This window comes from Paraburkholderia sp. GAS334 (assembly GCF_050436625.1).
In the GTDB taxonomy this organism is placed as follows: Bacteria; Pseudomonadota; Gammaproteobacteria; order Burkholderiales; family Burkholderiaceae; genus Paraburkholderia.
This window is the reverse complement of the sequence record NZ_JBNDMO010000006.1, coordinates 285,021-340,994: the sequence shown is the minus strand read 5'-3', so window position 1 is coordinate 340,994 and position 55,974 is coordinate 285,021. Positions and strand designations below refer to the sequence as shown.

Here is a 55,974-nt window from a genome sequence, read left to right as displayed (position 1 = left end):
TGCCCGTGGGCAGTGTGCGCGCCAAGCCTGGAAATCTGACCATGGAGGAGGCGGGCGCAATCGGCGTCCCCTTCGTTACCGCCTTCGAAGGACTGCAACGGGCCGGGGGCGTGGAAGAAGGCGACGTCGTCCTCGTGCTGGGGGCAAACGGGAAGGTGGGGCAGGCAGCGATACAGCTTGCGACCCAGGTTGGGGCAAAGGTGTTGGGTGTCGAACGCACGAATGAACCGTACATCGGCCATGCGAACGCCGACGTCACCATGATCGACGCCTCGTCGCAAAACCTCGACGAGATGGTTCGCCAATTGACAGATGGCCATGGCGCGGACATCGTGTACAACACGGTCGGCAGTCCATACTTCGAAAAGGCCAACAAGGCCATGGCGGTGCGAGGGACGCAGATTTTCATCTCTACCATCGAACGTCCGGTGCCATTTGACATCTTTACGTTCTATCGGGGGCAGCACACCTATGTCGGCATCGATACGCTCGCACTCGACAGCACGGAAGGCGCGCGCATTCTCGACGCGTTGCTGCCGGCTTTCGAACGTGGCACGTTAAAGCCGTTTCCTGTCGTTGAGGATTTTGTCTTCGATCTCTCCGACGCGGCGCTCGCGTATCAGGCCGTTTTCCGCGGCGCGGCGAACCGGGTTCTGCTCAAGCCATGAACATAACCCGCTTCGAAGAGGCGCCGGAATATTTTCCGCCCAACCACTTTTCGATGCGGTGCGTCCGGCTTCAAGGCCATGAAGCCGGACCGGCAGAGTCGCTGTGGCTAGGCGTTTCGGCGATCGAGCCGGGCGGCTACACCACCTCGGATGCGTCGCCCGTTGAAAAACATTATGTGGTGCTGGAAGGTGAAGTCGTCGTCATGACCGATGCAGGCGAGGCTATTCTCGCGGCCTTCGATTCGTGCCGTATCGCGCCGGGAGAACGGCGCGCATTGCACAACCGTTCCCGCAGCCCGGCGAAGATTCTGCTGGCGATGCCGTTTGTGCGGCCTGAGCATTGCGGATGAGGCGACGGCAGTGGTAACCGCCCGCGTGCTTTCCATGGCGACCCGCAAAAGTTGCGCATGATGCATTCCGCCTGTGTTGTGACGGATACGCGGCTTGGCGCGGGTGAACGGCGGCATGCCCAATCCGCCGCGGTCGGCTGCTTTCTCTATGTTCGGCAAGGTGGCGTGTGGATAACGGCGGGGCGGCGCGCGTACTGTGTGACACAAGGCAATGGCATCTGGCTTCCGCCGGCCGTCGCACATAGCGTCTCTGCGGTGTACGAAGCTGATATCTGCGCGCTTCGAATCGATACCGGCCTGAGCGCCGATTTCGTACCGGCGGCGCGCGTTCTACATTGCTCCGACGTATTGATCGCGATCTTCTCGGCCACGCAACGATCGACGATCGAACGCTCATGTGCAGCGGTTGTGGCTCTGTTGTCCGACGAACTACTTGCGGCGCCCGAAATCGCCGGGAATTTTGCTGTCCGCATGCCGTCATCGGGAAGCCGTGTCGCGGCGCTATGCGAGGCGATGCTTATGCATCCAACCAGGGATATGGCGCTCGGGGACGCAGCAAGCCAGGCTGGAGTCAGCTGCCGTACGTTGAGCCGGATTTTTACCAGGGAACTGGGCGCCAGTGTTGGCCGATGGCGCCGGGAGGTGCAGGTGGGGGCGGCGATGTGCGCACTTGTTCACGGGATTTCCGTGGCAGAGACGGCCCGTGTTCTTGGGTTCACGTCGAGCGCGTTTTCGACGCTCTTTAAATCGCGGATCGGTAACGCACCGCGCGAATGGCTCGCGCGTCAACGCATCAGGCCGCCTGAACGAAGCGCTTCAGGTTGAACCTTAGCGCTTCTGTGCTCACTCGGCAGAAGCAGGCGCGGTTTTCGGTGCTCTCGCTCGCAGCGGCGTGTTGCGTGGCGTTGCGGTCGAGCCGCGCACCATCAGTTCGGGCGGGAGCGTAATGCGGTGTGGAGCCGCGCTCGGTGTCGCGATCATCCCGAGAAGCAGTCTTGCGGCCTGCCGGCCCATTTCCCGGTGCTGGATGCGCAGCGTGGTTAATGGCGGATGGAGCATGTCGAGAAGCGGCATGTCGTTGTGACCGATGAGCGAAATATCTTTCGGGCACACCAGACGCTGTTCCGCGAAAACGTCATAGCACCCCAGCGCGATCAGGTCATTCGCGGCGATGATCGCGGTCACGCTTTTGTGCTCTTTCAACAGCTGGTCGCAGGCCACCCGGCCCGCTTCACGCGTGAATTCGGCGGCCTCGAGGATAACCGTTCCGGCCAGGCGATGCTGCTGCGTGGCCATCTGGAAGCCCTGGATTCGCGAGAGCCCGGTTGCGAGGCGCTCAGGGCCGGCGAGGTGCGCAATCCGCTTGTGCCCCAGCTCCACCAGGTGATCGACCGCAAGCTTCATGGAGAGGAAGTCGTCGTTGATCACTTCCGGCACCTGTCCGCCTTCCTCCGCGCGATTCACCAGCACGACGGGTATGCCATCGAGAATGCAGCGTCGTACTAACGGGTCGTGACGGGCGGCGGTTGCGAGAACCAGACCGTCGACCTGGCGCTCGAGCATCTGCTCAAGCATGCGTTCCTGGTCTTTCAACGTGCCAACGGTGTTGGCGATCAGGACGCCATAGCCCTCGGCCGCGAGTTCTTCCTCGATGCCACAGACAATCGGCGGAAATACCGGGTTCTCGATATCGGGCAAGCACACCCCGATCACCCTTGACTGCCCTCCGCGAAGCGCGGACGCGAGCTTGTTCTGACGGTAACCGAGCGATTTCGCGGACGCCAACACTCTGCGGACAACTTCGTCCCCAATCAGGTGACGGGTTGCAGGATTGAGGGCGCGCGAGACCGTCGACGCGTTGACAGACGCATGCAGCGCGACTTCGCGAATGGTGACGCGGCTCGTTGCCCGGGATTCTGATGTTTTGGCCATGGAAGTCATTGTATAGGTGCAAAGGGTTGCTCTCAATGTTGCAAGTAAAAACCCTATGCTCCGAGCGTCATAAATGAATTGACAAAGGTATCTGTCGGGATAGTATGTGCATACGTTTGCATAAAGATTGTTTCCTGAAAAACAGGAATGGCAGGCGCGATGCAGTAAAGACTTAATAATTGATTTGCCTTTAAGCAAACGATTGCATGGATTGTGCGCAAGATTGGAGGTGCTTCCCGCGATGCATTCCCGCAACCGGGCTGGCGTACCGGATTCAGGCACTCGCTTGAGGCCCGCAAAAAAACAGTTAAACGGAGACGACCTTGAAACTGACGACGGAACTGACGAGCCGACTGGCGAAAAAACGCATTCTCATCACCTGTGCGTTCGCACTGGGCATTGCCGCAGGGCCAAACGCATTTGCGACTGGCGAGAGCGTTGCGGCCTTCTACAAGAATCAGGTCGACCCGCATTTCGCGCTCGTCCACGCCGGCGTCGACGCGGCAGCAAACGATCTCGGCGTTTCAGTGACCCATTACGCGCCGACGCGGCCCAATGATCTTGGCGAGCAGCTCAGCGAGCTCGAGGACGTCAGTGTCAAGAAACCCAGCGTTGTGCTGTTCATGGGCGTCAACCCTCATGGCGTCGTTCCGGAGATCGAGAAGGTCAACGCGATCGGTATCCCGATCATCAACTACAACGACCGGGTTGCAGGCGGCAAATTCGCCTCCGTCGTCGTTGCCGATGACTTCAATCTTGGGCTGGACGTCGGCCGCTATCTGCTGAAGAGCATGGGCGGGAAAGGCAATGTCGTCATTCTTGAAGGGGTGAAGGGTTCCACCACGAGTGACGAGCGGGTACGCGGTTTCCACAAGGCGCTGGAGGAGTTCCCGAACGTCAGGCTTCTCGCCTCCCAGCCTGCGAACTATCAGCGTTTGCAGGCACTTCAGGTGATGGAAAACCTGATTCAGTCAAATCCAAAGATCGACGGTGTTCTCGCGGCAGCAGACGTGATGGCGATGGGGGCCATTGAGGCATTGGAGGCGGCCGGGCAGAAGCAGGTCAAGGTGGTGGGTATCGGGGGCGTGCCGGAGTCGGTCAAAGCCATCAAGGACGGTCGACTGCTGGCGACCGCCGAATTCAACGGCTACAAGATGGGCTGCATTGCCACGATGGCGGCCGTGAAAACGGTGCGTAAGGAGTCCGTTCCGCCGACCATTCTGATCAAGGGCATCGTCATCGACAAGACGAACTATGCGCCATTCGAAGTGCCGGGCGACAAACGGCAGTGTCCGAAATGGGGCGACGTCGTGAGTAACTAACGAGCCAGGAGTTCGCGCTGTCGCGATGCCGGATATCGCTCAAACGATACGCCGGCACCGCCAGTGACTGCTCAAGCCACAAAATGAAGGCAAACATGGAAACAATGATTCCGACCGGTGGCGTGCCTCTTCTGGAGTTGCGCAAGATCTGCAAGAGCTTTCCAGGTGTGCGCGCCCTGACTGACGTCGACCTTCAGCTGTATGCCGGTGAAGTGCATATGCTTCTCGGGGAGAACGGCGCGGGGAAGTCGTCCTTGATGAAAGTCCTGTTCGGCGCGTACAGAGCCGACTCCGGCGAGTTCTTCAGCGACGGCCGCCCGATAACAATCGAGTCGCCTGCTGACGCCAAACGCCTCGGCATTGCGGTGATCTTCCAGGAGTTCTCCCTCGTACCGCATTTGAACATCGCGCAGAACATCTACCTTGGGCGCGAACCGCGCAATCGCTTTGGCCTGATCGATCATCGCAAGATGCATCTCGACGCCAGGGCCGCTCTCGAAGAACTTGGCCTTGCCTACGATACCCATGCTTATGCAGCCGACCTTGGTGTCGCGCAGCAGCAGATGGTGGAGATCGCGAAGGCGCTCTCGCACAATGCCCGCGTGGTGGTCATGGATGAGCCGACGGCAGCGATTTCCGATCGTGAGGCCGAGGCGCTGTTCAGTGTCGTCAGGAAGCTGCGCGAGTCCGGTGCCGCGATTGTCTATATCTCCCATCGCATGAAGGAGGTGTTCGACCTCGGCGATCGCGTCACGGTATTGCGTGACGGCCGTCTGGTGCAATCGATGCTGGCCACCGCGGCGACACCCGACGAACTGATCGCATTGATGGTTGGCCGGTCAGTCGGGACGGTGTACAAGCGCCAATATTTCGGCGAGCCGGGCAAGGTCGCGCTCGACGTGCGCCAGCTGACCACCGCAACCGGCGTTCGAGGTGTGGATCTGCAGGTTCGGTGCGGCGAGATCGTCGGACTCTCGGGACTTGTCGGCGCCGGGCGCACGGAGGTCGTGCGGGCGGTCTTCGGCGCAGACCCGATTGAAACCGGCCAGGTCACCGTCTTTGGGGAGGCTGTGACCGGAGGTCCTCACAAAGTCGCGGCGATGGGCGTGGGTCTGATTCCTGAGAACCGGAAGCAGGAAGGGCTGGCGCTAAAGCGCTCCGTGCACGAAAACCTGCTCACTGCCAGCCTGTGGAAACTGTTTCCGAGAGGGTGGTATCAAGCGGAGAAAGCAAGGAGTGCGACTAAAGCGCTCATCGATTCCTTGCGGATCGCGCCTGGTGACCCCGGTAAGAGCGCCCGTGTCCTCAGCGGCGGCAATCAGCAGAAGATCGTGATCGGCAAATGGCTCAGTGCCGGCTGCCGGCTGTTCATATTTGATGAACCGACGCGGGGCATTGATATAGGCGCAAAGACGGAAATTTTCAATCTGATCGAGAAACTGATCAAAGACGGTGCCGCCGTTCTGCTCATCAGTTCTGAATTGTCGGAGATTGTTCACGTTTGCGATCGCGCATACGTCATGCGCGAAGGCGTGGTCTCGGGTGAATTGCCCAGAGAAAGCTTGAGCGAAAAGAACATTCTTCGCATGGCGATGCACGGGAGTTAAATCGTGGAAGCAAGCGTTGAAAGAATCGGTGTGATACGAAAGCGACGGCCTGTGCCGTCGATTGTCGCTGCGAGCGGCGTCCTTGCAGTGGTGGCGATGCTCGGTGTGCCCGGGTTTGCATCGAGCGGCAACATCACCAACATCGGACTGCAGGTCTCGATCCTGCTCATGATTGCCATGCCGATGACACTAGTCATCCTGAGCGAGGGGCTCGACCTCTCCGTGGGCGCGCTCCTCAGTCTCTGCGCGGTCGTTTTCGCTCAGACGCTCGGGTTGGGCTGGGGCATCGCGCCGGCGTTATGTGCTTCAGTGGCGCTGGGGATGCTGACGGGTCTCTTCAACGGCGCACTCATCGCGAAGCTGGGGCTTCCTCCCTTTGTTGTCACACTCGGTACGCTCGGCATTGCCCACGGTATTGCGCTAGTGCTGACGGACGGCAACGCGGTTGTCGTCGGGAACCCCAGCGTGGCCCAGCTCTACGCGTGGACCCTTTTCGGCATTCCGTTTCCGGTGATCTTTGCGCTCCTCGCGTATGCGCTTACCCATCTCCTGTTGTATCACACCCGGTTTGGCACCTATGTGTTCGCCATCGGCGGTAATCGGGATGCGCTGCTTCTCGCCGGTATCAAGGTCAAAGCCTTTCACATTGCGATCTATGTCTTCGGTGGGTTGATGGTCGGCCTGGCGGCGCTGGTGCTGGTCGGTCGAATGAATTCTGCAGAGCCCAACTCGGCAATCGGCATGGAGTTCGATGCCATTGCGGCCGTGGTTCTCGGTGGTACGTCTTTCGAGCGTGGCGAAGGATGGTTGTTCGGCACGGTGATGGGCGTCGTGACGATCGGCGTTTTGCGCAATGCCTTGAATCTCCTTGGCATTGAGTCCTCTCTTCAGGTTGTTTCCGTCGGGATGCTGGTGCTCCTCGTCGTTGTTATCGATAGTGTGCGCAAGTCCAGAGTCAATGGAGCGAAAGCATGAGTATTCTGAACAACTCCCGCTTCGTATGGTCCCGCGTCAGCCAGCTGGATGTGCGTCATCATGTCCGCGAGGAAACGGTCGCGCTGATCTATCGCGCCGTACTCATCGTTTTGATTGCGATGGCACTGGCTTTCACGACATCGGCGTTCTCCACAGCCCCCAATCTGCTCAACGTTCTGCGTCAGGCGAGCCTGATGTTCCTGCTCGCCTCCGGGCTCACGCTGGTGATCCTGTCCGGCGGCTTTGATCTCTCGATCGCGGCCAATCTTACGCTGTCGGCCTGTCTGGCGGCGGGTGTCATGAAGACAGGCGGGTCGCCGATTCTGGGGGCCGCCACCGCGCTTTCATGCAGCACGCTGATCGGCCTGCTCAATGGTCTCGCTGTAACGTTGTTGCGGCTTCCACCGTTTCTCGCCACCTATGGGATGCTTTGGGTCGTTCAGGGGCTCGCGTTCCATTACATGGGCGGTAACGAAATCTACGGCTTTCCGACGGGGTTCAGAACACTGGGCACAGGATTCCTCGGCGGCATACCGTTGCCCGTCTACATGATGGTATTCGTGCTGATTGGCGCGACGATCGTCACGGGAGGACTCAACTTCGGTCGGGAGATCTACGCGATCGGTGCCAATAGCGAGGTTGCGAGGCTCTCAGGCATACCGGTGCGTCGGCGCAAAATTGCCGTTTATACAATAAGCGGCTTGATGTCCGGGATTGCCGCGCTTATCTATCTCGCGCGGGTCAATGCAGCAGATTCAGCCATGGGCGAACCGCTTCTGCTTCCCGTTATCGCGGCCATATTGATCGGTGGCACCTCCCTGTTCGGTGGCGCAGGGAGCTTGCTCGGCACGTTGTCCGGGTGCCTCATTCTTGCGCTCGTGATCGACGGGATGAACCTCCTGAACCTCAACTCAAACTGGCAGCCATTGATCGTTGGCGCCGTTCTGCTCATTGCGGTGCTCGCGGACGTGCTCGGAAGGGGCAGAAAGGAGCGGATCGGCTGACTCTGCCAGGCGATACATGACCTCAGGGTTGTTTGTCGCTCATTGTGTTGTTAGTCCTGCATGCCCTTTGCCGTCGTTGTCGCTATTTCCGGCTAACGTTAGTCACGAAAACGGACGCTTTGATAAGCGGCGAGACTTCGAGGTCAAGGACTTTAACCCGATGTTCCGTACTATCCGGATAACGATCCGGCCGACAAAAACGTTGTCGGTAGCGAGATCGGTCGAGCACGCACCGGAAGAATAGGGCGGTCAACGGATTTTCAGTGTTGATCATGGGGCAGTCGATTGCACCAGTATTGCAGAAGTAGAGCTTAAGGAAGGATTTGGCGTGGTGGTGGGTCGGAAAGTCGGCCAAGGCGACGACCGAGGCAATCTGGCTGTCTTGCAGGTGAGTCGTGTGTTTATTTTAGCTTGTCTTTTCTTCCCAAATGATTCGTACAACGAACATATAAATGCGAGCTGTGAAGTCGGAAGCGGCTGGCAGTGAGTCCATTACCAAGAGCGAGTGAGGAAGACATGAAACGAAGGCTGATTGCCGCGGTCATTGGTGCGGGGCTGTGCAGCGCTGGTTTGAGCTGTGCGAGCTTTGCGCAGAGCAGCATCACGATGGCGGGCAAACTGGACGACGGTATCACGTTCGTCGACAACGAAGGCGGTCACCACAATTACAAGGCCGATAGCGGCGTGCTCTTTCCAAATCTATGGATATTGACGGGCACCGAGGATATGGGCGGCGGCATCAAGACCGTGTTCAAGTTGTCGTCGCTGTTTAACCTGAACAACGGTCAGCTCAATCAGCCGAACACCTTATTTGGCCAGCAGGCATGGGTGGGTCTGCAGACCGACTACGGCACGCTGACAATGGGCAGGCAGTTCGACTTCAGCGCGGATTTCTTTGGGCAGTTCAACGTGGGCGCCTCCGGCAGTGGTTACGCGATCCATCAGGGCGACTTCGACCACACCAACAATGACCGCTTGAACAACTCCATCAAGTACACGAGTCCCGTATGGGGCGGCTTCACGTTTGGCGCGATGTACGGCTTTAGCAATACGCCGGGAAGTTTTCATGACGGAAGCGGCTGGAGTGCCGGTTTGCAATACACCAATGGACCTCTGATTGTGGGGGCAGCGTACACGTACGAGGCCAAGCCCACGCTGGACCCTTATGCGCAAATTGGTGTCCACACGTTCTTCAATGTGCCTGTTGCCTCTGTGTCGGGCAATACCGCGACCGATCTGATGCCCGAGTTCCAGATCAGCTCTCTGGGAACGTTCGGGATCGGCGCATCGTACGCGATTGGAGACTTCACGCTCTACGGCGACTTCAGCGACACCGCCCTGAAGTACCAGGCCCAGACCTCGGTCATGCATGTCTATGAAACCGGGGCGACGTATCAGGTGACGCCGGCCACGCAACTGGTTCTGGGTTATCAGCACACCGGCTTCGAAGGCCACACGTGGAATCAGGTGACTGCAGCGGCGCTTTATTCGCTGTCGAAACGGACTCAGGTTTATATCTCCTCGGATTACCTGAAGGCGTCATCCGGCGTGGACCCCGTCATCGGCGGGAGTTTCGCGCCCTCGCTGGCAGGTCAGCAGGCTGACGTGCGAATCGGCATGTATCACGCTTTCTAAGAACCCTTATTTCGCAGGTTTGTCTGCGCTGCGATAACCGAATTGGGGAAGTACTCCCCGTCCCAGCTGCGACTGGAAATTTTAACGATTGATTGGAGGAGTCAACACATGAAACGTACATACCTTGGCCTGGCTTTAGCCGGTACTCTCGCGGTCGGCGCTTATACGTGGGCGAGCAACGCGGCGGAGACCGCGCCCAAATGGGTTGCGAATATTCCGGTGACGAGCGCCAAGCCGTTCGGCTTCGACATCAGCGCGTCGGCGGACGGCAAGTACTACCTGGCTGACGGGGCGAACGCCACGCTGGACGTGTTCGACGCAAAAACGGCCACGCTGCTCGACCAGATTTCGGCGAACTTCGCCGGCATCGGACCCAGCCATGACAAATCGGGACCGTCGGGGGTCACGCCGGTGCCGGGCACGTCGCTGGTGTACGTCGGCGACGTCAACTCGGTCAAGGTGATCGACGTCGCAACCAAAAAGCTGGTTAAGACCATTACCGTCAGCACGTCTGGTATTCGCGCCGACGAGAGCTGCCTGGACCCTGAACATCATGTCGTGATGTTCTCGAGCGGCGCAGAGGAACCGCCTTTTGCCACCTTCATCAATACCGAGAGCCAGGAAGTGATCGGGAAACTCTCGTTGAAAGACTCGACCGGTCTTGAAGCTTGCGCGTATGACCCGAAGGGCAAGAACTTCGTGTTGAACAACGATGGCACGAAAGCCAATCCAAAAGGGGAGGTCGATGTAATTCCGGTCGCGTCGGTTCTCGAAGGCAAGCCTGTCGTTGCGACCGTTTTCTCGCTGAAGGGGTGTGAAGGCCCGACCGGCCTCGCGATGGGTCCGGGCAACGATGCACTGATCGGATGCGATCCGGACGAGGGTGGCAAGCAGACTACGGTGATCATCGATCGTACGAACGGCAAAACCATCGCCGAGTTGCCGTTCGGCGGCGCGGACGAAGTCGTGTACGACCCGGTGTCCAATCGTTACTTCCTCGCCGCCGGTCACCGTTCAGCCGACAACGTCTCCCAGGTTGGCAGCAAGACGGCGAAGTTCGACCCGGCACTCGGCATTATCGACGCCGCTACGCGCAGCATCGTCGCGATTGTTCCGACCACGATGGGCGCGCACTCAGTGGCGGTGGACGGTGAGTCTCATCGTGTCTTCGTGCCGCACGGACCGGGTCATTCAGAGCAGTTTGCAGGTGCGGGCGTAGCGGTATTCGCGACCGAGTAAGCGCCCCGGTAGTTGTTTGCCGCGTGTGACTCGCAGTTGGACCGTTGCTATTTCCCCAGGACTTCGTCGAGTGGTCCTGGGGCGCCTTGCAGCACTGTCCCGCCGCCCTCAGTAATTCAACTTTCAAAGAGACTCAATCATGGTCCAGTTTCGTGCAGTTTCAGCTGCACTCGTCGTATCGCTTGGTTTGGTGCTTATCGAGGCGCCTGTGGCGACGGCTCAACCGGCTAGTGGCGAGCAGGCGTCCTCTTTCATGGGCGCATCAACGCCAAAGCAGGTCGCCAAGGCCCAACGGAAGGCTGCTAGCAAGGCCCGGCGGGAAAAGAAGAACGCCGAGTTGAAGGCCCTCGAGAAGAACGGCTATCGCGAGTCAGGCAATCAGGATAACTATCCGCAGAATCTCATGGACGCGGAGCGTAAGGCCGCTGCATCGAAACCCGCTACACCGGCATCCGCATCGGGTCAATAAGACGTTCAACTTTAAGAGTGGCGCTGGGGGCTACGTTCTCAGCGATAAGGTGGGTCGAAGATTATTGGACTTGTTGGTAAGCGCGCAATCTTTCTGGTTATAGGGACGCGCGCTCTCCAGCATAAGCTTCATCTATCGAGCGGTGCTCGAGGTGTCATGAAGAGGAGACTAGCTTGAGATTCCGTCGTTCAGCTCCGTCAAACAAGGCTGTATTAGCCACATTGCTGGGTTCGGCGTGCCTCGTTTTTCTGAACAACGTTTGCGTCGCCGAGACGACTCAAGCGCAGCAGGCAGCGGCCCCGCTTGCAAGCTATTCGCTGAGTATCAAGCAGGCAATGAAGCTTGTTGAGATCGCATCGGCAACTGCGCAGAGCCGCCATCTCGCGATGAGTTTCGCCGTGCTCGACCCGGGGGGGCACCTCATTATGGCTTTACGCATGGACGGCGCGCCCTTTGCCAGCGTTGATTTCGCCCGTGGCAAAGCCTTTGCCTCCGTTGCGCTCGGCGGCCAGTCCGGCGCAACGCTGGAGCAGCGCTTCAAGGACGATCCTTCGGAGTACAGCAATGTTTCCAGTTCGGGTTATTTCGCTCCGTTCCTGCCGGCTCGGGGTGTGTTTCCCGTCTTTATTGATGGGCATCTGTTAGGCGCCGTTGGCGCGAGCGGTGCACCCTCGGAGATCGATGATCAGGTCGTCAAGGGTGCAATTGAAGCAATCGGTGCAACGACTGTGCGATGACACGTCGTGTCCTATTGAAACGATATCAGGAAGATTTTCATGAAACACGAAACAGAACAACGCGATGCAGTGGGTGTAACAGGCGCCACGGACGACAGGTATGCCTCGACATGTGACGCCACAGACGCTTGCCGCCGATCGATTTTGAAGCTTGGTTTCGGTGCGTTTGCGGCGGGCGCTTTAGGTTTGTCCGGCGCGGTTCGCGCGCAGAGCAGCACGTCGCAAGGGGCGGCCGTCGCGGCAGCCTCGCGCGAAGGTCAGACCATCAAACTGGTGCCGTCGCTGGACACGGTCAAGGTCGGGCAGATCGAGCCCAGCGCGCCGACGGCGGTCACGATCAAGTCGGGCGATACCGTATGGTATGACGGCACGTGGACCAATTGGGGCAATGAGGCAAAGTATGGGCTGACCTTCAAGGAACGCGAGCCGATCCGCAAGAAGTACCCCAACGGTCCCTTCTCGCTGATTGGGCCTGTTTCGATCATCGGTGCCGAAGCGGGCGATCTGATCGAATGCCGTATGTTGAAGATGCGGCCGATCGACTGGGGCTGGAATTCCGCGCCTCCCGGCGTCGGCGCATTGCCGCACGATTTCAAGCCTTACCTGCGCTATCTGAAATTCGACAAGGACAGGACCGCCGCCGCGTATGTGCCCGGCGTCAATATTCCGCTGAAGCCATTTCAGGCGTATATCGCCGCGCAGCCGGCCGGCGAGAAGCCCATTAGCGCGAATCTGGCTGGCAATTATGGCGGCAATCTCGACTGTGCCGTGCTGGGTGTGGATACGTCGATCTTCCTGCCTGTACAGGTGAGCGGTGCGCGGGTGTGGACGGGCGGCTCCATGGGGGCCTCGGGTGAAGGCAACGTCGATCAGACCTCGATTGAGACGGCCTTCGAAGAGATGCGTATCCAGTACATCCTGCACAAGAGTGCTGCACTGAATGTGCCGATGGCGGAAACGCCTGACCACTGGATCGGCTTCGGGTTTTCCGACTCCCTCGAGAATTCGCTGGTGGCCTGCCTGCGCCAGATGATCAGCTGGCTGTCTGCCTCCAGCGGCATTGCACCGGAAGATTGCTACGGGATCTATAGCGTGGCCGGTAGCTTCCGTGTGACGCAATACGCCAATCAGACCGGAACGGTCTACTCGACTATCCCGCCAAAGGGTATTCACTGCATGCTTCCCAAGCGCATTTTTTCCCCTGCGTTACAAGAGCGCATTGCTACGTCTATCCGGGCCTAAACCCGTGATGGTGCGTCAGTTCAACAGGCGTGTGCTAACGCCTGGCTACAGCATTGCGACCGGGCCATGTGCCCGCGCATATGCCAGCGTTATAAGGAGATGATTCGATGAATGCGAAAGACCCGAAACCGTCGATAGAAGGCGGCTTGGCCAAAACGCGCCGCGCAGGACCAATACTGGCCCTGTTGGTGTGCTTCCTGGTGATCGTCCTGGACGGATTCAATACTACGTCGATCTCCTTTGTCGTGCCAAAGCTCGCTCATGAATGGCACCTGGCGCCCGCGGTTTTCACCACTGTTTTTGTGGCGACGAACATTGGCGCGGCGATCGGTTTCATGGTTTCCGGTCCTCTCGCTCAACGTTTCGGACACCGTTCCATCGGCGTCGCCAGCGTTGTGCTGTTCGCCGGGAGCACGCTGCTGACCTCGTATGCGAGCAGTATCGCCAGCTTGTCCGCCATGCGCCTCGCGGCGGCCATCGGTCTAGGCGCGGCGTTGCCGATCGCCATTACGGCGGCGGCCGGCATCATGGGCGCGAAGCACAAGGTGGCGGCGTCCCTGCTCATTACGACCGGCATGTCCGTGGGCGCGGTCACGGGCGGCGTGGCCGGGGGCCCTCTGATGAGTCACTTCGGCTGGCAATCTATCTTTGTGACCGGCGGCGTCCTTCCTTTTCTGCTGGTTCCCGCGTTCTTTCGCATCCTCCCGGCGCGCAGCCCGGCAATAGCCGATGCCGCCGCCGTGCGGGTGTCGAACCCGCTCAAGGCGCTGTTTGAAAATGGTCTGGGCGCCTACACGTGCCTGCTGTGGCTGTTTTCATTCCTGATCTTCATGGACGTCTATGCACTGCTGTTCTGGGTGCCGACGCTGCTGGTGGATTTCGGCTTCTCAGCGGACCATGCGTCAGTTGGCATGGCGGCCTTCAGTATCGGTGGTCTGAGCGGCAACATCCTGATGACCGGGGCTGTCGCGATCATGACGCTTGCCGGCCGGCTCAGAGTGAAATCGGCGCTGGTTCTGGGATTGTTGCTGGTGATTATCAGCATTGCCGGACTTAGTCAGGTGGCGGTGACGCCGGGCATCGTGCTGCTGCTCATCGGCGTGATCGGCGCCGGTCTGGTCAACGGCATCATGGGTCAGACCGCGCTCGCAGTCGCTTTCTATCCGCCGGAGATACGCGCGACCGGAGTCGGCTGGGGGCATGCAATCGGGCGGGTCGGTTCCTTCGTTGGGCCGGCGATTGGAGGCGGCTTGCTGTCGCTCGGCTGGCCGGTACGCGATATCGTCCTCACCTCCGTTGCGCCCGCCGGCGCTGCGATCCTCGCGCTCGCTGCCTTGTCGTTGATCGGTCGTAGAACGGTTCAAAAGGTTCCCGATAGCGCGGTGGTGGAGAACTGAGACTCGCCACGTCATGCTCCGTTCACTGACAAGTCGTCGAGCTGGACTCGCAACCGCCAGCGCGCTGCCGGCGCCATCGACGCACATGGGGCACTGCGCCGCCATTCAGACTGCAAACCCTGCTATTTAACCGAACGCAAAGACACGCTCGCTCATGAAGATTATTGCTTACTCCGACGATAGCCGCATCGCGCTTGGAATCGTCACCAGCCCGACCCATTTCGTTGCTGTCTCCGACATCGCCCCGGACCTTCCAGCCAGCCTCATTTCAATCCTGGAGCAGGAGGATGGGCTAACGCGGCTGCGGCTGGCGGCAGAAGGACGGCAGGGCGATCGGGCGCTCGCCGACGTCACACTCAAGCCCTTCCTGGACCGCCCGAACGCGATGTGGGCACTGGCGTTGAACTTCAAGAGCCATATCGCGGAAACGGGACTTCAAACGTCGATGGAATTTCCCCACCTTTTCATGCGCACGGCTGCGTCCTATGTCGGCGCCGGCGAGCCGATTCTGGCGCCGCCGGAATCCGTTGCACGCGCGTTCGACTATGAGGGCGAACTAGGTGTCGTCATCGGCGCGCCTGGTCGTTATATTCCGGTGGAGCGAGCGCTGGAACATGTGGCGGGTTACACCTGCCTCAACGAAGGATCGGTTCGCGAGTTCCAGATGCACAATCGTCAATTCGGCCTCGGCAAGAATTTCGAAGCATCCGGGTCCTATGGGCCGTGGTTGATGACCCGTGACGAGTTTGGCGATCCTGCCACGCACACTATCAAGACCCGCATCAACGGTGTCGTTCGTCAGAGCGCACCGCTCGACGATATGTTGCTGGGCGTTGCGCAAGTGATCAGCTATCTCAGTCAGGGCTATCGTTTGCGGCCCGGCGACCTGATTGCAATGGGAACGCCCGGCGCGTTGAAACCTCAGCCGGATGATGTCGAGGGCCACGATCTCTCGCGTCAGTACGGTCCCTTTCCGACACCGGGACTGGTGCATATGCGGCCGGGAGACTGGGTCGAGGTCGAGATCGATGGACTAGGCGTTCTCGGCAATCCGGTAGTCGCCGACACGTCCAACAGTGAAAGTAGTTACGTAGTAGAGAAGTCCGCAGCCTGATTCCGGTGACAACAATCGTCGCTTTCGGAGGGTGTGGGGATCGTTCGGGGCCCTACACCCCCGTTCAGCCGTGCTGATTGTCCAGCGTCACCGAATGCCTGCGAAACTCACTGGGTGGCACGCCCATGTGTTGTGCGAAGAAACGGGTGAAGTGGCTGTGTTCTTCGAACCCTAACTCTTCGGCTACATCGGAAAGCGGTTTATCGCTAGCGCCAAGCAACTGGATCGCATGCGACATGCGGACCCAATCGATATAGTGCTGCGGTGAAATGCCCATGCACAGTCGGAATTGCTGGAAGAATCTCGACCTGGACAGGCCGACTTGAGCCGCCACCTGGGCAACGGTGGGATTCGTCACTGACGCGTGCTTGATGAAATCCACCGCTTTGCGGATGCGAAAATCGATCGGCCTGCCTGACGGGATGATGCCGGCCGTCAACGCGGGTTCGGCAAAATCCCGACCGAGTGCGGTCACCAGATCAGCAAGAATGGGCATGCAACTGTCGTCGTTGGCGACCAGGTGGTTGGTGATCGCCGCAGCGATACGATCCACGTGATGCCGCACGTCCGGCGTGACGACGACCTCGGCTTTCGGGAAAATGCTCGCGATACCGTTTTCAGCGAGTTTCAATTGCTGGCGCAGCCAGGGTGCTTCGATCACGAGCGAAAGGATCAGGGAAGGCTCGCCGTCGCTGCTGCTTTTCGAGTGCTCGACCCAGGGATTCAGACAGATGGCCCGCTCCGCGGTAAGCGCGCATTCGTCTGCGCCGATGCGGAAATTGCAATTGCTTCCGCCAAGCTTGAAAAGGAACTGGTATTGGGAGTGAGCGTGAGCGACAAGCGGACGGCTAATGAAGTTCACCGTTGCTCGCCCGAAACTTCCTTGCAGAATCCAGACGGGCTTGTCTCCATCAATTGGTACTGTCGTCATACCCAACATTTCTCCACGTGGAACGAGGCAGTGCATTACGCTTTGCCGGATTCCATGAATAAAAAAAGACGCTTCGGTCGGCGGCAAGATCTTGCGGCAAGCCAGTCGATTGAAAACTCTCGTAGACGTCACTTAATCAAAAGTAAGGAGTGCGGTCAATGGGTAGAAACGTGTGTTCTGACATGCGATGTATCCGATCGCCTTGACACGCATGGGGCCGTGATGAGATGCGTATGAACAGGCTGTTGCGTGTGTGCCCGTTCAACGCGGAGGTCTCGGTTGTCTACGCCTGAATAGCCTGATCTGCGCGAAGAATTCTGGACGATTCGACAAGCAATCGGCTCTTACGGTCAGGTGTTCCAGCGAAGGTCGGCTTATATTGAATCCACCGTGTTATTCGAAAGTAGGGATCGGTATGCCGTTTTTTGAACGAGAAGGGATACGCTTCGCATACGATGAGTTCGGCCTTCCCGGGGCGCCTGTCGTTGTCTTCAGTCATGGCTTCCTCATGGACGGTGACATGTTCCAGCCGAACATTGCGGAACTAACGAATGAATTCCGTTGCGTCGTTTGGGACCAGCGAGGTTTCGGTGCAACCGGAGCCGCGACCCGGGCGTTCAGCTACTGGGACTCCGCGAGGGATCTCATTGCCTTGCTCGATCATCTGGAGGTTGCCTCGGCATCGCTTGTCGGCATGTCTCAAGGCGGATTTATATCGATGCGTGCAGCGTTGCTGGAGCCGGATCGATTTCGGGCAATCGCCCTGATATCGACAAGAAGCGATGTCGACTCCGAAGCGGTTCGGCAGTCTTTTGAAGAGCTGAAAGCGGAGTGGGTACGTAACGGCGCGAAAAATGTCGCGCAGAATCTGTCAGCGTTTCTGTTCGGTCCCGAGTACGCGGCATCGGCATGGATCCGGAAATGGATGAACGCTAGCGCGGATCACTTCGAACATCCGGTTAATGCCCTTGTCTCCAGGGACGACATCACGCCGCGCCTTGCGGAGATTACGCATACGTCGATCGTGTTCCATGGACGCGACGACGCCGCCATCAGCCCTGACTGCGCAGAGGCGCTCGCCGCCCGGTTGCCGAACTGCAAAGATCTTGTTCTGGTCGACCGAGCGGGACATACACCGAATTTGACGCATGCCGATATTGTGAATCCGCTGTTACGCGATTTCCTGCTTCGCTATGCGCGCTAAGGCGAGGCACGCGCTCCTCGAGCTTACTTGCTGCCCGGAACGGTCTGATTGTTGTCCCGTGGTGCCTGAGCCGATGTATTTTGATCCGCGCTGGGCGGTTGATAGCGGGTGTGTTCGTGATCGTGATTCACATGCATATGCTCACTGGCAAAGGCCGGCGTAAAAAGGGAAATGCTTAAAACCACGACCGCGAAAAACGCAGTGACATTCATGATGATCCTCTCCGCTTGATCTGAATCGCGTCGGTTTAACGCCGTTTACATTCTATGCACGACGAGGGTCGGCGGAAACCCGTGAGTGGCTCGATCTAAACGATCGCATTTAATTCATTCGTTTTATGGACAACAAGTTGGCCGTGTCATCGATATAGGCGATGATTTCGTACTCGATTGGATTGGCCGAAGCCCTCGTGGCGAGTTGCGCTGAGGTTTTACGTTTGATCCAGTGAGTCATGTCATTGCACGCGCTGTGCGGCAAGCCGTTCATCGAATACGACAACCCCTACGACGTTGGCATAACCGGGTTGATCGGCTTTAGCTCCGGTTGTCACGCGATGATGTCGTGCGATCCGCTCCTCCTGCTGGGCTGCGATTTCCCGTATCGCCCGTTCTCTCCGCTGCCAGATCTCGTCGTTTTTCAGCGGCATCGAGCGGGCCCCAGCAAAATCGGATCATTCGGTAAGCCATAGGACATGCAGCGCATCCAGTTACGTCGCAAGAGATTGATACTGCATGAGTTTTCCGGGCGTAGAGGTCGTTCTGTGTCCACGTTATTCGAGAGATCTGGCCATGGTTCAATTCGGCATTGCGTCCCGGAAGGTCATCGCAACCCTCTGCCTCAGTTTTGCGCTGCTTAACGCGGACGCTGCTTTCGCGCAGGGCGTCCGATGCGCTCATCGCGTCGGCCTCCAACGCGTCTGGTGTGTCCACGCAGAGGCAGATTCGCAAGGCACAGCGAAAGGCCGCCCGTGCCAGGAAGAAGGCTGAGCTCAAAACGCTCGAGAAGAATGGCTATCAGTCGGGCGGCGACCTGACCGGCTATCCACAGAATGTGCAGAACGCAGAGCGCAATGCGGCGCCCAAGCCGGCCAGCACATTGCCCGCTTCAGCACACTGAAGCGATTAACCAATTAACCGGACGGGATTTTTTGTGCTGCTCAGCAGGTGCATATCAATCCCGTCCGACTTTGATAGGAACTCAAAATCATGCATTGGATTGTTTTCTGTACCGATAAGCCTGGTGCCTTGGCCCTTCGCGAAGCCAACACCCCGAAGCATCGCGCCTATCTGGAGAGCGGGCCGATCACGCTTGTCACATCCGGGCCATTGGTAGACGACGCTGGCGAAAACAAGATCGGTAGCTTCTTTCTTGTGGAAGCGCAAACACGCGGCGAAGTCGAGGCATTCAATCGTAATGACCCGCTCTTCGCCGCTGGGATCTGGGACGAAGTCAGAATTCATCGTGTTCATCGCAGGGTGGGGTGACGCAGTAAGATTGGCGCATTCAGTCCTCGAGTAACGGAAAGAAAATGACCGCGTGACCGTGGAGTCGCGGCATAGGACGGCCAATTCCAGGAAGTGTCCGTTGCCAAAATCAAATACCGCGACGCCATCGCGCGACGCAATACAGATATCCGGCGGGACCAAAACCGCAGGCCCGGAGGCTGATGGAAACCGGCGCCGGACGGCGGGATGAATACACGCACCAAGGCTCCAGTGGCACGATCATATTCACGGATACTCGTCACGGCATCGGGTGCGCGAAACGGAAACTCACTGGATACAAGGATGTTTCCGCTGGGCGCGATGGTCAGATCCAGCGGGCTCACAGCGTCGTCGGTGATGAATCGCTGCGCCAGCGGCACGCCGTCTGCATCGAACACCGCAATTGTGTTTCCGCCTTCGCCACTCGCTCCGATGCCCGAGGCCAGATAAATCGTCCCGTCTAGACGCGCTGACCATCTTCCTGATCAACCTCGCTCTGGGCTGGAACGTGGTCGGCTGGTTTGCCGCTCTCGTCCTCGCGCGTCGCCGCGTCGGCGAAATGCGCCTGTCGCGTATCGCCAGGCGCAGCCGTCAAAAGGCAGCGCGTTCGACTATCGACAGAATTATGATTCACGCCCATGATTGCCCGATTTTCGAGCATGGTGCGGAGAAAGCCCGATGCGTGATGTTGGGTTCCTGAGCCTCACAGGAGGCCGTTGCCCATGCCCAAGTGCGGGCGGCATGGCGAAGTGTCACCGCATGAGCATGAGGCAAACGCGGTGCCCGGCTACGCGATAGCAGCGCATCTCGCGCATGAAACGCCCGGCGGCGCCAATTGCAATTCCATCCAGACCGTTCTGGATCCACTCGCGCCCGAGCGTTTTAGTCTAGTTCAGAGGACCAGCGCCGAAGCCCAAGGTATCTACGAGAAAGTTGAGGAACGCGCGTGTTTTGGCGTTGACCATGCGGCCCGCGGAGAATACGGCCCAAAGCTCAACGGGGGGCAGACGCCAGTCGTTCAGCACTGAGCAGACCTCACCGCTCTTCAGTTCGGGAGAAAACATCCATTCGGATACGACGGCCAGGCCGAGATTGGCGAGAACCGCCGCGCGCAGGCCTTCAGCCGCCGTGATGGCCACGCGCCCCGATACCACGACGGCCAATTCCGAACTGCCGCGCCGAAACGTCCACGTGGTGCCGCCACCGCGCTGGCTATAGACAATTGCCTGATGCGAAGGGAGGTCCGCTGGAGAAGCGGGAATTCCCGCGTGTTCGAAGTATGCCCGCGTTCCGACAACCAGACGCGGGGCCTCGCCGATCTTGCGTGCCGTCATGCTCGAGTCCTCAAGTTGACCGATGCGCAACGCGATGTCGATGCCTTCTTCGCGCAGATCGACGTTGCGATCGTCGAGCACCAGGTCAATGTTGAGCTCTGGATGGGCTTCGAGGAACCGTCCGATGGCCGGCACGATATGCAGCCTGGCAAACGTAACAGGGGCGCATACGCGCAGGCGTCCCGTGAGGTTGCTTCCGGCCCCGCGGGCGGCGAGCTCTGCTTCCTCTGCCTCCTCGATCGCGCGCTTTGCGCGACCGTAGAACGCCTGGCCCGCCTCGGTCGGCGTCAGCCCGCGCGTGGAGCGCAGCAACAGGCGCACCGAGAGACGTTCTTCGAGTAGTGCGATGGCCTTCGAAACGGCAGGCTGCCCTACATTCAGTAGGCGCGCGGCACCTGAAAAGCTACCGGACTCCACCACGCAGACAAACGTTTCCATCGCTGTTAGCCGATCCACGGCAGTCTCCTCACTGGGTGAATAGTAGGAGCACCCGCGTTCCTGCATCAGTCCAATCGGGCACGACAAGCGCTCCAGGCAGAAGCGCCCCCGGGTGATACTAACGAGCATTTTATTGATCCGGATGGGGCTGATCAAGATCACGCTGCAGGCTTAAAGTGCGGCTCCTTACCAACCTGAGAAAGAAAGGAGTTTCACCATGAGCCGTATCACTGTTCCCGCTATCGAGTCGGCGACCGGCGCAACTGCCGAAGTGTATGCCGAAGTCAAGAAGCTTGCTGGTGGTGTGCCGAACCTGTTTGCCGCGCTGGGCGCACTGTCCCCGCAGGTGCTCAAGGCAGTACTGAATGCGGAAAGCGTGCTGGGCGCCGGCACCCTGAGCAAGCAGGAACTGGAGACGATCAAGTTGCTCGTGAGCGAGCTCACCGGTTGCGACTACTGCGTCGCCGCGCACACGGTGATTGGCAAGATGACGGGGCTGTCGGCGGAGTCGCTGCGTCAGATCCGTGCCGGCGAGCCGACGGGGGATGCCCGCCGCGACGCGCTGGCGCGCTTTGTGCGGCAAGTGCAGACGACGAGCGGCACGATCAACACTCAGCAATACGAAGCGATCCGTGCGGCGGGCTACAGCGAGACGCAACTTGTGGAGATCACCCTGGCGATCGCACTGACGGTGTTCACAAATACGTTCAACCGTATCAACGACACGGACCTGGATTTCCCACCGGTCCGCTAACGCCACGAGGTCCGGACGCCTTAACCCGGCGTCCGGGCTCCGGTAAAAAGCGGGTATCCATCAGGTGTGCGTTGCGTTCGCTTTCGAAAATTGCCGTTGCGCGCTGAGAAACTGGTGGATCTGTGCGATTACGGCGGCTCCTTCGCCAACAGCAGCGGCGACCCGTTTGGTCGAGCCGGCGCGAGCATCACCGATGGCAAATACGCCGTCGACACTGGTTTGCAGCGGAAGCTGCCGGATCACGCCATCATCGATATCGGCTCCCGTCAGGACGAATCCCTTGCGGTCCAGCGAAACCCCGCATGAGCGAAGCCATCCGGTATTGGGTTCCGCACCCATAAATATAAAAAGGTTGCGGCACAGGATCGACGCTTCAGTTTCCGAAATACGGCAGCGGTAACGAATCTGTTCGAGCCGTTCGCTGCCCTCGAGCGCGGTGATTTCCACGCGCGGATGCAGTGTCACGTTAGGCAACGACATGACGCGTTCATTCAGATACCGCGACATGCTCAGGTCGAGGCTCGCGGCGCGGATGAACAGATGAACGTGCGCGGCAAAAGAAGCCAGGAAGACGACGGCTTGCCCGGCGGAATTGCCACCGCCTACGACCAGTACCGGTTCGTTGCGGCAGAGCTTTGCTTCGATCGGCGTCGCCCAATAATAGACGCCGTGACCCTCGAATTGCGCGAGTCCGTCGAAAAACGGGCGGCGGTATTCCGCGCCGCTTGCGATGACAACGGAACGTGTCATGATGTGCCGGCCGTCGGCGAGCTCGACGGCAAGGGGGCGCTTGCTGCAATGGAGCGCTTTGACTTCGCACGGAATCCCGATATGCGCCCCGAACTTCTGGGCTTGATGGAAGGCCCGGCCGGCCAGCGCCTGGCCAGAGATACCAGTGGGGAACCCCAGATAGTTTTCTATGCGCGCGCTGGTGCCGGCCTGGCCGCCCGGCGCCCTGCAATCGAACGCGGCTGCAGAAAGACCTTCCGATGCCGCATAGACGGCCGCTGCGAGCCCTGAAGGCCCCGCGCCGACGATCACGACGTCGTAGACGTGTGCGGGATCGAACTCGGGCATCAATCCCAGGCATGAGGCGAGTTGCAGCTCGTCGGGATTGCGCAGCAACGCGCCGTTTGGACAGATCACGAGCGGGAAATCATCGAGCCCGGGGGCGAGTCGCTCGACGAAGGCGACCGCTTCCGGATCATGCTGGGCATCGAGCGCAACATGCGGATGCCCATTTCGCCGCAGGAAATTGCACAGTGACACCATGCGGGGATTGTCGCTTGCGCCGACGAGAACCGGTCCATCGCCTCGTTCGATCGCGGCCACGCGTCTGAGAATGAGGGCGCGCGTTAGCCGTTCGCCGAGTTCGGCCTCGGCCACCATCAACGCGCGCAATCCTTCCGCGGGGAGCACGAGTGCTTCGAGATCTTCGAGCACGCGTGCATCCACGAGGGCAGTCTTGCCGGACAGCTGGCCTATGTCGGAGCTGAATTCTCCGCGCTGCATTCTCGCGCGCACGACTCGCTCACGTCCCAGGCCGTCTCGACCGATGACGCGTACCGCGCCGGAGAGGAACACGAACATGCCGGGACTCACGCTCCCCGCGCGGTACAAATAGTCACCCGCAGGACAACGACGCATCGTTCCGAAGCGCCGCATCCTGTCGATGTCCGCATCGGTCAGCGTGGGATAGAGTTGATAGTAGCGAGGGTTTCCCCGCACGCTGGGATCCTCGCTGCTCAAGTCGTTCGGGGCTCCGTTCGAACTGAATTCGTCATCGCGAGGGGATGCACCGCTGTCCGGGTGGGAGTCGCTATTCATCGTGATCCTCCTGGCGGCGGGTTCCGCTCAATCGGAGATAGCCATGTTACGCCTCGTGACAGCGTTGCGCTTCATGGCCGCGAACGATGTTTTTTGACCGTATCGCCGTCGAATGTCCGGTACAGCTTCTTCGACACATAGCCGATATGTGGCGTGGCGAGCACATCGGGCAGCTCGCGCAACGGATGGGGATTTTCAAGGGACTCGACGTCGTAGACGTCCAGCGCCGCGCCGGCGATCCGATCCGTCCTGAGCGCGTCGAGCAACGCGGTACCGTCGACTATGGGGCCGCGAGAGGTATTGATCAGGCGGCTCGTCGGTTTCATCTTCGCCAGCTCGGCGGCGCCAACGAGGTGATGCGTGCGTGCACTGAGGCGCACGTGAATGGAGAGGAAATCGGAGATCCATTGCCGGCCATCGATCCACATCTTTTCGCCGTTCCGTGCGGCGCCGGGGGAAGCGTATCGGGCGATACTCGACGGAACCGGTATGACTTTCGGCGTGCTCGTCCAGATCAGCGTCTACGGGACCGATGGAAGCCGCCGTGCATCGGTGTTTGCCCACCGCTCCCTGGCGATTGCCGCCTTGTACGGTGCTCATCCCTGGAGGATTCAGATGGCCACGATGAAAGCAACCGAATTCGTGAAACCTGGTCCCGCAGCGCGGCATTGCCCCCAGGAATGAATCATATGCCGCGCCCGGCACTACTCGGCTGACCTCCCCCTCGCTAGCATGTCCTGCATCGACTCGCGGTCGCATTCCAACGGCAGAGGCCTGGAACGGCTGGCACAATCGGAGGGGCGATGAAGATCACGGCGATGAATATGGGCTTTGGAGCGCACGTCGAGGAGGCCGACCTGACCGCGTTGACGCAAGACGATGTGGACGGGTTGCGTACGGCGCTTCTCGAGCATGGCTTGCTGGTCATCCGGAATCAGAAGCTTCCGCCTGCTGGGCAGGTCAGGATGTCAGAGGTCTTTGGCACGCTCGAGACGTTTTCGCCGGGCGAAGGACAGTTGGCCGAATATCCGCAAATCTTTCGCGTGGCCAGCCGCCCCGCGGAAGGTCATACGAACGTTGGCCGCTACTGGCATTCCGACGGTTCGTTCCGTGCAGAGGTCACGCCTATCTCGATCTGGTATCTGGTCGCGCAACCGGCCAATGGTGGCGAGACGCTTTTTGCCGATCTGCGGGAGGCGTACAGGGCGTTGCCGGATGAGAGGAAGCACACAATCGACGGCCTCGTCACGCTGCATCGAAACGGGATAAAACATCCGCTCGTCATGCGGCATCCTGCGACACGCGAGCCGTCGCTCTACTTCAACGTCGGCCTTACCGGCAGCGTCGTGGGCTACACGCCCGAACAGTTCATGGCGTTGCGGACCGATCTGAACGATCACCTCTCCCGCGCAGGTGCCGCTTACGTCCATCACTGGCGCGAAGGCGATGTCGTCATTGCCGACAACTTCCGGGTTGCCCACCGCGCTACGCCGATCTCGGTGGATCAGCATCGCATTCTGGATCGAACGACGATACGGGCGGATGGCGTGTACTGGGGCAAGGCTCAGATCTGAGGGACCTTGGCCCGTGGACGTGCCGGCCCGCGCAAAATCTCCATCTTGCCGACGACGCGCCGCGCGCTCTGCGCAATGCGGCGCGCCGTTATCGCCGAGTTAACAATCGGCCTCCGGGAACGAACCCGACTCCGTCGGCGGCAAACGCGGAGCCGCCTGGAAGAGGTGCGATGCCGGGCCTCAGGATCGGCGTGCCAACGCCGTCGAGGTCGGGAGGAAACGCGGCAACGTCGTCGTTGAACGCGCCGAACGGCGCGCCATCGCCCGAGAAGGCCAGAAGCTTGCCATATCCGTTTCCGTTGGATCCGGATGCGCTCGCCACCACTATCTTCATGTCGCCATTCCTGTCGCGGATTGATCGCCCCGGTATCGCCTTCATCATCGCGGCAAGCGGCGGGCCACAACAGGCCGTCATGGGCATAACCGGCTTTCATCGCAGGCATGGATTGCCGGATGCCGTTCTCTTCTGCGACCCGCGGCGCCTCGGGCATAGCCTGCATCGTTGCGGCGCAGCCTGCTACGAGGACCGCTACCGGGCAGGCGCGCGGCCTCGCACCTTGCGTAGCGCTCGAGCGAGGTCGTTATTTATTGAGCGGGCTTTTCGGCAAACAGAAATCGGCTGAGTGCGAGCAGCGGGAACAGCATGCCGACGACCGTGACCCAAGTCCAGCCGCCGTGCTTGTACAGCGTGCTCGCGATTGCGGAGCCGACGGCGCCGCCGACGAACACGCTCGTCATGTAGATCGAGTTCAGACGGTTGCGGCTCTTTGGATCGAGCTGGTAAATTTCGCGCTGGCCCAGGACCAGGTTCATCTGCACCGCGAAGTCGAGCAGCAGGCCGGTGCCGACCAGCCCGAACACGCCGAGGCCCGGAACCAGCATGGCAGGCAGGTAGCTGATCGCCGCCAGCGCGAGCGCGAACGCCGTTGCGCGATGCGCGTGGCCGGCGTCGGCGAGGCGCCCGGCGATGGGCGCGGACGTCGCGCCCATCGCGCCGACCAGCGAGAACACGGCGACCGCCGTCTGCGACAGGTGGTAGTGGTTCATCAGCTCGATCGGCACCGCGGTCCAGAACAGACTGAATGAGCCGAACATCAGTCCTTGGTACAGCGAGCGCTGGCGCAGCACCGGCAGCGTCGCGACGAGGCGCTCAAGCGAACGGATCAGCTGCAGATAGCTTGCCGAATGGTTGGGACGCCGGCCCGGTAGCGTCAATGCCAGCAGCACCGTGACGAGCGTCATCACGACTGCGCCGAAGCCGAATACCGCGCGCCACCCGAACTGCCCGGCGATGGAGCTCGAGATCGGACGCGAGAGCAGAATGCCGAGCAGCAGCCCGCTCATGATCGTGCCGACCACGCGGCCGCGCGTCTCGGCCGCCGCGAAATGCGCGGCGAGCGGAACCAGCAGTTGCACCGTAACCGACGTGAAGCCGATCAACAGCGAGATCCCGAGAAAGAGACCCGGCTCGTCCAGCGTAGCGGCGGCAGCGAGACTTGCAATCGATAGCACGGCGCTGATGATCATCAGCCGCTTGTTTTCGACCAGGTCGCCGAGCGGCACGAGGAAGAACAGCCCGGCGGCGTAGCCGATCTGCGTGAGCGAGACGATCAGGCTCGCGGTGCCTTCGGACATGTGCAGGTCGGGCGCAATCAGCGAAATGATGGGTTGCGCGTAGTACAGGTTCGCGGCGATCACGCCGCAACTGAAGGCGAACAGCAGGATCAGGCTGCGCGCCATCGTCGGCGCGGTGCCGGAGCGGGCCGGGAAAGCGAGGTTCGTGCTCATGGGGCTCTGTCTCGTATCGGGTTGACGGGCAATGTGTGACGAGCGCCTGCCGCTACTTGCGATAACGACAGGCTGCGAATCAAGTGCAGGGGATGGCGGAATTTTCGATGCATTTGCGGCAGGGCAGAAGACAGGCTCGGGCAATAGACTTCATTCCCGGGCGGAATATCGACACGTTCGCAGAAGGGCGATTTTTCATGGGGAGCGTCATCGTTCGCGTGATCGCGTCACACAGACCTGCTTTCAAGCACGACGACTGCGGCGCGCTACAGGTGCCCCAGCAAGACGATGGTGCCGCTCAGCGTCACGGCGGATAGCAGGCTCGAAGCGACAAGCGTCGTTCCCGCAGACGCGTCGCTGACACCGTACGGCAAGCCAAAGAGAATGCCGAAAGACCCGCAGGGGATCGCCGCGAGCAGGATCGCCTGTCCAGCGATAGCTTTCGGCACGGCTAGCAGGCTGACGAGCGCCAGTGCAATCAGCGGTTGCACGACGTTACTCAACAAAACGCCGAAACCCGCCTGCGCGTCGAGCTTGAACGGCTGCGCCGCAAGCACAAGCCCGGTCGAGAACAACGCCAGACCGGCCGTCGTGCTGCCAATGATGTTGAGCGATTGGGATAGCAAATCCGGCAACGTCCACCCGCAGACCGATGCGAGTACACCTGCAATCGGAGCGAGTACGACCGGTTTGAGGAACGTGTTGCGCAATGCCTTGGCTAACAATCCATCCATTCCCTGAGACTCGTTCGACGAGACGGGCGCCGCAGGACGCGCACGTTCGAGCAGAATGAGCGCGGCGGGCGACATGACGACTGCCGCCGTCGTGACGGCGATGGCGACCGTAAGGTCGCTTTCGGGGCCATACACCGCACGCAGTAACGGCAGGCCCACCGACGCGAAATTCGGCATGCCGATCGTGACGGCCCTCACGGCGGCGTGGGCGAGATCCGATTTGAACACCACGCGCGAAACCAGCAACGAGGCGAAATAGGGCACCAGCATCACGCCGACCAGCACCGCGATCAGCACGGCATGTTGCGCAAGACTCGTCCGCTGCATCTTCGCGGTGTAAAGAAAAAGAGCGAACGGCAGCGCATAGTCGACGAGCATCGTATTGATCGACGACAGCGGCAGCGCTCCTTTTTTGATTCTCCCGGCAAAATATCCCGCTCCCATCGAGAACAGGAATGGGATCAGCGCACTTACGATTTCGGAAGTCATGATGGTTACCCTGTGTGCAGGCCGGACGAAGCGTCGCGAACACGCCATGGCTGGCCGTGCTCGCGACGGATTGGCTTCAGCCTTTCCAGTCCTTGAGAAAGTCGACCAGAAGTTGATTGACGATTTCCGGCTGTTCTTCATGCGGCAAATGGCCGGCACGCGGAATGGCGTGCGTGACGACGTCGCGCGCCATGCCTTTCCACACGCTCGGCATGTCGAACAACTTGCCTACCGCGTAGAACTCCGCGCCCCACAGGGCGAGCGTCGGGGCTTGGATCAGCACATCGGCGTCTATTTTGTCGTGAGCGACATCGACCGCGTTGGCACGGTAGTCCGCCATTGCGCCCCGCACGGCACCCGGTGCTTCGTATGCGCGAACGTAGGTCTCGAACGCTTCGCCCGAGATCGCGTGCGGGTTGTAGGACCAGTCGGAGAACAAGTGTCGCAGCCATGCACGCTCGTTGCCCGCGATCAGCGTCTCCGGCAGATCGGGAACCTGATGGAACAGGAAGAACCAATATGCGCGCGCGATCTGTGCGTTGATTGACTGGGCGACGATGCGCGTCGGCACGTTGTCCATGACGACGAGGCGATCGACCACCTCCGGATGGTCCTTCGCAAAGCGCGTCGCGACCCGCGCACCGCGATCGTGGCTCACGAGCGCAATACGCTCGATCGACAGTTCGCGCAGGAGCGCACGCAGATCGTTCGCCATCGTGCGCTTGTCGTAGCCGCCGGCGGGCTTTTCCGTTTCGCCGTAGCCGCGCAGATCCGGTGCGATCACGCGGTAGTGCTGCGCGAGCACGGGGATCTGGTGTCGCCATGCGTAGTGCGTTTCCGGAAAGCCGTGCAGCAGGACGACGGGGGCGCCTTCGCCCGCCTCGACAAAGTGCTGGCGGATGCCGTTCGCCGTAATCGTGTGATGCGTGACCTCGAGATTGCTCATGATCAGCTCCCGAAATAGACGGGCTGCAAACCCGGGATCGCGGGGGCAGGGGCGGTGCGGCTGCCGGACGAAGTCTTGCCGGACACCGGTGCGCCGTAGCCGCTGTCGGCTGCGCCGCCCGCGTGCGAGACGTTGCGGGCCGCGACGCGCTGTTGCGCGGCGAGCAGTTCGGACGGATACGTGGCGTCGGACGTCGTGCCGCGATAGCCCGCCTGCTGCAGTTCGAGTAGCTCTGCCCGTACCTGCGCGCGCGTGACGCCGGATTGAGCGAAGGCTGCGACAGGGAGGGCCGTCGTGGCCGTGAGCAGTGAAGCAATGAGGACGCGTTTCATGATCGATTCTCCAAGAAAAGATCCGGTCAGCGCGTTCAATGGGGTGAACGTCTACCGGTTGGGAATCAGTCTATCGGGCGGTATCCGCGCAATTAAGCCGGTGGCGCAGATAAAGATTTTTGATGGCGCTGCACGGAATCCGCATGCGTGCCTTTTGAGTGGCGGCCGCGGGCAGTGTCAGGCGGCAGGGCCGCGGCAGCCGCAAACCGGGGTCGAGAAAGCCATCCGCGTTGCGTGGCCCGCGCCGCAGGGCTTCAGGTCTGCAGCGAATCCGCGCGGGCCAGCGCCTCGATGCGCTCGATTGCGTTATTCAAGGACGACGAGAGCGTCGAGCGCAGGTGCTCGAGCAGCGTGCGCACCTTGGCATCGAGATAGCGGCGCGAGGGGTAGACCGCGAACACGGTGAACGGCCTGAGACGACAGTGCGGGAGCACGCGTACGAGCTTGCCGTCGACAAGATCGTCAACGGCGGTGTAAGTCGCGAGTGTGCCAATGCCGGCCCCCAGGAGGAGCGCTGCCCGCATCACATCGGGGACATTGACCTGGAGCGGCGACTTCGCAATCTTCCAGATCTGAACGTCCGCTTCGCTTTCGATATGCCATTCGTCGGGCGGCGACACGGGCGATTCGAGCATCAGCAACGTGTGGGCGCTTAGTTCGTCGCGCGTGCGTGGCGTGCCGTGCCGTTTCAGATAGTCCGGCGAGGCCACCATGACTGCGTACGCCGCGCCGAGCGGCTGCGCGACGTACACGGAGTCGGGAAGCTCCGTGGCAGAAATCAGCGAGAGGTCATACCCCTCCTCGACCAGATTGGGCATGCTTTGTTCGATCTTCAGTTCGACGAAGACATCGGGGTACGCGTTCCGATAACTGGTCAACGCCGCGGCCACCATGCTCTGCGCGAGGCCTGGCGCGCAATGCAGCCGCAACCTGCCTGTTGGAGACACGCCTGCGCTGCGAGCCTCGTCGGTTGCCGAGTCGATGGCTGCGAGAATCGCCTTGGCGCGCTCGTAGAAGCGTCCACCGGGTTCGGTGACAGAGAGGTGTCGCGTCGTGCGATGCAGCACGACGGTCTGCAACTGTTGCTCCAGCGCCGTGACTGCACGCGAAACCTGCGCAGCCGTCACGTTGTTCTCTTTCGCGACGGCGGTGAAGGAACCGGTTTCGACCACGCGGACGAATATTCGCATACTGCTGACGATATCTGACATTCTGTTCCCGCACGGTGAGAGCACCCATTTTTTCCGGAGCGCCGGCTCGGAGCCGACCTTTCTCAATGTGCTGCCGCTTTCTGGCGCAATCTGACTGACATCAGGCGTGGCGGGCGCATTGAACGTCTTATGCCTGCCAGGAATGGATGTTATGTGCCTCGAAGGTCTTCTGCCGGCGTGACGCCGCGCGCATCATCTGGATACCACGAATTTCCCGTTTGGAAAAGATCATGAGCACGTTCCCGTCGTACACGATTGAGACCGCACCGGCCGCTTCGAAACCCGCCCTGGAAGACGCGAAAAAGACCTTTGGCTTTGTGCCGAATCTCCAGTCTCACATGGCCGAATCGCCCGAGCTCCTTGCCGGCTACTCCGCCCTCTGGGACCTCTTTGCCAGGAGCACGCTTACCCCGCATGAGCAGCAGGTCGTCTACCTGACCTCGAACTTCGAAAACAATTGCCATTACTGTATGGCCGGCCATTCGGCACTTGCCCGGATGATCAAGATGGATCCCGCTGTCATCTCCGCGCTGCGCGATGGAGAGCCTCTGCCTGATCCGAAGCTTGAAGCCCTGCATCGCTTCACGACGATTGTCGTACGCGAACGCGGCTTTGCTTCTGACGCAGATGTCGAGGTATTTCTCGCCGCCGGCTTCACGCGCCAGAACGTGCTTGAAGTGATACTCGGAGTTGCCACGAAGGTCATGAGCAACTATACAAACCACATCGTACATACGCAGTACGATCCGTTCATGAAGGGCAACGAGTGGACGATGCCGGTAAAGTCCGCCGCCTGACCCGTGCGCACGGTGCGCCGATATCTTATGGAGGTCCCGTAGCATGACCAGCACAACTGCAAGAAAGCCTGATGAGCGTGCTATCCCTTATCAGCTGCCTCAACCTCCTGACATGTCACCCGACATCGTGCATTTGGGCATGCTCGACAAATGGCTGGAGGACGATAACCTTTGGGTGCCGATGACGCCGACTGTTTCGTTCAAGCCGCTGCTTCTCAGCGCCAGCCAGGGCTACTACGTCAATCTGCTTAGAGTGCGCCAGTCCGGCGTGCTCTCGCGCCACCGCCATACCGGGCCTGTGCACGCGATCGTTCTGAAAGGCAGATGGTATTACCTCGAGCACGACTGGGTTGCGGAGCAGGGTGGCTACGCACACGAGCCGGCAGGCGAGACGCACACCTTGTACGTGCCCGAGGACGTAAAAGAGATGATCACGTGGTTCCACGTCACGGGCGGGTACACCTACGTCGATCCCCAAGGCACGGCAGTGGGATACGAAGATGTGTTCACGAAAATCGAAGCGGCTCGCAGGCATTACGAAGAGATCGGCCTCGGCGCCGACTACGTAAAGCAGTTCATTCGCTAAGCGTATTCGTTATGTGCGAATTTTCGGATGCCGCGAAAGCACGAACGAAGATGTGCCTATGCGCGGCGGCGGCCGGGCACCTCGATCGCCCGACACCACGGGCTGCAACGGAGGATTTTCACCATGGAACGAAGAACTGTTGACGTGGCTGGCGTACCGGTCAGCTACCTGAGCGCTGGCGACCCGGCAGGATCCGTCTTGTTGTTGCTGCACGGCACCTATTGGAGCCGGGTATGGCAGCCGGTGCTAGACGACCTGGCCGCCGCCGGATTACGCCCCATCGCGGTAGATTTCCCTGGCTCCGGCCGCTCGGGTGGCGAGCTGACGATTGCGGATGCCTCGATTCCCGCTTTGGCGGCCTGGCTGCCGCGCTTCCTGGATGCGCTCGGTATCGTGGGACCGGTGGGCGTCGCAGGGCACGACATTGGCGGGGGCATTGCGCAGCAGGTGCTGGTCGATGGGAAGATAGAGGTCAGCAAACTCGCACTCGTCAATGCAGTGATGTTCGATTCGTGGCCGGTGCCCGGCGTTGCCCGGTTCCGCGATCCGGCGGTGGCCGCTGCGACGACGACGGAGGATATCCTTGCTGCCCGTCGCAAGTCAGTCCTCACGGCACTGGCCAGGCCAACAACGGAAAGCGAGGTGACCGAGTATCTCGAACCCTGGACGGACCCGCGCGTTGCACGGTCGTGGCTTGCCTTTGCCGGTGCCGCGGACAATCGTTACACGATGGAGTTGTTGCCGCGCCTTCGCGCGTCGCAGACGCCAAAGCTGCTCGTCTGGGGCGAAGACGACAGCTTCCAGCTCGTCGAGCAAGCGGAGCGCTTCGCCAAAGAGATCCCGAACACGCAGCTTGTCCGGATTCCCAAGGCGGGCCACATTCCCATGGAAAATGACGCTGTCGCAGTGGCTCGTGCGTTGGCTGGGTTCTTCATGTGACGCAGCGCAGCAGGCACGAGCGGTTGTCGCTTGCCGGTCCGTTCATCGCAATTGAACAGCAAGAAACGGAGTGCCTGTACCGATCTGCTGCGCTAGCTTGAGCATTCGATCCCGCACTAGCCGAGGTCGTCGGACGACGCGCGGCGCGTCCGAACCACACCTATCTCGCAGGCGCCCGACATGCTAATTCTTTCATCCTCATCGCGCTCGCCTGTCTTTCATCGACTGGAGTTCGACCATGTTGCCATTTCTCTCGCTTCACGCTCTTGCAGCACAACGCGGCGACGGACTGCGCCCTGAACTTCTCGCCTTGTTCGAACGCCATGTCAGATTGGAGACTGGTCTGGCTGCCATCATCGAACCTGTCGAAACAGAACTCCCTTGCCAAGCGGTGGACGTTGTTCCCAAAGTCCCTGTGGCGCCGTGCGGGGCCGATGAGTCTTCGGCGGAGGTCTCATGCCGCTGCGAAAGCGGACAGCGGGAAGCGAGTTCTGGGTGACCCAAACGGGTCCCTTCTCGGACGCCATATCATGGGGCTGACGTAGTCGAGTATGGGCCGGCGAGCATTCTAAAAGCGGACCCGTTGACAACCTCTTTCATCCCAGCGCGCCTGGTAGCCAAGTGGCGGCCTTGCAAGCGGGTCAACTTCGGAGAAGCACATTCAAAAATGTTGATTCTTGGCACTTACGGTGCGGCGTTGCGGGACAAAGAAAATGGCCAGTGTCAGCGGTTATCGACGCCTGAGTAATGTTTTGCAAGGAAAAACCAGCAGCAACCGTTGCGTCGCATGCGTGGCCGTTTCTGTTGCGCAGAATTCGGCTGGAAGCCTTGAACTACTGTCGCCGGTTGCCCGAAAAACGCAACAGTCCCAAACATACCAGTGTCGAGGCCATTTCTTTTATGCAAAATTCCAAAATAGCAGAACAGTGAAGGCTTCTCAGCCTCTCAACTCCGCTCCAGACGGCGAGCTATTCCGCCGGCCACGAAAAAAGTTCGCCATATTCTCGTTGGTCTGAGTGATCACATTATCGGAATACGCAACAAAATACCGACCGACGCGAGAGCGCTTGTTGACAAGCGCAAGGTTAGTACGGCGGCGACCATGTTTATCTAGTGGAAGTACGTTGCGCATGGCGCCCAAAATCGGCGGTAGCCTGGGCGCATGAGAGGCAATCGCTTCGAGTACGGGCTTGACCTCTGGCGTGGCAAGCGTCGAAATGGGCTTGTTGCGGAGTGCGGGAGTCAGGTATTCGCGCACGACAAACTCCGCCTTCCGGTAGGTTTCGTCCGCCCATTCCTTGCGTTTGAAGTCGAGCCAGCGCTGGGCCACGAGATGGAAGGCGCCTTCGGCCACGCGTTTGCGGGCGATGGACTCGGCCTGGCGATATGCAACCGGATCGATGCCTTCGCGTACGAGATTGCGTGCGGTAGTGGCCGACCGTCGCGCATCAACAAGCGTGATATCGGGGTAGGGGCCGAGGCTGAGGAAGTTCTCCTTGCCCGTGCTCGGTCGTCGGTAGCGGAGCAGCCAGGTCTTGCTTCCATCCGGCCAGACGCGTAAGGCGAGCCCATTCCCATCCGTGAGCAGATAGGGGCGCTCGCGGGGTTTGGCAACACGAAACACCACTTCGGACTTGGGTTCGACGCGTTTGGGCATGGCTTGGCACCTCGATTCCGTGTATACGCAAAAATAGTCGATGCCAGTGGAACGCACAGGAACTGCAGGCAACAAAAAACCCCGTAAGACGTTGATCTTACGGGGTTTCTCGGACTTCTTCAGCTTGCGCCGGAACAACTGTTGGTGCCCAGGAGAGGACTCGAACCTCCACACCTTGCGGCGCATGGACCTGAACCATGTGCGTCTACCAATTCCGCCACCTGGGCACATCTCAAGCTAGATCGCTATTTTAACGGGTTGATGCACTGTGTCAATCAGAACGACACAATCAATTACAACCCGCATTACTGCATCCGCTTTTAACCCTGAAACCCTGAAACCCTGAATTAAACCGCTTCGAACGCGGCGTAAAACAGGCGAAAGGCTTTCACAAAAAAAGAAAACCGCCCGAAGGCGGTTTTCTTTTGAATCTGGTGCCCAAGAGAGGACTCGAACCTCCACGGTGTTGCCACCGCCAGGACCTGAACCTGGTGCGTCTACCAATTCCGCCACCTGGGCAGGTGGGTGTGCAGCAAAGAACGCAATTATAGCGGGCCGAATAATCGTGTCAAGCATTTTGCGACAGCCCGGCGCGAACGCGGCAGCGCCTTGCCGCGCAAGGCTGCAAGGGCCGCGTGGCGCGCGAGACGGATGTTAGAATGCCCCGCAGAAGTTCGTTGGCACGGGGAACGCGCCCGCCGGGCAATCTGCACGAACCGCGTCAAGGCAGTGGCAACGCAGTAACTGGCATTGAATTGCAGGCGCAGCACAGAAGCGCATCATCGACCGATGTCCACGCAACGAGAAAAAATCATCGACAAGCCCTTGAGCAAATATCCGTATCCGATTCCGAGCCGCGAAGAAATTCTCGGCGTGCTGCGCACGAGCGAAACGCCGCTCGCCGCGAATGACATCGCTGAGGCACTGTCGATCAAGCGCCAGGAGCGCGAAGGTTTTTTCAAGCGCCTCGCGGCGATGGAGCGCGACGGGCAGATCCGTCTCGACCAGCGCGGCCACTATCAGCTGACCCATCCGTCAAACTTTGTCGCAGGCCGCGTCCAGGGCCATCGCGACGGCTACGGCTTTCTTGTCCGCGATGACGGTCAGGACGATCTGTTCCTGCCCACCGGCGAGATGCAGAAGGTCATGCATAACGACCGCGTGCTTGCGCGCATCGTCGGTTACGACCGGCGCGGCCGGCCCGAAGGTCATATCGTCGAGGTCACGGATCGCGCGAACCGTCGCGTGATCGGGCGTCTCCTGAACGAGAACGGCGCGCTGATCGTCGCGCCCGAAGACAAGCGTATCGGCCACGACATCCTGATCACGCAGAACACGAAAAAGGCGAAGGTCGGGCAGGTGGTGGTCGTCGAGCTGACGGATTTTCCGAGCCGTCACTCGCAGCCGCTTGGCCGCGTGGTCGAAGTGCTCGGCGACATCGACGATCCGGGCATGGAAATCGAAATCGCCGTGCGCAAGTACGGCGTACCGCACGAATTCAGCCAGGCCGCGCTCGATGATGCCGCGAAGCTGCCAGACGAAGTGCGTCCGTCGGACATCCGACATCGCATGGATCTGCGCGATGTGCCGCTCGTCACGATCGACGGCGAAGACGCGCGCGACTTCGACGATGCCGTGTACTGCGAGCCGATCACGGTCGGCCGCGGCGAGGGCTTCCGCCTGATCGTCGCGATTGCGGACGTCTCGCATTACGTGCATCCGGATAGCGGCCTCGACGTCGATGCGATCGAGCGCAGTACGTCGGTGTATTTCCCGCGTCGCGTGATTCCGATGTTGCCGGAGAAGTTGTCGAACGGATTGTGTTCGCTGAATCCGCACGTCGATCGGTGCGTGCTGGTGTGCGATATGGTCATCACCGCGCGCGGCGAGATCAAGGCGTACCAGTTCTATCCGGGCGTGATGCATTCGGCTGCGCGCCTGACGTACACCGAAGTCGCCGCGGTGCTGACCAACACGAAGGGTCCTGAGGCGGCGCGCCGCGCGGCGCTGCTGCCGCAGCTGCAGAACCTGCATGGCGTGTACAAGTCGCTCTTCACCGCGCGCCAGAAGCGCGGCGCGATCGACTTCGATACGACCGAGACGTACATCGTCTGCAACGCGCAGGGCAAGATCGAGCAGATCGTGCCGCGCACCCGCAATGACGCGCACAAGCTGATCGAAGAGTGCATGCTGGCGGCGAACGTCTGCGCAGCCGACTTCATGAAGCGCAACAAGCACGCGGGTCTTTACCGCGTGCACGCCGGGCCGACTGCTGAAAAGCTCGAGAACCTGCGTACGTTCCTGCGCGGCATGGGTCTTTCGCTCGGCGGCGGCGACACGCCGCACGCAAGCGACTACGCCGCGTTGATGGCGCAGATCCGCGACCGGCCCGATGCCCAGATGCTCCAGACGATGCTGCTGCGCTCGATGCAGCAGGCCGTCTACAGCCCGGACAATATCGGTCACTTCGGGCTTGCGTATGAGGCGTACGCGCACTTTACGAGCCCGATCCGTCGTTATCCGGATCTGCTGACGCACCGCGCGATCTACGCGGTCCTGCAGGGCCGCAAGTATCAGCCGGGCGCGCCGCATGGCGTCACGCTGAACACGGCGCTGTCGCCACGCGCACGGGCAATGCAGCAGGCCGACGACGAAAAGCGCAATCGCAACCGTTCGAACACCGCGATCTGGGAAGAGCTGGGTCTGCACTGCTCGGCGAACGAACGGCGCGCCGACGAAGCGTCGCGCGATGTCGAAGCATGGCTCAAGTGCTATTTCATGCGCGACAAGCTCGGCGAAGAGTACGGCGGCATGGTGAACGGCGTGACGTCGTTCGGCATTTTCGTGCAGCTCGATGCGCTCTTTATCGAAGGCCTCGTGCATGTGACCGAACTGGGCTCCGACTACTTCCAGTACGACGAGATCAAGAACGAACTGCGCGGTGAGCGTACGGGCATTCGCTACCGTCTGTCGGATCGCGTGCGGGTGCAGGTGAGCCGCGTCGATCTCGATGCACGCAAGATCGATTTCCGTCTGGTGCGCGATACGCCGATCAAGGCGCCGTCGAGCCGACCCGTGATCTCCGAAAAGTCAGGTGCGGATGGCGGTCCGCGTGTGCGTTCGCTGCCGCCAGCCGAAGGTGGCCGTCGCAAGAAAGCCGCGCCCGCAGCGAGTGCGGCGGTGAAGGAAGCGCGCGATGCGCGCGGCGCGTCGAGAAAGCGCAGTGCTTCGTCATCGTCGGCGAAACCTGCATCGAAGACGCAGGCGCGCAAGAAGCGTTAAGGCGGGATCGACCTTTTGCGTAGCAGAAGGTCGATGCGCCGAAAGTAGTGTGCAGCGCGCAACGGGCTCATCATCGAATGCCGGTTGCGCGTTGTCTGTTTTTCCGGCTCCCGGTTACGGGTTTCCGTTTTCTGTTTTTCGTTTTCAGCACGCACTCTGTCGACGTGCCATTCACGCGCGTTCACAGGCGCATTCGAAGCGCAACGCAGCTTCGCTCAATCAAAGGTTGTCCAGTCATGTCACGTCTCAAGGTTCTATACGGTTTCCACGCAGTGACCGCGCGTTTGCGGCACGACGCATCGTCGGTCGAAGAGGTCTATTACGACGCGACGCGCAAGGACCGTCGCATGACGGAGTTCCTGCATGTGGCGAAGGAAGCGGGCGCGCGTCTGATTGCCGCCGACGAAACGCGTCTGTGGGGCCTCGCGCATACGGAACGGCATCAGGGCGTCGTGGCGCGTGCGGGCGACCTGCCGCTGGCGCAGAACCTGGCGGAACTGCTTGACGGCATCAACGGGCCGGCGCTCCTGCTCGTGCTCGATGGCGTGACCGATCCGCATAACCTCGGCGCCTGTCTGCGTGTCGCCGATGCGGCTGGCGCGCATGCGGTGATCGCGCCGCGCGATCGCGCGGTTGGACTCAACGCGACGGCCGCGAAAGTGGCGAGCGGCGCGGCCGATACCGTGCCGTACATCACGGTGACCAACCTTGCACGCGCGCTGCGCGAGCTGAAAGACGCGGGCGTGTGGATTGTCGGGACATCCGGTGAAGCGTCGGCGGAACTCTATGACACGAAACTCGACGGTCCGGTCGCGATCGTGATGGGCGCCGAAGGCGAAGGCATGCGCCGTCTGACGCGCGATACGTGCGACGTCGTGATGCATATTCCGATGGCCGGCAGCGTCGAAAGCCTCAATGTTTCCGTGGCGAGCGGCGTGTGCCTGTTCGAAGCCGTGCGGCAGCGTGGGGCGCTTACTAAAACCTGATGACCTTAAGCGCCTGACTGTGCCGTGATATGAATTTCATCGACAGAAGCCGCGGGTGTCTCCTGCACCTCACACGCTTCGCGGCGCTCGGGCTGGGCGCGATCCTTCTTGCCGCCTGCACGACCACCACGATCGATCGCGGCACCTACCTCGCTGACACGCGCTGGCACGCGCAGAATGCCGACTCGCGCGTGCGATTTCTTGTGATGCACTACACGGAAATCGACGAAGCGAAGTCGCTGCGCGTGCTGACGACCGAGGGCGTCAGTGCCCATTACGTCGTTCCAGACGCACCGGACATCGAGCATGGCGAACCCGTGATCTTTCAGCTCGTGCCGGAAAACCAGCGCGCGTGGCATGCAGGCGTCAGCTACTGGCAGGGCACGACTGAACTGAACGCCGCGTCGATCGGCATCGAGAATGTCAACCTCGGACCCGTTGACACACCGCAGGGTCGCGGCTGGCAGCCGTATCCGCCGGCGCAGGTCGACGCGCTGATCCGTCTCGCGAAAGACATCGTCACGCGCTACAACATTCCGCCGACGCGCGTCGTCGGTCACAGCGATGTCGCCCCGCAACGCAAGATCGATCCCGGCCCGCTGTTTCCGTGGAAGCCGCTCTACGATGCGGGTGTCGGTGCGTGGCCGGACGCCCCGACGGTCAGCGCGCATCTTGCCGGACGCGATCCGGCCGCGCCAGTCGATGTGCTCGGCCTGCGGCGGAAGCTCGCGCGCTACGGCTACGAGATCGCGACCGACGGCGTGCTCGACGACCGCACGCGCCGGGTCTTCGCCGCGTTCCAGATGCACTTCCGTCCGCGCGACTACGCGGGCAACCCTGACGCCGAAACCGAAGCAATCGCGGAGGCGCTGCTCGACAAATACGCCGGCACCGAACTGCCGGAAACGCGGCCGGCGCCTTAGGCTTCCGCTAAACTCACGTTTTTACACCCGTCTGCCTTACTTTCCCATGACCCAGGACGAACTCAAGAAAATGGTCGGCCAGGCCGCCGCCGACTACGTGAACGCCAATGTGCCTGAAGGCTCCGTGATCGGCGTCGGCACCGGCTCGACCGCAAACTGTTTCATCGATGCACTGGCCGCGACGAAACAGCGCTATCGCGGCGCAGTGTCCAGCTCGCTCGCCACCACTGCGCGCCTGCAGTCGCACGGCATCAAGGTATTCGATCTGAACGAGATCGAATCATTGACCGTGTATGTCGACGGCGCCGACGAGATCGACGACAGCGGCGCGATGATCAAGGGCGGCGGTGGCGCGCTCACGCGCGAGAAGATCGTTGCTTCTGTGTCAGAGGTATTCGTGTGCATCGTGGACGCCAGCAAGCGCGTGGATGTACTCGGCGCCTTCCCGTTGCCGATCGAAGTGGTGCCGATGGCGCGCACCGCGATTGGCCGGCGTATCACTGCGATGGGCGGCGTGCCGGTGGTTCGCGTGCAGAAGGACGGCATGCCGTTCCTGACCGACAACGGCAACGAAATCCTCGACGTCAAGGGCCTGCGCATCAGCGACCCCCGTACGCTCGAAATGCACGTCAACGCGTGGCCTGGCGTGGTGACAGTGGGCCTCTTCGCCGGGCGTGGCGCCGATATTTGCCTGCTTGGCACGGAGACGGGCGTGGAAAAAATCGAGTACTCAAGAAGCTGAATTCGTTGCATCGCGTTGGGTCCGAAAAAGGCGCCGCACTGCACCCCGCAGGCGGCGCTTTTTTAATGTGCCCGATGTTTCTCGCGACCGCCATATGCCATCCGGCCAGTTTCGCGTGAGGAGGCGCGCAGGTACGCTTCTTCTGTCGTTATCGAAGGCAGAAAGGAGAATCCCGGTGACCATGCATCGCAATCTGAGGCGCACGCTCGATGTCGCGTACGAACGTATGAAGCGCGAGCCGTCCGCGGACATCGCTTTCACGGGTAACTATGGGCTGTGTCTTGGCGTCATCATGGGCGCGCAGGCGTGCAACGCCATGACAGAGGAAGAAGTGGCCACCGAGCGCGCACATCTGGCGATGCTGGCCGCGCTGCATGATATGAAGGCCGGTGGTTTGGGCCGCTCGCAGGTCTGACGTGCACCCGCCCCAGCGGAAGCAGGACGCGTTTCGCCGCTGCGACGCGCAACGCGCGCTACCGCGCCGCCCGCGCAATCGCCTGCGTCATCCGTGTTACGTAGGCTTCGAGCGAAAAATCGCGTTGTGCGTCGATCGTGCCCTGGCTGGCAAGGCGCTGCGCGACATCGGGCTGAAGCCGCAATGTGTCGATGGCGCTGACGATACCGTCCACGTCGCCAGGCTTCACGAGCAGACCGTTGTGGCCATCACGCACGATCTCCAGAACGCCGCCGGCCGCCGCAGCGACTACCGGGCGTCCCGCGACCATGCCTTCGATCACCACACGCCCGAGCGGTTCAGGATCGATCGACGTATGCAGGATCACGTCCATCGCTTTCATCCAGGCGGGCATGTCGTCACGAAAGCCGGCGAAATGCACACGGTCAGTCACGCCAAGTTCCTCCGCCTGCAGTCGCAGACCATCGGCGTATGCGCGTTCGCCGAAAAGCGGCGCACCGACCAGCACGAGATGCATATCGGGCAGCCGTGCAAGTGCCTGAAGCGCAATGTGCTGACCTTTCCACGGCGCGAGTCGACCGAACAGGCCGGCAAGATACGCGTTTTCCGGCAGACCAAGGCGGCGGCGCAGTGCAGCGCGATCGTCGGGGGCGTCGGCATCGACCTTGTGGAACGCGGCCGCGTCGATACCGTTAGGAATCACGGGAATACGTTCGAGCGGAATACCGGCCAGCGCGCTCAGGGTCTCGGCCGACGCGTGGGAGTTGGCCACGACCTGATCGACTACGTAACGCGAGAGCCATTTGACAACCATCAGCTGCACGCGCCCGAAATGCGCGCGCGACATGATGTCGTGCAGGAACCAGATCACGGGGCGTCGATGCAGCGGTTTGCCGAGCGCGCCCAGCACCATCGCTTTCTGTGTGTTGACGAAGAGCACGTCGAAGCGCCGTGCCTCGCGTGCGATCGCGCGTATCTGCCGCACGATGCCCGGCACGGCGGAGAGCAGGTTGAGGCGCACGGCTTCGCGGTCGAGGTTCGAGACGCGCGCATCGCTCAGCACCTTTACCCGAACGCCGGTCTCTTCGAGCCGTGTACGAAACGGGCCATCGGCAAGCAGCACGACTTCGCTGCGCGAGGTGCACGCTTCGGCCAGCGGCAGCAGCGCGAATTCGGCGCCGCCCAGCTGGCCGGTCTGATCGAGGAAGAGCACCGTCGGCGCGTGCGCGCTGTCGTACACACCGGCATCGGCGGGCAGCGATGCGCCGGCGTCGGCAGGCGGAAAACGTCGGATCAGGTCAGGAGCATTCATCGTCGTGCGCCACGGGAAAATGCGGGATCGGGCGGGCAGTGCGCGGCGCGAAAGCCGGCCGCCCGACGAGTCATCATTATTCGCAAAGCGGCGTGCCTGCTGTGTGGCCGCGCGCACGCACGGGCGCAGAACGGACGCTTACACTGGCTCCGTCTGTTTCTATCCTGGTACGGAAATCATGAAAGTCGCGATCGTGCACGACTGGCTGGTGAAGCCCGGCGGTGCGGAGAAGGTGCTCGAGCACATCATCCACTGCTTTCCGGATGCGGAGCTGTTCAGTCTCGTCGATTTTCTGGAGGACCGTGCGCCGGTTCACGGCAAGAAGGTGACGACCAGTTTCATCCAGCATCTGCCGTTCGCACGTCGTCACTATCGTGCGTATCTGCCGTTCATGCCGCTCGCTATCGAACAACTCGATCTGTCGAACTTCGATCTCGTCATTTCGAGTTCGTACGCGGTCGCGAAGGGCGTGCTTGTCGGTCCGGACCAGACCCACGTGAGCTACGTGCATTCGCCGATGCGTTACGCGTGGGACCTGCAGCATCAGTACCTGCGCGAAGCAAAGCTCACACGCGGGCCGCGATCCTGGGTGACGCGCGCGCTGCTGCACTATCTGCGCGGCTGGGATACCCATTCGACGAACGGCGTCGACCGGCTGATCGCGGGATCGCAGTTCGTCGCACGCCGTATCCAGAAGACCTATCGCCGCGACGCGGCCGTGATCGCACCGCCCGTCGATGTGAACAAATTCGATGTGTGCGCGCAGAAGGACGATTTCTATCTGACCGCGTCGCGCATGGTGCAGTACAAGCGGATGGCGATGATTGTCGAGGCGTTCAGCGCCACGCCGGATCGCCGTCTGGTGGTGCTCGGCGACGGGCCGGAGATGGCGTCGATCCGCTCGAAGGCCGGACCGAACGTGCAGATTCTCGGCTATCAGCCGTTCGAAGTATTGAAGGATTACATGCAGCGTGCGAAGGCCTTCGTGTTCGCCGCGGAGGAAGACTTCGGCCTCGTATCGGTGGAAGCGCAGGCGTGCGGAACGCCGGTTATCGCGTTCGGTAAGGGCGGCACGCTCGAAACCGTGATCCCGGTAGGCGAGGACAATCCGACGGGCGTGTATTTCGACCAGCAGACGGTACCGTCGCTGCTCGACGCACTCGATCGGTTCGACCGTCAGCGTGCGCTCATCACGCCATCCGCGTGCCGCATGAATGCCGAGCGGTTTTCGGCGGCGATCTTCCGGCACGAGTTCATGCTGGAGGTGACGCGCACGATCGCCGCAGGCGGCGCGCGCGCGCGCATCGAGGCAGCGCCTGTCGATGCATGGCCGGGCGACGCCGCGCGTCGCGGCACGTGGGGCCGCTAAACCGGCGGAACGCTGCTGCGACAGGCGCACGCAGGACGCGAGATTGAGCGTGCGTCCGCGAACAGTGCGCACGCGGCCATCCGCCAATAATGTCGACACGGTGTCGCTCGCCATCACTCGCCTGCGACGCCGTGTTTTTACTGTCGATCGAACCCGCCGCGAATGTCGGCAACCGGTGCAAGGAGCAGTCGATGCAACAGGCTACTGAGTTTTGGGACGGCTTGTTTCGCACACGCAGCGAAGACAGCAGCCGTCTCGTTGAAATGCCGGATCTCGACTGTCCGGTGTTTCGCCGCGCGGTCGAACACTTTGGTCCGTTGCGCGGCAAGACGCTGATCGATCTCGGCTGCGGCGCGGGCGCGTCGTCGCTGTTTTTCGCGTCGCTGGGCGCGAACGTGATCAGCGTCGATCTGAGCCCCCTCGCGATCGAAAACCTGAAGCGCTACTGTGCCCAGCAGAACATCGAAAATATCCGTCCGGTCGTGCTCGCGGCGCAGAACCTTGCGACGCTGCCGCCCGCCGATTGCGTGTTCGGCTCGATGATCCTGCATCACATCGAGCCGTTCGACCAGTTCGGCGCCACGTTGCGCGAAGCGATCAAGCCAGGCGGCCGGGCGTTCTTCTGGGAAAACAACGGCGCGAGCGACATGATGATGTGGTTCCGCGATAACGTCATCGGCAAATTCTGGGTGCCGAAGTACGGCGACTCCGATGAATCGCCGCTCGCGCCGCGCGAAGTGGATGAACTGCGCAAGCATTTTCGCGTGACCACCGAATTCCCGGAAATGATCTTCATCCAGATGGCCTCGACCTATCTGCTACGCGGCAAGCTGCACGGTCCTGCGCTGGCGATCGACAAGATGCTGTCTCACTTTCCCGCGCTGCGTAAATACAGCTATCGTCAGTACGTGTGCCTGTCCTGACAGCTGAACGCTGAAAGACCTTCCTGTGATGTGATGAAGCAGAACGCCGGCGCAAGCCGGCGTTCTGCTTTTGATGCGTCGCTGACACAACAAAAAAACGCGAAAAAAACGCGAAAAAAACGCCGCGCCTGTTCACACTGAAAGGCACGGCGATTCCGTCATCGAAGCGATACGCAACAGCGCCAAAGCGCCAAAGCACGCAGGCAGCAAAATCCTCAAACGTCCTTCGTTTCCGCATCAGGCGGCGTCACCGTATAAGTATGCACATACGCATAGTCATACGCGCCGTACCGTCCGCCACGCTTCACCTGCATTGCGTTCATCACGCTGCCAATGATCCGTGCGCGCGCGCGTCGCAGTTTCTTCAGCGATTCGTTGATGTCGCGTTCCGTATGCACACCCGCGCGCATCACAAGAATCGTCGAGCCGGCCACGTTAGCGACGACAGCCGCGTCAGCGACAGCCAGCAAAGGCGGCGTATCGACCAGCACAATATCGAACTCACGTTCGAGCCGATGAATCACATGCGCGAACCGCGACGACGCGAGAATCTCCGACGGGTTCGGCGGATACGCGCCCGCGCCGATGAAGTGCAGTCCGTCGACGCCGGTCGCGCGTGCCGCGGTCTCGACATCGATCTGTCCGGTCAGCAGCTCGGTCAGCCCGCCTTCAGGGGAACTGCCGAAATATTGCGCGAGCCGGCCGCGCCGGAGGTCCGCGTCGATCAACAGGACGCGGCGTCCCGATTCCGAAAGCAGCGTCGCGAGATTCGCACACAGAAAACTCTTGCCATCCGACGGCGCGGGACTCGTCAGGCAGACGATCCGGTTCGGCGCATCGACGAGACCGAATTGCAGCGCCGACCGCAGCCCGCGCAATCCTTCGACGGAGACGTCGAACGGATTCATCTTCACGAGAAGAGGGCGGGAAGGCGGATGTTCGCCGGGCAGCACCACGGTTGACTCCCGTGCCGCCGTCGATGCCGCAGTCGCGCCCGGCAGGCGCGGCATCACGCGACGCATCAGCACGGACAGACTGTTAGCGTTCGACATCGCGGGGCCCGCCAGCCGGCTCCATCCCTGCGCACGCGGCAGTGCGGCCTGCTTTCTGTCATAGGCGAGGCGGTCGGCACGCGCCTGATCCACGCTATACGAAATCGACCCGAGCACAGGCACACGGAAGCGACGCTCGACCAGATCCGGATCGGCGACGCCGGTCAGGAATTTGCGCCGCACGATCGCAAAGCCGATGCCCGCGATGATCCCAAGCATCGTGCCGCCCGAGATGATCAGCGAGGCTTTCGGTTTGACCGGCGCCGACGGCACCAGTGCTTCATCGACGATGTGCACGTTACCGACCGTGCCTGCGCGCGTGATCGACAGTTCCTGAATGCGGTTGAGCAGCGCGACGTAGACTTCCTCGGCAACCTTCGCATCGCGTTGCAGCGACAGCGCTTCACGCTCGGTGCCCGGCAATGTCTTGAAGCGGTCTTCGAAGCGCGATTTTTCGCGCCCCATTGCGGCGATCTGCGCGTCGACCGTCTGCACTTCGAGACTGTCAGCGGTGAAACGCTGCAGAAGCTGCGCGCGCTGGATTCTCAGCGAAGCAATTTCCTTTTCGTATTGGAGACCGCCTGACAGATACACCTGTGCTTCCTGGGTAGGCTGGAACGTGCCGACACGTGCCTGATACTCGGAGAGCGCTGTCTCCGAACGTTTCAGTTCGTCGCGCAGATGCGGCAGCTCGCTGTTCAGGAACGACAGCATCTTGCTCGCTTCTTCCTGCGCGCGCTCTGTCCGGTGATGCAGATACGAGAGCGCAACCGCATTCGTGATCGCCGTGATCGCTTTCGGATCGACGCCGGAGTAGGACAGCTGCACGATACCTGTATCGTGGCCTTTTTCGCTGACCTGCAGGCCGCCGGCGAGACCGAGCACGGCATCGAGCTGGTTGGAGCGCGTCACGGAAAATTCGGTGCCGGGGCGCGCGACGAGCTGCTTCACGAAAAGCGTGACGCCGCCGGCCGAAGCCGTTTCACCCGCGGCACCCGTCAGCAGAACCCGCTGGTCCGCATCGAGCAGTGTGTAGCGGCCATTGCCCTGCGCGATCAGGGTGAGCGGGACGCCTTCCAGCGCTTTCGGCACCGTGATCGAATCGACCGAAAAAATCTCGCCGCCCCACGCGTATTTCTGCATGCCGAACCATGCAGGAAGCGGTTTGCCCGGATGCGCGAAGACGTGCGATATCGCGCCGAGATACGGCATCCGCTTGTCCGAGGTCCAGAAGTTGAGCTTGAACTGTTCGACAACCGGCTCAACGACCGTCCGGCTGCGGATAATTTCGATCTCCGCGTCCGTGTGCGGCGCGCCGCCTGCTGCCGAGAGTGCCGAAATAGCCGCGGCGCTCGACGTGCTGGCATTCGGCGTTTCAACCTGGATCAATGCATCCGCGGAATAAATGTGGGTGGCCGTCTTCGCGTAGAAGACGGACATCATGATCACGGCGCCAGCGATGCCGATCACCCACCAGATCTGTTCGAAAATGATACGTATCAGATCCCGTACTACCTCTTCCTCATCGCTTCCAGGCGCGGGCGAGGGGTCAAGCATGTCGAAGGTACTCATATGAATCTCGCGTGCCGTGGATTAGGGGTGGACCAGTTCTTTGGTGAAGAAGATGGTCTGGATCGTCGGCGTCAACTGTTCGAGGAAGCGGTTAAAGCGTGCCGAACTTGCAACCTGCACGTAGACCACGTCGCGCGGCTGAAGGTCGAACCGGGTCATCAGCATGATGGCGTCGACCTGTGTCATGTCGAGCCGGTACACGAGGGGTATCAGCGCGCTGTCCTTGACGTTGGCCTTTGCCACTACGGGTACCGGTGCTGCGGCCGTCGGCTCGGTGACGGGTGCAAGCGCTGGATTGATCGCGCCGCGCACCACGTAGATGAAGCGCGGATCGCCGGTCTTCACGTCGAGCCCGTTTGCGCCCGTCAACGCGTCGGCGAGCGTCAGCTTGCCGCGGTTCATCGGCAGCGACGTCGGGTGCACGACTTCGCCGAGCACGAATACGCGGCTGTTCGAGCGGTCGGGCACGTCGACGATGTCGCCGTCTTTCAGGATGACGTTCTGCTGCGGGTCGCCGGTTTCGAGCAGCGCCGCGACGTCGACCAGGTAGCGTTTGCCATCGCGCGTGATGCCGACGTTCTGCAGATCCGCATCAGGTTGCGCGCCACCGGCACGGTTGATCGCGTCGACCACGGAAAGCGGCAGGTCCGTGATCGATTCGGCGGCGGGGCTTCGTACATTGCCCGTCATCTGAATGACCTGGCTGTTGAAGCCCGAGACGCGCACATCGAGTTGCGGATCGCGGATCGTCTTCGAGAGGCGTTGCGTCAGCAATTGCTGGATCTGCTGCGCTGTCATGCCCAGAACCTTGATGCGGCCCGCGCGCGGGAAAAATATCGTGCCGTCGTTCGCGACGCGCACGACGAGTCCACCCTCGACACCACCGGTGCTGGTGATGCCCCCGGATCCGGATCCGGGCGAGAGTGCAGCTGAACCGCCGGCATTACCCTGCGGCAACGGCGGTGGCGTGGTGCCGCCCCCTCCGCCGCCGCCCGTCAGTTCCGGATGATCCCAGACGATGACGGTGATCTGGTCGTTGATGCCGACGTGGTATGCGTAATTGTTGCGTTCCGCCTTCGTCAGGCATGTCAGCGGACACGTCGACGGTTGCGCGGCGGCGCGCTTTTCGGCGAAGTAGGCGATATCGATCGGCTTGACCGGATAGGTGTCGGCGGCATACGTCGGCTCGACGGTCTGGTCAAGACGGTTACGGTCCAGATACGGCCCCGGTGCCAGCGAACACGCTGAGAGGCTTATCAGGAGCAGGCCGGCGGATAATTTTCTGATAGTCATAGTGGTCCCTCGCGTTAGCGGGTACTGCTATTGCGCCTGGCGAATGGCTTCGCGCCAGGCTCCGCGCATCGCGCGTAATCCGACCCACCATTTACGCAGCGCGATCCTGAGACTTTCGCCGGCCAGCACCAGCGACAACGCGCGCGCAAGCCCCGGGTCCGCGCGATTGCCGATCAGCGATGCATAGACGACGAACATCCCTCTGCCAAACGGCGGCAGGTGTTCACACATGATGAGACGGAGATTGAATGAAGCGTTGTAAAACGCCGTGTCGTTGAACGTGTAGCGCTGGTCTTCGTCGCTGCGCTGCGCCGGATAATGTTCGACGAGCAGCGTCGGATCGTAGACGAGCTTCCAGCCGCGGCGCATCACGTCGAGGCAGAACGCCATTTCGCAATGCACCTGGGCGCCGCTGCCGCGCAGACGCGGGTCGAACCGCACGGGCCCGATGGCTTCCCGACGGAACGCCATGTTGACCGCTTTCAGCACCTGCACGTTGCGCGGCGCGCCGGCACCGATGTGATGATTGCCGACCGCGCGTCCATACCAGCTGACAAGGCCAACCGTCTGCTTCTCGCCGGTGAGAATACCGTTGCGTTCGTGAACGATGTCGCGGCCGCCCAGGCCGCCGAGCAGCGGATCTTTCGCAAACGCTGCGACGATACGTTCGACCCAGTCGGCGTGCGGCGCGGCGTCGTCATCGGTGAAGCAGACGAGGTCGCCGGTCGATGTCTCGATGCCGCGGTTGTACGCGGCGACCACACCAGGCTCGCGCACGAGCGCGACGCGCAGCGGTGTTCCGTCCGGCATCTTCTGGAGCGCTTCGAGCCATCGAAGTGCGTCGTGATCTTCCGTGCGTGCAACGACAACCAGCTGATCGACACGCCGCGTCTGCGCGCACAGCGCGGCAACGCAACGAGCGAGATCAGCGGTACGCCGCCACGTCGGCACGATCACGGAAACCTTCACGATGAATCCCCGGTAAAACAGAATCAATAGACGTTGTGGCCGACAAAACCTTTAAAGATCGTGATGAACACGATCCGGATGTCGAACCAGAACGACCAGTTATGTATGTAGAAGAGGTCGAACTTCACGCGCGATTCCATCTTTTCGACTTTCGTCGTCGCGCCGCGATACCCATTCACCTGGGCCCAGCCGGTGATGCCCGGCTTGATGCGGTAGCGGTGCATGTAGCCGTACACGAGATCCTTATAGAGATTGTCGTGTTCCAGCGCATGCGGCCGTGGTCCAACCACCGACATCTGGCCTCGCAACACATTGATGAACTGCGGCAGCTCGTCGAGACTCGTCTTGCGCAGCAGCGCACCGAGCCTTGTCACCCGTGCATCGTTGCGGCAGGCCTGAGTGAGCTGGCCTGCCACCTCGTCATGCACGGTCATCGAACGGAACTTGTAGATCTTGAACGGCCGGCCATCCGCACCCTTGCGCATCTGCGTGAAGAACACCGGCCCAGGCGTTGTCAGCTTGATCGCCGCGGCGATCAGCGCGAACAGCGGCGACAGCACGGTCAGCACCGCGAGCGCAAACAGACGGTCAAAAATGAGTTTTGGCCACAACTGCGGTGGCGAAATCGGCGAGGCGCTCAGATTGATTGTCGGCAGGCCGAGAATCTCGACGATCGCGCGGTCGAACAGCGAAAGACTGCGTACGTCAGGAATGAAACGCAGGTTGATGAAGTCGTCGCGAAAGAGCTTGGTGAAGCGATAGATCGTGCGTTCTTCCGAGAGCGGCAGCGCGAGCCACACTTCGTTGACTTCATCGGTGCGCGTTTTCTTCACGAACGCGTCGACATCGGTCAGCACCGGCACGTGATGCATGCGCGTGCTGGCCGCTTCGGTGTATTCGGGGTCGGCGCTCGTGTCGAGCACGAACACCGGTTTGAAGCCGGCTTCGGGCGCATGTTCGAGATGCGCGAGCAGCATGCGCACGAAGCCCGGTGTGCCCACGATCGCCACCGTGCGGTAATTCAGTCCGCGACGGCGTACGTGACGCAGCGCCAGGTGAGCGAACAGTTTTGTCGCAATGATGAGGCCGCCGGAAATCAGCGTCGACGAGCCGTACCAGAGCCGCGACACCGCATCCATCCGGTGGAGCGTGAAGACCAGCACGAGACCCAGCGCCGACGCCGCGATGAGCGCGGTCAGCACGCGTGCGAGCATCCCCGGCAGCGATTTGCCGCGCCACGTTTCGTACACGCCGAAGCTCGGGAACAGCAGCAGCACGAGCGCGCAATGAAACGCGATCAGGAGCCGTTCGGTATCGGACAGCTCGATCGGCGTCGAAAAGCGCATCCAGTGGGCGATCAGCGCGCCCGTGATGATGAAGAGCGCGTCGAGGGCGCGCGCGATGTGCTTGAAGAGCATGATAGGGCTCCCGCCGCGTCCCCGTTCAGGTCACCGCCTCGGCCTGATGCAGACGCGGCAGCAGCCGGTCGAATTCACGCTTGACGAGCCCATAGCATTCGCATGCACGCGATTCGAGCGCGTGACGGTCAAGGATGCGGATGTGGCCACGGCTGTGGTGAATCAGGCCTTCGGCATGCAGACGTCCCGCTGCTTCCGTAATGCCTTCGCGACGCACGCCGAGCATGTCGGCAATCAGCTGCTGCGTGACGGTGAGATCGTTTGATGCGACGCGATCCACTTCGATCAGGAGCCACCGGCACAGCTGCTTGCTGAGCGAGTGATGGCGGTTGCACGCTGCCGTTTGCGCGACCTGCGTGAGGAGGGCGTGCATGTAGAGCAGCATGAGGCGGCGGATCAGGTCCGAGCGCGCAAACTGTTGACGCAGACATTGCGAGGTCATGCGATATGCGAAGCCTGCACATTGAACCTGTACGCGGTTCGGCATCGTTTCGCCGCCGGTGAGGATCGGCACACCCGTCATGCCTTCGCGACCGACTGCGGCGATTTCGACGGAGCCGCCGTCTTCCATCGTGGAGAGCAGCGAGATGATCGAGCTCGTCGGGAAATACACGTGATGAATGCGCTGTCCTGAATCGCAGAGCAACTGTTCAGCACGCAGATGAACGAGCTCGAGGTGAGGCGCAATGGCCTGCCATTCGTGGGACGGCAGCGCACCCAGCAGATGATTGCCGTGCAGGTCGGATTGGAGCGTCAACATGATTTGGTCCTCGCACGAAGCCGCGTAGTGCGCGTCTTCTGTTTTTTGATCCGGCTTCTGCATTCCGTTATGGCTTCCGCCTGGCGAGCGGTGGTAGATCTGCAGTGCCGGCCCCGTATGGCCCGTTGCGCGACCGATGTAGTTGACCTCTTGTACGGTGGCGCTTGTTGTGTTGCGCTCATCTCTAAGCGAGTTGTGTGCCAGTCAGATCGAAAGCGAGTGCTGATGCGGTGCAGCGAACCACGTCATCGTCAAACGCTTCGAAAAATGACGGTTTTTGTTTCACATCTGCAAACACGTTTCGACGCGCGCACCGGCTCCGGGATGTTTTTGTACGCGCCAAGTCGTTGATCGGATTGGGTTCGCGACCTTTCTGAAAATGCGTGCGGCGCTGTAACACCCACTACACGGGGATCGCCCGAGCCGCCTCGCGGCGTGACAGAAGTGATTCAAAACTGGTTAGCTGCGCGTGAGGGCCGAGGGCTTTCGCGCGTGTGCGCAAACCTCTCTAGCCATAGAAGACGGGCGCGAGCGCGTTGATCGCGCGTAGTTCGCCCTGCGGCCTGGCGTCTGTATCGTCTGGGTTGAGTCTGATCAGTTGAATCGTTTGCGGCCGGTTCGGCGCGAGGTGAAACACATCGCGCGCGGCACGAAAGCGCGGGTCGACGACATGCACCGCGCGCGCGAAGCGGTGTGCCTCGATAACCAGCTGCCAGCCTTGCTCCGTGGGCTCGAGCGCGACTTCCATCGGGATGTCATGACGGCTTTCGACACGTCGGTCAGGCAGATGAAACGCCTCCGACAGGACCTGTCCGCCCGATGCGTCGAACAACGTAGCAATTGTTACGTCGTGCGAACGTGGACCGAAGCGATACGCGTGCGTCAAGTCGAAAAACTGGCCGAGACAGTCGGAAGCACGCAGACACTGTGTGCTTCGCGCCGACAGTTCAACCGCTACGGTTGCCGATGCAACCTTCTGCACGCCGGCGCGCAGACTCACGATTTCCAGTTGCGCCTTGAGCGCAGTGTCCGTCTCATTGATGAGATGAAGGTCGAGGCCGTCGAGGCCTTCGTCGGTGATCAGCAGTTGCACCGGTTGCAACGTGCGGGCGAGAGCGTGCCATACGCTTTTCGGGCGGCCGGTGGCATCGACGATGCCCCAGCCCGCGCCTGCGCGCAGATCCTGGAACTGCCACACCAGCGCGCCACGGCACGACGCGCCATGCCGGCGCCACTCCGCGAACACGTCGGTCATGACCTCCGCGACGACTGCGCGCGACAGGTCCAGATAGCGTTGCGGGTCTTCATAGCGCAGCCGCGCGGGCTCGACGCCATAGAGCGTGTGCAGGTAATGGTCGCGCACGTCGTCGAAGTCCCAGCCGGAGCCAGGATCGCGCGGCACCGCGGCCTTCCAGCGCGGATCGTGCTGCTGGATCGTGCCGAGTGCATTGTGCAGCGTGGCATCGTCGGGGACGTTGGCCAACGCGAGGCACTCGGCGGCGAAGCGCACCTGAGCGCGCCGCGCGTCGTCGAGCGGGCGCATGTAGGCGCCGACGCCGTAGTAGTGCGTCACGCCGCGACGCGTCGAAAACGGCCACGTGCCGCCCGACGGCGAGTTGACGACATAAGGCACGTCGGGCCTTTCGGCCGCGACGATGGCGGGCAGGCGCTCCGTGAAGAGCGGTTGCGCGCGCAAGGCCGGCGGCAGACCGAACATCGCGGCCTGCTGGTCGACTTCGCTGCCGCCGCACAGCACGGCAAGCGAAGCAAAGCGGCGCGTGCGGGCAAGGAACTGGCTCGCTTCACGCGTCGTCTGACTGGTAAACGATTCATCGGTCGGATAATCGAAATTCGCGAACGCAAAGTCCTGCCAGATCAGGATGCCGAACCGGTCAGCGAGTGCGTAGAACGCATCCGACTCATACACCATCGTGCCGCCGACGCGCAGCATGTTCATGCCTGCGTCACGGGCAAGCGCAAACGCGTGTTCGAGTTGCGCCGGTGTGCCGGCAAGCGTGACGAGATCCGCTGTCGTCCAGCACGCGCCCCGGCAAAACACGGGAACGCCGTTCACGATCAGCCCGAACCCTTCGCCGTCGGCGCCACGATCGACTTCGATCGTGCGGAAGCCGACGCGCCCGAGCCCGATCGACGCAGGAACGTCGCCGAGCTTCAGGGCGACGTCGTAGAGGCTCGCCACGCCGTGCGTATGCGGCCACCATCGGTTGGCATTGGGAACGCGCAGCGAGCCCGTCAGCGTGCGTTTATCGCGCCAGGCGAGCGTCGCATCGACGCCACCGCACGTGAGTTGCGCGGCAGGCATCGAAATCTGCTCATCGATGAAGGTCAGCGTGAGCGAAACGACGCCATTGTTGCCCTCCACCCGGCTCGACAGGTCGACGGTATCGAACGCGTGAGGCGAGCCGCCGAGCAGCTCGACGGGCCGCCACGGGCCGGCCGCCTGCAGCGGCGGACACCAGCCCGGCATATGTCCGAGGAGCGTCGTGCGGACGTTGCGCAGCGTCGGCGGACTGACGAGCCGCGGTCGCCAGCGGGCGCGCGAACGGCGCGCCTCGAGCGCGGGCGTGATCGAGCGGAAGCACAGCGCGAGCGCGGCCGTGCCGTTGAGTTCGATATCGATATCGTGCGCTTCGAACATCGAGTCCGAGCGCAGGATCAGCGTGCCATCGAGCCACACTTCGGTGATCGAGGCGAGGCCGTGCAGGCGCAGACGCCGGTGGCCATGGCCGGACAGCGCGACACGGTACCAGTGATCGTCGTACGCGAAGCGCGGCGGATGGCCGGCGTTCAGACGGCCCGCCGCGCGCCACGCGGACGCTACAGTGCCGGGCACGTCAGCGGCCAGCCAGCCTTCGTTCGGGCAGTCGGCGGGCGTCGCGCACGCGCCTGAGGGTGTGGTCACGCAATGCCAGCCCGACGAAAGCGCGAGCGGCCAGACCTGCGCGACATTGTCGTCGGGACGCGTCATCAGGTCCCGCAGATCAGGCGGCGCCCGCATGGCTGGCTCGCGTGATGCACGCGCGTCTGGAAGCGCGTGTCAAGGCGCCAGCGCGGCGAGCGGCGACATCGTACGCTCGTACGCAGCCTCGAGCACGTCGAAGCAGTCCTGGCACAGGTCGTGGCGTTTGCGTGTGACCGCGCGCACGAGCCGGAACTGCATCACCATCGCTTCCGAGGCGATCTGCTGCGCGGCCGCCGGAATCGACGCGGGCACGTCGTAACCCTGCGCCGCCAGCCATAGCAGATACTTCGACAGAAACTCGAAGTTCGCGCCGAGCTGCCGCATCAGGTTGAACGAATACAGGTGAAAGTACGACTCGCCACGCGTGAGCAGGCGCTCGAGATGTTCCGGGAATACTTCGCGCCACATCGAGACCGGATTGCGCATCGGCCGGCGCGCGAGATGCGCGCACAGCAGTTCCGCCGACGCTTCGGCGAGCGCCGCCCCTTCTAGTGCCGGCCGCGCATTCTTCGCGAACTCGACATACGGAAACAGCAGGTCGGGCCGGCCGCAAAACTGCGGCAGCTTGCGGAACACGCCGTCGTAGTCTTCGCCTTCGAGATGGTGATAGCCGGTGTTATGGAAATAGCCCAGCCTGTGCCGGACCGGATCGATAAAGTCGATGCCGATCGTGGTCTTCGGATGGTCGCGCCTGTACGACGTCGCGCGCGTATTCGGCAGGTAGTGGCCATCGACCTCGACGAGCACCGTATGGCCGCGCTGCGTCTGCGCGACCACGCGGTCTTCGAGCGAGTCGTAGATGGCGAGTTCCTGCACCTGCACGCCGTACAGCCGCTCGATATCTTCGAGCGGAAACTTGAAGAACGTGAACTGGTCGCCTTCGAAGTCCTGCGTCACCGTGAATGCGAACGCAGGCCGCGGATCGAGGCCGAGGCCGTGCAACAGTTCGATCCACAGATCGACGTAGCAGTTCGTTTCCTGCCAGACGCGGTCACCCTGATGCAGCACGTGGGGTTCGTGGTCGCGTCGCGGCATCACGTTGGGATTCGTCCAGGCGGTCATGAGCGGTGGATTCATGTGGCGGCTCCGGCGAGGCCATGTTCGATGCGAGCTTTCGTATCGCCCCACAGCAGTCCGCGCACATCGTCGGGCCATGCGTGAACGTCGAAGCCGTGATGGCGGAAGAGGGCGAGCGTGATGCGTTCCATGCCGAAGCCGACGCAACCCGTATGCGCGACCGAGCCGTCTTCGCAGGCCAG

55 protein-coding genes and 2 tRNA genes (2 of these 57 running past the window's edge) are annotated in these 55,974 nt (G+C 61.3%); 31 read left to right on the top strand and 26 right to left on the bottom strand.

Going from position 1 to position 55,974, the window contains the following annotated elements:
* The 3 genes in view from P3T21_RS14475 to P3T21_RS14465 are tightly spaced (at most 57 nt apart) and all read left to right on the top strand, a layout consistent with a single transcriptional unit that may run on beyond the window.
* Positions 1 to 668, top strand: the 3' portion of a protein-coding gene (locus P3T21_RS14475) for a quinone oxidoreductase family protein (protein ID WP_429256609.1). The gene continues 310 nt to the left of window position 1, outside the view; the window shows 668 of its 978 coding nt (coding positions 311-978); its start codon lies beyond the left edge, outside the window; it ends in the stop codon at positions 666 to 668.
* Positions 665 to 1,018 carry a cupin domain-containing protein gene (locus P3T21_RS14470; RefSeq protein WP_429256608.1) on the top strand — a complete coding sequence of 118 codons (354 nt, stop codon included), beginning with the start codon at positions 665 to 667 and terminating at the stop codon, positions 1,016 to 1,018. Before P3T21_RS14475 ends, P3T21_RS14470 begins: the two co-directional genes overlap by 4 nt.
* Positions 1,019 to 1,075: 57 nt before the next feature.
* Positions 1,076 to 1,843 (top strand): AraC family transcriptional regulator, encoded by a 768-nt coding sequence (locus P3T21_RS14465; protein ID WP_429256607.1) that lies wholly within the window; start codon positions 1,076 to 1,078, stop codon positions 1,841 to 1,843.
* A gap of 18 nt (positions 1,844 to 1,861) precedes the next feature.
* On the opposite strand, the gene P3T21_RS14460 is transcribed toward P3T21_RS14465, so the two are convergent.
* Positions 1,862 to 3,148, bottom strand: coding sequence for a LacI family DNA-binding transcriptional regulator (locus tag P3T21_RS14460; protein WP_429256606.1), 1,287 nt, complete (start codon positions 3,146 to 3,148; stop codon positions 1,862 to 1,864).
* Positions 3,149 to 3,273: 125 nt separating this feature from the next.
* On the opposite strand from P3T21_RS14460, the gene P3T21_RS14455 reads away from it, so the two are divergent.
* The 11 genes from P3T21_RS14455 (at position 3,274) to P3T21_RS14405 (ending at position 15,691) form a co-directional block, all read left to right on the top strand.
* Entirely contained in the window at positions 3,274 to 4,272 is a 999-nt protein-coding gene (locus P3T21_RS14455; protein ID WP_429256605.1) for a sugar ABC transporter substrate-binding protein, read from the top strand.
* Between the two features lie 104 nt (positions 4,273 to 4,376).
* Entirely contained in the window at positions 4,377 to 5,879 is a 1,503-nt protein-coding gene (locus P3T21_RS14450) for a sugar ABC transporter ATP-binding protein (RefSeq protein WP_429256604.1), read from the top strand.
* A gap of 96 nt (positions 5,880 to 5,975) precedes the next feature.
* Entirely contained in the window at positions 5,976 to 6,854 is an 879-nt protein-coding gene (locus P3T21_RS14445; RefSeq protein WP_429256638.1) for an ABC transporter permease, read from the top strand.
* Positions 6,851 to 7,858, top strand: coding sequence for an ABC transporter permease (locus P3T21_RS14440; protein WP_429256603.1), 1,008 nt, complete (start codon positions 6,851 to 6,853; stop codon positions 7,856 to 7,858). The genes P3T21_RS14445 and P3T21_RS14440 overlap by 4 nt, the downstream gene beginning before the upstream one ends.
* 516 nt (positions 7,859 to 8,374) lie before the next feature.
* Entirely contained in the window at positions 8,375 to 9,493 is a 1,119-nt protein-coding gene (locus P3T21_RS14435) for a porin (protein ID WP_429256602.1), read from the top strand.
* Positions 9,494 to 9,601: 108 nt separating this feature from the next.
* Positions 9,602 to 10,732 (top strand): YncE family protein, encoded by a 1,131-nt coding sequence (locus P3T21_RS14430; RefSeq protein ID WP_429256601.1) that lies wholly within the window; start codon positions 9,602 to 9,604, stop codon positions 10,730 to 10,732.
* Positions 10,733 to 10,871: 139 nt separating this feature from the next.
* Positions 10,872 to 11,201, top strand: coding sequence for a hypothetical protein (locus P3T21_RS14425; protein WP_429256600.1), 330 nt, complete (start codon positions 10,872 to 10,874; stop codon positions 11,199 to 11,201).
* A 173-nt stretch (positions 11,202 to 11,374) separates the two neighbouring features.
* Positions 11,375 to 11,938 carry a GlcG/HbpS family heme-binding protein gene (locus tag P3T21_RS14420; protein ID WP_429256599.1) on the top strand — a complete coding sequence of 188 codons (564 nt, stop codon included), beginning with the start codon at positions 11,375 to 11,377 and terminating at the stop codon, positions 11,936 to 11,938.
* A gap of 39 nt (positions 11,939 to 11,977) precedes the next feature.
* Positions 11,978 to 13,180 (top strand): acetamidase/formamidase family protein, encoded by a 1,203-nt coding sequence (locus P3T21_RS14415; protein WP_429256598.1) that lies wholly within the window; start codon positions 11,978 to 11,980, stop codon positions 13,178 to 13,180.
* A 107-nt stretch (positions 13,181 to 13,287) separates the two neighbouring features.
* Positions 13,288 to 14,577 carry an MFS transporter gene (locus P3T21_RS14410; RefSeq protein ID WP_429256597.1) on the top strand — a complete coding sequence of 430 codons (1,290 nt, stop codon included), beginning with the start codon at positions 13,288 to 13,290 and terminating at the stop codon, positions 14,575 to 14,577.
* Positions 14,578 to 14,731: 154 nt separating this feature from the next.
* On the top strand, positions 14,732 to 15,691 hold the full coding sequence (locus P3T21_RS14405; protein WP_429256596.1) for a fumarylacetoacetate hydrolase family protein: 960 nt from the start codon (positions 14,732 to 14,734) through the stop codon (positions 15,689 to 15,691).
* A 64-nt stretch (positions 15,692 to 15,755) separates the two neighbouring features.
* On the opposite strand, the gene P3T21_RS14400 is transcribed toward P3T21_RS14405, so the two are convergent.
* Entirely contained in the window at positions 15,756 to 16,631 is an 876-nt protein-coding gene (locus tag P3T21_RS14400) for a helix-turn-helix domain-containing protein (protein WP_429256595.1), read from the bottom strand.
* A 244-nt stretch (positions 16,632 to 16,875) separates the two neighbouring features.
* Here P3T21_RS14400 and P3T21_RS14395 point away from each other — a divergent pair, with 244 nt between their 5' ends.
* Positions 16,876 to 17,826, top strand: a complete 951-nt coding sequence (locus P3T21_RS14395; protein ID WP_429256594.1) for an alpha/beta fold hydrolase — start codon at positions 16,876 to 16,878, stop codon at positions 17,824 to 17,826.
* Positions 17,827 to 17,849: 23 nt separating this feature from the next.
* Here P3T21_RS14395 and P3T21_RS14390 read toward each other — a convergent pair whose 3' ends face one another.
* Both P3T21_RS14390 and P3T21_RS14385 read right to left on the bottom strand, forming a co-directional pair.
* Entirely contained in the window at positions 17,850 to 18,038 is a 189-nt protein-coding gene (locus tag P3T21_RS14390; protein ID WP_429256593.1) for a hypothetical protein, read from the bottom strand.
* A 242-nt stretch (positions 18,039 to 18,280) separates the two neighbouring features.
* The gene (locus tag P3T21_RS14385; protein WP_429256645.1) at positions 18,281 to 18,472 is read right to left on the bottom strand and encodes a hypothetical protein; all 192 of its coding nucleotides are present in this window, start codon (positions 18,470 to 18,472) and stop codon (positions 18,281 to 18,283) included.
* 275 nt (positions 18,473 to 18,747) lie between these two features.
* Between P3T21_RS14385 and P3T21_RS14380 the strand changes: the two genes are divergently transcribed.
* Together P3T21_RS14380 and P3T21_RS14375 are read left to right on the top strand one after the other, a co-directional pair.
* Positions 18,748 to 18,942: a hypothetical protein gene (locus P3T21_RS14380; RefSeq protein ID WP_429256592.1), complete on the top strand. Its 195-nt coding sequence runs from the start codon at positions 18,748 to 18,750 to the stop codon at positions 18,940 to 18,942.
* An 89-nt stretch (positions 18,943 to 19,031) separates the two neighbouring features.
* Positions 19,032 to 19,310 carry a YciI family protein gene (locus P3T21_RS14375; protein WP_429256591.1) on the top strand — a complete coding sequence of 93 codons (279 nt, stop codon included), beginning with the start codon at positions 19,032 to 19,034 and terminating at the stop codon, positions 19,308 to 19,310.
* On the opposite strand, the gene P3T21_RS14370 is transcribed toward P3T21_RS14375, so the two are convergent.
* Positions 19,292 to 19,708 (bottom strand): hypothetical protein, encoded by a 417-nt coding sequence (locus P3T21_RS14370; protein ID WP_429256590.1) that lies wholly within the window; start codon positions 19,706 to 19,708, stop codon positions 19,292 to 19,294. The two genes, P3T21_RS14375 and P3T21_RS14370, sit on opposite strands and share 19 nt — an antisense overlap.
* A 5-nt stretch (positions 19,709 to 19,713) precedes the next feature.
* On the opposite strand from P3T21_RS14370, the gene P3T21_RS14365 reads away from it, so the two are divergent.
* Positions 19,714 to 20,010 carry a superinfection immunity protein gene (locus P3T21_RS14365; RefSeq protein ID WP_429256589.1) on the top strand — a complete coding sequence of 99 codons (297 nt, stop codon included), beginning with the start codon at positions 19,714 to 19,716 and terminating at the stop codon, positions 20,008 to 20,010.
* 187 nt (positions 20,011 to 20,197) lie between these two features.
* Here P3T21_RS14365 and P3T21_RS14360 read toward each other — a convergent pair whose 3' ends face one another.
* On the bottom strand, positions 20,198 to 21,100 hold the full coding sequence (locus tag P3T21_RS14360; protein WP_429256637.1) for a LysR family transcriptional regulator: 903 nt from the start codon (positions 21,098 to 21,100) through the stop codon (positions 20,198 to 20,200).
* Between the two features lie 199 nt (positions 21,101 to 21,299).
* Between P3T21_RS14360 and P3T21_RS14355 the strand changes: the two genes are divergently transcribed.
* A complete protein-coding gene (locus P3T21_RS14355; protein ID WP_429256588.1) occupies positions 21,300 to 21,836 on the top strand; it encodes a carboxymuconolactone decarboxylase family protein in 537 nt (178 codons plus the stop codon).
* Between the two features lie 60 nt (positions 21,837 to 21,896).
* On the opposite strand, the gene P3T21_RS14350 is transcribed toward P3T21_RS14355, so the two are convergent.
* Together P3T21_RS14350 and P3T21_RS14345 are read right to left on the bottom strand one after the other, a co-directional pair.
* Entirely contained in the window at positions 21,897 to 23,663 is a 1,767-nt protein-coding gene (locus tag P3T21_RS14350; RefSeq protein ID WP_429256587.1) for an FAD-dependent oxidoreductase, read from the bottom strand.
* Between the two features lie 71 nt (positions 23,664 to 23,734).
* Positions 23,735 to 24,091, bottom strand: a complete 357-nt coding sequence (locus P3T21_RS14345) for an NAD(P)-dependent oxidoreductase (protein WP_429256586.1) — start codon at positions 24,089 to 24,091, stop codon at positions 23,735 to 23,737.
* 61 nt (positions 24,092 to 24,152) lie between these two features.
* On the opposite strand from P3T21_RS14345, the gene P3T21_RS14340 reads away from it, so the two are divergent.
* Positions 24,153 to 24,347 carry a hypothetical protein gene (locus tag P3T21_RS14340; protein ID WP_429256585.1) on the top strand — a complete coding sequence of 65 codons (195 nt, stop codon included), beginning with the start codon at positions 24,153 to 24,155 and terminating at the stop codon, positions 24,345 to 24,347.
* Between the two features lie 119 nt (positions 24,348 to 24,466).
* A complete protein-coding gene (locus P3T21_RS14335) occupies positions 24,467 to 25,237 on the top strand; it encodes a TauD/TfdA dioxygenase family protein (protein ID WP_429256584.1) in 771 nt (256 codons plus the stop codon).
* 88 nt (positions 25,238 to 25,325) lie between these two features.
* Here P3T21_RS14335 and P3T21_RS14330 read toward each other — a convergent pair whose 3' ends face one another.
* The 6 genes from P3T21_RS14330 to P3T21_RS14305 all read right to left on the bottom strand — a co-directional run bounded on the left by P3T21_RS14330 (position 25,326) and on the right by P3T21_RS14305 (position 30,716).
* A complete protein-coding gene (locus P3T21_RS14330; protein ID WP_429256583.1) occupies positions 25,326 to 25,571 on the bottom strand; it encodes a hypothetical protein in 246 nt (81 codons plus the stop codon).
* A gap of 251 nt (positions 25,572 to 25,822) precedes the next feature.
* Positions 25,823 to 27,025 carry an MFS transporter gene (locus P3T21_RS14325; protein WP_429256582.1) on the bottom strand — a complete coding sequence of 401 codons (1,203 nt, stop codon included), beginning with the start codon at positions 27,023 to 27,025 and terminating at the stop codon, positions 25,823 to 25,825.
* 266 nt (positions 27,026 to 27,291) lie between these two features.
* Positions 27,292 to 28,248: an AEC family transporter gene (locus tag P3T21_RS14320; protein ID WP_429256581.1), complete on the bottom strand. Its 957-nt coding sequence runs from the start codon at positions 28,246 to 28,248 to the stop codon at positions 27,292 to 27,294.
* A gap of 76 nt (positions 28,249 to 28,324) precedes the next feature.
* Positions 28,325 to 29,194 carry an alpha/beta fold hydrolase gene (locus tag P3T21_RS14315; RefSeq protein ID WP_429256580.1) on the bottom strand — a complete coding sequence of 290 codons (870 nt, stop codon included), beginning with the start codon at positions 29,192 to 29,194 and terminating at the stop codon, positions 28,325 to 28,327.
* A gap of 2 nt (positions 29,195 to 29,196) precedes the next feature.
* A complete protein-coding gene (locus P3T21_RS14310; RefSeq protein ID WP_429256579.1) occupies positions 29,197 to 29,526 on the bottom strand; it encodes a DUF4148 domain-containing protein in 330 nt (109 codons plus the stop codon).
* A gap of 254 nt (positions 29,527 to 29,780) precedes the next feature.
* On the bottom strand, positions 29,781 to 30,716 hold the full coding sequence (locus P3T21_RS14305) for a LysR family transcriptional regulator (RefSeq protein WP_429256578.1): 936 nt from the start codon (positions 30,714 to 30,716) through the stop codon (positions 29,781 to 29,783).
* A gap of 251 nt (positions 30,717 to 30,967) precedes the next feature.
* On the opposite strand from P3T21_RS14305, the gene P3T21_RS14300 reads away from it, so the two are divergent.
* The 3 genes from P3T21_RS14300 (at position 30,968) to P3T21_RS14290 (ending at position 33,059) form a co-directional block, all read left to right on the top strand.
* Positions 30,968 to 31,534, top strand: a complete 567-nt coding sequence (locus tag P3T21_RS14300) for a carboxymuconolactone decarboxylase family protein (protein ID WP_429256577.1) — start codon at positions 30,968 to 30,970, stop codon at positions 31,532 to 31,534.
* A gap of 43 nt (positions 31,535 to 31,577) precedes the next feature.
* Positions 31,578 to 32,120, top strand: coding sequence for a 2,4'-dihydroxyacetophenone dioxygenase family protein (locus P3T21_RS14295; RefSeq protein ID WP_429256576.1), 543 nt, complete (start codon positions 31,578 to 31,580; stop codon positions 32,118 to 32,120).
* 123 nt (positions 32,121 to 32,243) lie between these two features.
* A complete protein-coding gene (locus P3T21_RS14290; protein ID WP_429256575.1) occupies positions 32,244 to 33,059 on the top strand; it encodes an alpha/beta fold hydrolase in 816 nt (271 codons plus the stop codon).
* A gap of 937 nt (positions 33,060 to 33,996) precedes the next feature.
* Here P3T21_RS14290 and P3T21_RS14285 read toward each other — a convergent pair.
* The 3 genes from P3T21_RS14285 to P3T21_RS14275 all read right to left on the bottom strand — a co-directional run bounded on the left by P3T21_RS14285 (position 33,997) and on the right by P3T21_RS14275 (position 35,235).
* Complete coding sequence (locus tag P3T21_RS14285; RefSeq protein ID WP_429256574.1) at positions 33,997 to 34,716, bottom strand: integrase arm-type DNA-binding domain-containing protein; 720 nt, start codon at positions 34,714 to 34,716, stop codon at positions 33,997 to 33,999.
* Between the two features lie 142 nt (positions 34,717 to 34,858).
* Positions 34,859 to 34,943 (bottom strand) — tRNA-Leu (locus P3T21_RS14280).
* A 205-nt stretch (positions 34,944 to 35,148) separates the two neighbouring features.
* Positions 35,149 to 35,235: transfer RNA gene (locus P3T21_RS14275), tRNA-Leu, on the bottom strand.
* 270 nt (positions 35,236 to 35,505) lie between these two features.
* Between P3T21_RS14275 and rnr the strand changes: the two genes are divergently transcribed.
* From rnr to P3T21_RS14250, 5 genes are all read left to right on the top strand, one after another.
* Positions 35,506 to 37,998: a ribonuclease R gene (gene rnr / locus P3T21_RS14270; protein WP_429256573.1), complete on the top strand. Its 2,493-nt coding sequence runs from the start codon at positions 35,506 to 35,508 to the stop codon at positions 37,996 to 37,998.
* 236 nt (positions 37,999 to 38,234) lie between these two features.
* Entirely contained in the window at positions 38,235 to 38,984 is a 750-nt protein-coding gene (rlmB, locus tag P3T21_RS14265; protein WP_429256572.1) for a 23S rRNA (guanosine(2251)-2'-O)-methyltransferase RlmB, read from the top strand.
* A gap of 29 nt (positions 38,985 to 39,013) precedes the next feature.
* A complete protein-coding gene (locus P3T21_RS14260) occupies positions 39,014 to 39,907 on the top strand; it encodes an N-acetylmuramoyl-L-alanine amidase (protein WP_429256571.1) in 894 nt (297 codons plus the stop codon).
* Positions 39,908 to 39,953: 46 nt separating this feature from the next.
* Positions 39,954 to 40,649: a ribose-5-phosphate isomerase RpiA gene (gene rpiA / locus P3T21_RS14255; protein WP_429256570.1), complete on the top strand. Its 696-nt coding sequence runs from the start codon at positions 39,954 to 39,956 to the stop codon at positions 40,647 to 40,649.
* Between the two features lie 175 nt (positions 40,650 to 40,824).
* Complete coding sequence (locus P3T21_RS14250) at positions 40,825 to 41,064, top strand: hypothetical protein (protein WP_429256569.1); 240 nt, start codon at positions 40,825 to 40,827, stop codon at positions 41,062 to 41,064.
* A gap of 58 nt (positions 41,065 to 41,122) precedes the next feature.
* Here the strand turns inward: P3T21_RS14250 and P3T21_RS14245 are convergent, their stop codons facing one another.
* Positions 41,123 to 42,376 carry a glycosyltransferase family 4 protein gene (locus P3T21_RS14245; RefSeq protein WP_429256568.1) on the bottom strand — a complete coding sequence of 418 codons (1,254 nt, stop codon included), beginning with the start codon at positions 42,374 to 42,376 and terminating at the stop codon, positions 41,123 to 41,125.
* A 178-nt stretch (positions 42,377 to 42,554) separates the two neighbouring features.
* On the opposite strand from P3T21_RS14245, the gene P3T21_RS14240 reads away from it, so the two are divergent.
* Together P3T21_RS14240 and P3T21_RS14235 are read left to right on the top strand one after the other, a co-directional pair.
* A complete protein-coding gene (locus P3T21_RS14240) occupies positions 42,555 to 43,745 on the top strand; it encodes a glycosyltransferase family 4 protein (RefSeq protein ID WP_429256567.1) in 1,191 nt (396 codons plus the stop codon).
* A 191-nt stretch (positions 43,746 to 43,936) separates the two neighbouring features.
* The gene (locus P3T21_RS14235) at positions 43,937 to 44,668 is read left to right on the top strand and encodes a class I SAM-dependent methyltransferase (protein ID WP_429256566.1); all 732 of its coding nucleotides are present in this window, start codon (positions 43,937 to 43,939) and stop codon (positions 44,666 to 44,668) included.
* Between the two features lie 215 nt (positions 44,669 to 44,883).
* Here the strand turns inward: P3T21_RS14235 and P3T21_RS14230 are convergent, their stop codons facing one another.
* From P3T21_RS14230 to P3T21_RS14195, 8 genes are all read right to left on the bottom strand, one after another.
* Entirely contained in the window at positions 44,884 to 47,292 is a 2,409-nt protein-coding gene (locus tag P3T21_RS14230; protein ID WP_429256565.1) for a polysaccharide biosynthesis tyrosine autokinase, read from the bottom strand.
* Positions 47,293 to 47,313: 21 nt separating this feature from the next.
* Positions 47,314 to 48,585 (bottom strand): polysaccharide biosynthesis/export family protein, encoded by a 1,272-nt coding sequence (locus P3T21_RS14225; protein ID WP_429256564.1) that lies wholly within the window; start codon positions 48,583 to 48,585, stop codon positions 47,314 to 47,316.
* Positions 48,586 to 48,612: 27 nt separating this feature from the next.
* Positions 48,613 to 49,554, bottom strand: a complete 942-nt coding sequence (locus P3T21_RS14220) for a glycosyltransferase family 2 protein (protein ID WP_429256563.1) — start codon at positions 49,552 to 49,554, stop codon at positions 48,613 to 48,615.
* Between the two features lie 23 nt (positions 49,555 to 49,577).
* Positions 49,578 to 50,972: an undecaprenyl-phosphate glucose phosphotransferase gene (locus P3T21_RS14215; RefSeq protein ID WP_429256562.1), complete on the bottom strand. Its 1,395-nt coding sequence runs from the start codon at positions 50,970 to 50,972 to the stop codon at positions 49,578 to 49,580.
* Positions 50,973 to 50,997: 25 nt separating this feature from the next.
* Positions 50,998 to 51,732: a Crp/Fnr family transcriptional regulator gene (locus P3T21_RS14210; RefSeq protein WP_429256561.1), complete on the bottom strand. Its 735-nt coding sequence runs from the start codon at positions 51,730 to 51,732 to the stop codon at positions 50,998 to 51,000.
* 508 nt (positions 51,733 to 52,240) lie between these two features.
* Positions 52,241 to 54,751, bottom strand: coding sequence for a glycosyl hydrolase 2 galactose-binding domain-containing protein (locus tag P3T21_RS14205; RefSeq protein ID WP_429256560.1), 2,511 nt, complete (start codon positions 54,749 to 54,751; stop codon positions 52,241 to 52,243).
* Between the two features lie 39 nt (positions 54,752 to 54,790).
* On the bottom strand, positions 54,791 to 55,792 hold the full coding sequence (locus P3T21_RS14200; protein ID WP_429256559.1) for a DUF1839 family protein: 1,002 nt from the start codon (positions 55,790 to 55,792) through the stop codon (positions 54,791 to 54,793).
* Positions 55,789 to 55,974, bottom strand: partial view of an amino acid--[acyl-carrier-protein] ligase gene (locus tag P3T21_RS14195; protein WP_429256558.1) — the 3' portion only. The gene runs 840 nt beyond the window's last position; only the last 186 of its 1,026 coding nucleotides appear in the window; the start codon falls outside the window, past its right edge — the gene reads right to left on this strand; it ends in the stop codon at positions 55,789 to 55,791. Before P3T21_RS14195 ends, P3T21_RS14200 begins: the two co-directional genes overlap by 4 nt.

What these genes read in the sequence shown, in the direction of transcription:
- P3T21_RS14470 (WP_429256608.1), top strand. Translation starts at nt 665, where the DNA reads ATGAACATAACCCGCTTCGAAGAGGCGCCGGAATATTTTCCGCCCAAC.
- P3T21_RS14465 (WP_429256607.1), top strand. Translation starts at nt 1,076, where the DNA reads ATGATGCATTCCGCCTGTGTTGTGACGGATACGCGGCTTGGCGCGGGT.
- P3T21_RS14450 (WP_429256604.1), top strand. Translation starts at nt 4,377, where the DNA reads ATGATTCCGACCGGTGGCGTGCCTCTTCTGGAGTTGCGCAAGATCTGC.
- P3T21_RS14445 (WP_429256638.1), top strand. Translation starts at nt 5,976, where the DNA reads ATGCTCGGTGTGCCCGGGTTTGCATCGAGCGGCAACATCACCAACATC.
- P3T21_RS14440 (WP_429256603.1), top strand. Translation starts at nt 6,851, where the DNA reads ATGAGTATTCTGAACAACTCCCGCTTCGTATGGTCCCGCGTCAGCCAG.
- P3T21_RS14435 (WP_429256602.1), top strand. Translation starts at nt 8,375, where the DNA reads ATGAAACGAAGGCTGATTGCCGCGGTCATTGGTGCGGGGCTGTGCAGC.
- P3T21_RS14430 (WP_429256601.1), top strand. Translation starts at nt 9,602, where the DNA reads ATGAAACGTACATACCTTGGCCTGGCTTTAGCCGGTACTCTCGCGGTC.
- P3T21_RS14425 (WP_429256600.1), top strand. Translation starts at nt 10,872, where the DNA reads ATGGTCCAGTTTCGTGCAGTTTCAGCTGCACTCGTCGTATCGCTTGGT.
- P3T21_RS14415 (WP_429256598.1), top strand. Translation starts at nt 11,978, where the DNA reads ATGAAACACGAAACAGAACAACGCGATGCAGTGGGTGTAACAGGCGCC.
- P3T21_RS14410 (WP_429256597.1), top strand. Translation starts at nt 13,288, where the DNA reads ATGAATGCGAAAGACCCGAAACCGTCGATAGAAGGCGGCTTGGCCAAA.
- P3T21_RS14405 (WP_429256596.1), top strand. Translation starts at nt 14,732, where the DNA reads ATGAAGATTATTGCTTACTCCGACGATAGCCGCATCGCGCTTGGAATC.
- P3T21_RS14400 (WP_429256595.1), bottom strand. Translation starts at nt 16,631, where the DNA reads ATGTTGGGTATGACGACAGTACCAATTGATGGAGACAAGCCCGTCTGG.
- P3T21_RS14390 (WP_429256593.1), bottom strand. Translation starts at nt 18,038, where the DNA reads ATGAATGTCACTGCGTTTTTCGCGGTCGTGGTTTTAAGCATTTCCCTT.
- P3T21_RS14385 (WP_429256645.1), bottom strand. Translation starts at nt 18,472, where the DNA reads ATGCCGCTGAAAAACGACGAGATCTGGCAGCGGAGAGAACGGGCGATA.
- P3T21_RS14375 (WP_429256591.1), top strand. Translation starts at nt 19,032, where the DNA reads ATGCATTGGATTGTTTTCTGTACCGATAAGCCTGGTGCCTTGGCCCTT.
- P3T21_RS14355 (WP_429256588.1), top strand. Translation starts at nt 21,300, where the DNA reads ATGAGCCGTATCACTGTTCCCGCTATCGAGTCGGCGACCGGCGCAACT.
- P3T21_RS14350 (WP_429256587.1), bottom strand. Translation starts at nt 23,663, where the DNA reads ATGAATAGCGACTCCCACCCGGACAGCGGTGCATCCCCTCGCGATGAC.
- P3T21_RS14345 (WP_429256586.1), bottom strand. Translation starts at nt 24,091, where the DNA reads ATGTGGATCGATGGCCGGCAATGGATCTCCGATTTCCTCTCCATTCAC.
- P3T21_RS14340 (WP_429256585.1), top strand. Translation starts at nt 24,153, where the DNA reads ATGACTTTCGGCGTGCTCGTCCAGATCAGCGTCTACGGGACCGATGGA.
- P3T21_RS14335 (WP_429256584.1), top strand. Translation starts at nt 24,467, where the DNA reads ATGAAGATCACGGCGATGAATATGGGCTTTGGAGCGCACGTCGAGGAG.
- P3T21_RS14330 (WP_429256583.1), bottom strand. Translation starts at nt 25,571, where the DNA reads ATGAAGATAGTGGTGGCGAGCGCATCCGGATCCAACGGAAACGGATAT.
- P3T21_RS14325 (WP_429256582.1), bottom strand. Translation starts at nt 27,025, where the DNA reads ATGAGCACGAACCTCGCTTTCCCGGCCCGCTCCGGCACCGCGCCGACG.
- P3T21_RS14320 (WP_429256581.1), bottom strand. Translation starts at nt 28,248, where the DNA reads ATGACTTCCGAAATCGTAAGTGCGCTGATCCCATTCCTGTTCTCGATG.
- P3T21_RS14315 (WP_429256580.1), bottom strand. Translation starts at nt 29,194, where the DNA reads ATGAGCAATCTCGAGGTCACGCATCACACGATTACGGCGAACGGCATC.
- P3T21_RS14310 (WP_429256579.1), bottom strand. Translation starts at nt 29,526, where the DNA reads ATGAAACGCGTCCTCATTGCTTCACTGCTCACGGCCACGACGGCCCTC.
- P3T21_RS14305 (WP_429256578.1), bottom strand. Translation starts at nt 30,716, where the DNA reads ATGCGAATATTCGTCCGCGTGGTCGAAACCGGTTCCTTCACCGCCGTC.
- P3T21_RS14300 (WP_429256577.1), top strand. Translation starts at nt 30,968, where the DNA reads ATGAGCACGTTCCCGTCGTACACGATTGAGACCGCACCGGCCGCTTCG.
- P3T21_RS14295 (WP_429256576.1), top strand. Translation starts at nt 31,578, where the DNA reads ATGACCAGCACAACTGCAAGAAAGCCTGATGAGCGTGCTATCCCTTAT.
- P3T21_RS14290 (WP_429256575.1), top strand. Translation starts at nt 32,244, where the DNA reads ATGGAACGAAGAACTGTTGACGTGGCTGGCGTACCGGTCAGCTACCTG.
- P3T21_RS14285 (WP_429256574.1), bottom strand. Translation starts at nt 34,716, where the DNA reads ATGCCCAAACGCGTCGAACCCAAGTCCGAAGTGGTGTTTCGTGTTGCC.
- rnr (WP_429256573.1), top strand. Translation starts at nt 35,506, where the DNA reads ATGTCCACGCAACGAGAAAAAATCATCGACAAGCCCTTGAGCAAATAT.
- rlmB (WP_429256572.1), top strand. Translation starts at nt 38,235, where the DNA reads ATGTCACGTCTCAAGGTTCTATACGGTTTCCACGCAGTGACCGCGCGT.
- P3T21_RS14260 (WP_429256571.1), top strand. Translation starts at nt 39,014, where the DNA reads ATGAATTTCATCGACAGAAGCCGCGGGTGTCTCCTGCACCTCACACGC.
- rpiA (WP_429256570.1), top strand. Translation starts at nt 39,954, where the DNA reads ATGACCCAGGACGAACTCAAGAAAATGGTCGGCCAGGCCGCCGCCGAC.
- P3T21_RS14245 (WP_429256568.1), bottom strand. Translation starts at nt 42,376, where the DNA reads ATGAATGCTCCTGACCTGATCCGACGTTTTCCGCCTGCCGACGCCGGC.
- P3T21_RS14240 (WP_429256567.1), top strand. Translation starts at nt 42,555, where the DNA reads ATGAAAGTCGCGATCGTGCACGACTGGCTGGTGAAGCCCGGCGGTGCG.
- P3T21_RS14235 (WP_429256566.1), top strand. Translation starts at nt 43,937, where the DNA reads ATGCAACAGGCTACTGAGTTTTGGGACGGCTTGTTTCGCACACGCAGC.
- P3T21_RS14230 (WP_429256565.1), bottom strand. Translation starts at nt 47,292, where the DNA reads ATGAGTACCTTCGACATGCTTGACCCCTCGCCCGCGCCTGGAAGCGAT.
- P3T21_RS14225 (WP_429256564.1), bottom strand. Translation starts at nt 48,585, where the DNA reads ATGACTATCAGAAAATTATCCGCCGGCCTGCTCCTGATAAGCCTCTCA.
- P3T21_RS14215 (WP_429256562.1), bottom strand. Translation starts at nt 50,972, where the DNA reads ATGCTCTTCAAGCACATCGCGCGCGCCCTCGACGCGCTCTTCATCATC.
- P3T21_RS14210 (WP_429256561.1), bottom strand. Translation starts at nt 51,732, where the DNA reads ATGTTGACGCTCCAATCCGACCTGCACGGCAATCATCTGCTGGGTGCG.
- P3T21_RS14205 (WP_429256560.1), bottom strand. Translation starts at nt 54,751, where the DNA reads ATGCGGGCGCCGCCTGATCTGCGGGACCTGATGACGCGTCCCGACGAC.
- P3T21_RS14200 (WP_429256559.1), bottom strand. Translation starts at nt 55,792, where the DNA reads ATGAATCCACCGCTCATGACCGCCTGGACGAATCCCAACGTGATGCCG.